55 protein-coding genes (1 of these 55 only partly in view) are annotated in these 56,208 nt (G+C 55.0%); 23 read left to right on the top strand and 32 right to left on the bottom strand.

Going from position 1 to position 56,208, the window contains the following annotated elements:
• Positions 1–232: the 5' portion of an META domain-containing protein gene (locus tag FHI25_RS19830; protein ID WP_210520763.1), read on the bottom strand. The gene continues 227 nt to the left of window position 1, outside the view; 232 of the gene's 459 nt are visible here — the first part of the coding sequence; it begins with the start codon at positions 230–232; its stop codon lies beyond the left edge, outside the window.
• A 234-nt stretch (positions 233–466) separates the two neighbouring features.
• Between FHI25_RS19830 and FHI25_RS19825 the strand changes: the two genes are divergently transcribed.
• The 6 genes from FHI25_RS19825 (at position 467) to FHI25_RS19800 (ending at position 6,026) form a co-directional block, all read left to right on the top strand.
• Positions 467–1,462 carry an Ldh family oxidoreductase gene (locus FHI25_RS19825; protein WP_246879245.1) on the top strand — a complete coding sequence of 332 codons (996 nt, stop codon included), beginning with the start codon at positions 467–469 and terminating at the stop codon, positions 1,460–1,462.
• A 304-nt stretch (positions 1,463–1,766) separates the two neighbouring features.
• Complete coding sequence (gene phnC, locus FHI25_RS19820; protein ID WP_008889690.1) at positions 1,767–2,612, top strand: phosphonate ABC transporter ATP-binding protein; 846 nt, start codon at positions 1,767–1,769, stop codon at positions 2,610–2,612.
• Between the two features lie 70 nt (positions 2,613–2,682).
• A complete protein-coding gene (phnD, locus tag FHI25_RS19815; RefSeq protein ID WP_008889691.1) occupies positions 2,683–3,699 on the top strand; it encodes a phosphonate ABC transporter substrate-binding protein in 1,017 nt (338 codons plus the stop codon).
• A gap of 68 nt (positions 3,700–3,767) precedes the next feature.
• Positions 3,768–4,580: a phosphonate ABC transporter, permease protein PhnE gene (phnE, locus tag FHI25_RS19810; RefSeq protein WP_008889692.1), complete on the top strand. Its 813-nt coding sequence runs from the start codon at positions 3,768–3,770 to the stop codon at positions 4,578–4,580.
• A 2-nt stretch (positions 4,581–4,582) separates the two neighbouring features.
• The gene (locus tag FHI25_RS19805; protein ID WP_210520759.1) at positions 4,583–5,230 is read left to right on the top strand and encodes a chloramphenicol acetyltransferase; all 648 of its coding nucleotides are present in this window, start codon (positions 4,583–4,585) and stop codon (positions 5,228–5,230) included.
• A gap of 94 nt (positions 5,231–5,324) precedes the next feature.
• The gene (locus FHI25_RS19800) at positions 5,325–6,026 is read left to right on the top strand and encodes a DUF1045 domain-containing protein (protein ID WP_210520757.1); all 702 of its coding nucleotides are present in this window, start codon (positions 5,325–5,327) and stop codon (positions 6,024–6,026) included.
• 48 nt (positions 6,027–6,074) lie between these two features.
• Here the strand turns inward: FHI25_RS19800 and phnN are convergent, their stop codons facing one another.
• From phnN to phnG, 8 genes are read right to left on the bottom strand one after another with little or no spacing between them, the layout of a single operon-like run.
• Complete coding sequence (gene phnN, locus FHI25_RS19795; RefSeq protein WP_210520755.1) at positions 6,075–6,635, bottom strand: phosphonate metabolism protein/1,5-bisphosphokinase (PRPP-forming) PhnN; 561 nt, start codon at positions 6,633–6,635, stop codon at positions 6,075–6,077.
• 41 nt (positions 6,636–6,676) lie between these two features.
• A complete protein-coding gene (locus FHI25_RS19790; RefSeq protein WP_210520753.1) occupies positions 6,677–7,819 on the bottom strand; it encodes an alpha-D-ribose 1-methylphosphonate 5-triphosphate diphosphatase in 1,143 nt (380 codons plus the stop codon).
• Positions 7,812–8,516 (bottom strand): phosphonate C-P lyase system protein PhnL, encoded by a 705-nt coding sequence (gene phnL, locus FHI25_RS19785; protein ID WP_210520751.1) that lies wholly within the window; start codon positions 8,514–8,516, stop codon positions 7,812–7,814. The genes FHI25_RS19790 and phnL overlap by 8 nt, the downstream gene beginning before the upstream one ends.
• A 14-nt stretch (positions 8,517–8,530) precedes the next feature.
• Positions 8,531–9,313 carry a phosphonate C-P lyase system protein PhnK gene (gene phnK, locus FHI25_RS19780; RefSeq protein ID WP_349238038.1) on the bottom strand — a complete coding sequence of 261 codons (783 nt, stop codon included), beginning with the start codon at positions 9,311–9,313 and terminating at the stop codon, positions 8,531–8,533.
• A complete protein-coding gene (locus FHI25_RS19775; RefSeq protein ID WP_064781257.1) occupies positions 9,313–10,239 on the bottom strand; it encodes an alpha-D-ribose 1-methylphosphonate 5-phosphate C-P-lyase PhnJ in 927 nt (308 codons plus the stop codon). Before FHI25_RS19775 ends, phnK begins: the two co-directional genes overlap by 1 nt.
• A 4-nt stretch (positions 10,240–10,243) precedes the next feature.
• Positions 10,244–11,377 carry a carbon-phosphorus lyase complex subunit PhnI gene (locus FHI25_RS19770; RefSeq protein WP_210520749.1) on the bottom strand — a complete coding sequence of 378 codons (1,134 nt, stop codon included), beginning with the start codon at positions 11,375–11,377 and terminating at the stop codon, positions 10,244–10,246.
• A gap of 2 nt (positions 11,378–11,379) precedes the next feature.
• Positions 11,380–12,003, bottom strand: coding sequence for a phosphonate C-P lyase system protein PhnH (gene phnH, locus FHI25_RS19765; RefSeq protein ID WP_210520747.1), 624 nt, complete (start codon positions 12,001–12,003; stop codon positions 11,380–11,382).
• Positions 12,000–12,500 (bottom strand): phosphonate C-P lyase system protein PhnG, encoded by a 501-nt coding sequence (gene phnG / locus FHI25_RS19760; RefSeq protein ID WP_210520745.1) that lies wholly within the window; start codon positions 12,498–12,500, stop codon positions 12,000–12,002. The genes phnH and phnG overlap by 4 nt, the downstream gene beginning before the upstream one ends.
• 133 nt (positions 12,501–12,633) lie before the next feature.
• Here phnG and phnF point away from each other — a divergent pair, with 133 nt between their 5' ends.
• Positions 12,634–13,347 carry a phosphonate metabolism transcriptional regulator PhnF gene (gene phnF, locus FHI25_RS19755; protein ID WP_008889703.1) on the top strand — a complete coding sequence of 238 codons (714 nt, stop codon included), beginning with the start codon at positions 12,634–12,636 and terminating at the stop codon, positions 13,345–13,347.
• 25 nt (positions 13,348–13,372) lie between these two features.
• On the opposite strand, the gene FHI25_RS19750 is transcribed toward phnF, so the two are convergent.
• Together FHI25_RS19750 and FHI25_RS19745 are read right to left on the bottom strand one after the other, a co-directional pair.
• Positions 13,373–14,008: a trimeric intracellular cation channel family protein gene (locus FHI25_RS19750; RefSeq protein ID WP_063089269.1), complete on the bottom strand. Its 636-nt coding sequence runs from the start codon at positions 14,006–14,008 to the stop codon at positions 13,373–13,375.
• A gap of 17 nt (positions 14,009–14,025) precedes the next feature.
• A complete protein-coding gene (locus FHI25_RS19745; RefSeq protein ID WP_210520743.1) occupies positions 14,026–14,985 on the bottom strand; it encodes a LysR family transcriptional regulator in 960 nt (319 codons plus the stop codon).
• 104 nt (positions 14,986–15,089) lie between these two features.
• On the opposite strand from FHI25_RS19745, the gene pcaH reads away from it, so the two are divergent.
• From pcaH to map, 4 genes are all read left to right on the top strand, one after another.
• Complete coding sequence (gene pcaH, locus FHI25_RS19740) at positions 15,090–15,803, top strand: protocatechuate 3,4-dioxygenase subunit beta (protein WP_120225792.1); 714 nt, start codon at positions 15,090–15,092, stop codon at positions 15,801–15,803.
• Between the two features lie 3 nt (positions 15,804–15,806).
• Complete coding sequence (gene pcaG, locus FHI25_RS19735) at positions 15,807–16,436, top strand: protocatechuate 3,4-dioxygenase subunit alpha (protein ID WP_210520741.1); 630 nt, start codon at positions 15,807–15,809, stop codon at positions 16,434–16,436.
• A gap of 194 nt (positions 16,437–16,630) precedes the next feature.
• Positions 16,631–18,301: a GGDEF domain-containing protein gene (locus FHI25_RS19730; RefSeq protein WP_210520739.1), complete on the top strand. Its 1,671-nt coding sequence runs from the start codon at positions 16,631–16,633 to the stop codon at positions 18,299–18,301.
• A 48-nt stretch (positions 18,302–18,349) separates the two neighbouring features.
• On the top strand, positions 18,350–19,099 hold the full coding sequence (gene map / locus FHI25_RS19725) for a type I methionyl aminopeptidase (protein WP_064781250.1): 750 nt from the start codon (positions 18,350–18,352) through the stop codon (positions 19,097–19,099).
• A 111-nt stretch (positions 19,100–19,210) separates the two neighbouring features.
• Here map and FHI25_RS19720 read toward each other — a convergent pair whose 3' ends face one another.
• Both FHI25_RS19720 and FHI25_RS19715 read right to left on the bottom strand, forming a co-directional pair.
• Positions 19,211–21,403 carry a malate synthase G gene (locus FHI25_RS19720; protein ID WP_210520737.1) on the bottom strand — a complete coding sequence of 731 codons (2,193 nt, stop codon included), beginning with the start codon at positions 21,401–21,403 and terminating at the stop codon, positions 19,211–19,213.
• A gap of 204 nt (positions 21,404–21,607) precedes the next feature.
• Positions 21,608–23,023, bottom strand: coding sequence for an MFS transporter (locus tag FHI25_RS19715; protein ID WP_210520735.1), 1,416 nt, complete (start codon positions 23,021–23,023; stop codon positions 21,608–21,610).
• 434 nt (positions 23,024–23,457) lie between these two features.
• On the opposite strand from FHI25_RS19715, the gene FHI25_RS19710 reads away from it, so the two are divergent.
• Both FHI25_RS19710 and FHI25_RS19705 read left to right on the top strand, forming a co-directional pair.
• The gene (locus tag FHI25_RS19710) at positions 23,458–24,420 is read left to right on the top strand and encodes a TAXI family TRAP transporter solute-binding subunit (RefSeq protein WP_210520733.1); all 963 of its coding nucleotides are present in this window, start codon (positions 23,458–23,460) and stop codon (positions 24,418–24,420) included.
• 74 nt (positions 24,421–24,494) lie between these two features.
• On the top strand, positions 24,495–26,261 hold the full coding sequence (locus tag FHI25_RS19705) for a TRAP transporter fused permease subunit (RefSeq protein ID WP_210520731.1): 1,767 nt from the start codon (positions 24,495–24,497) through the stop codon (positions 26,259–26,261).
• A gap of 68 nt (positions 26,262–26,329) precedes the next feature.
• Here FHI25_RS19705 and FHI25_RS19700 read toward each other — a convergent pair whose 3' ends face one another.
• The 4 genes from FHI25_RS19700 to FHI25_RS19685 form a co-directional block, all read right to left on the bottom strand.
• Positions 26,330–26,521 (bottom strand): PLDc N-terminal domain-containing protein, encoded by a 192-nt coding sequence (locus tag FHI25_RS19700; RefSeq protein ID WP_008889714.1) that lies wholly within the window; start codon positions 26,519–26,521, stop codon positions 26,330–26,332.
• Between the two features lie 121 nt (positions 26,522–26,642).
• Positions 26,643–27,827, bottom strand: coding sequence for an NAD(P)/FAD-dependent oxidoreductase (locus FHI25_RS19695; protein ID WP_246879244.1), 1,185 nt, complete (start codon positions 27,825–27,827; stop codon positions 26,643–26,645).
• Between the two features lie 82 nt (positions 27,828–27,909).
• Positions 27,910–29,016, bottom strand: a complete 1,107-nt coding sequence (locus FHI25_RS19690) for a GGDEF domain-containing protein (protein WP_246879243.1) — start codon at positions 29,014–29,016, stop codon at positions 27,910–27,912.
• A 154-nt stretch (positions 29,017–29,170) separates the two neighbouring features.
• Positions 29,171–30,187, bottom strand: a complete 1,017-nt coding sequence (locus tag FHI25_RS19685; RefSeq protein ID WP_210520727.1) for a GGDEF domain-containing protein — start codon at positions 30,185–30,187, stop codon at positions 29,171–29,173.
• Between the two features lie 471 nt (positions 30,188–30,658).
• Here FHI25_RS19685 and FHI25_RS19680 point away from each other — a divergent pair, with 471 nt between their 5' ends.
• On the top strand, positions 30,659–31,618 hold the full coding sequence (locus FHI25_RS19680; RefSeq protein WP_210520725.1) for a hypothetical protein: 960 nt from the start codon (positions 30,659–30,661) through the stop codon (positions 31,616–31,618).
• An 80-nt stretch (positions 31,619–31,698) separates the two neighbouring features.
• Here FHI25_RS19680 and FHI25_RS19675 read toward each other — a convergent pair whose 3' ends face one another.
• Positions 31,699–32,376, bottom strand: coding sequence for a D-lyxose/D-mannose family sugar isomerase (locus tag FHI25_RS19675; protein ID WP_210520723.1), 678 nt, complete (start codon positions 32,374–32,376; stop codon positions 31,699–31,701).
• Between the two features lie 236 nt (positions 32,377–32,612).
• On the opposite strand from FHI25_RS19675, the gene FHI25_RS19670 reads away from it, so the two are divergent.
• From FHI25_RS19670 to rlmJ, 3 genes are read left to right on the top strand one after another with little or no spacing between them, the layout of a single operon-like run.
• Positions 32,613–33,347, top strand: a complete 735-nt coding sequence (locus FHI25_RS19670) for an SIMPL domain-containing protein (RefSeq protein ID WP_120225862.1) — start codon at positions 32,613–32,615, stop codon at positions 33,345–33,347.
• 48 nt (positions 33,348–33,395) lie between these two features.
• On the top strand, positions 33,396–34,139 hold the full coding sequence (locus FHI25_RS19665) for an rRNA large subunit pseudouridine synthase E (RefSeq protein WP_246879242.1): 744 nt from the start codon (positions 33,396–33,398) through the stop codon (positions 34,137–34,139).
• Positions 34,140–34,144: 5 nt separating this feature from the next.
• On the top strand, positions 34,145–35,032 hold the full coding sequence (rlmJ, locus tag FHI25_RS19660; protein ID WP_210520712.1) for a 23S rRNA (adenine(2030)-N(6))-methyltransferase RlmJ: 888 nt from the start codon (positions 34,145–34,147) through the stop codon (positions 35,030–35,032).
• Between the two features lie 79 nt (positions 35,033–35,111).
• On the opposite strand, the gene FHI25_RS19655 is transcribed toward rlmJ, so the two are convergent.
• Positions 35,112–35,816: a ChrR family anti-sigma-E factor gene (locus FHI25_RS19655; protein WP_064781240.1), complete on the bottom strand. Its 705-nt coding sequence runs from the start codon at positions 35,814–35,816 to the stop codon at positions 35,112–35,114.
• Complete coding sequence (locus tag FHI25_RS19650) at positions 35,813–36,403, bottom strand: sigma-70 family RNA polymerase sigma factor (protein ID WP_063089255.1); 591 nt, start codon at positions 36,401–36,403, stop codon at positions 35,813–35,815. Before FHI25_RS19650 ends, FHI25_RS19655 begins: the two co-directional genes overlap by 4 nt.
• Positions 36,404–36,627: 224 nt before the next feature.
• On the opposite strand from FHI25_RS19650, the gene FHI25_RS19645 reads away from it, so the two are divergent.
• The 5 genes from FHI25_RS19645 (at position 36,628) to FHI25_RS19625 (ending at position 41,990) form a co-directional block, all read left to right on the top strand.
• Positions 36,628–37,971, top strand: a complete 1,344-nt coding sequence (locus tag FHI25_RS19645; protein WP_210520709.1) for an FAD-dependent oxidoreductase — start codon at positions 36,628–36,630, stop codon at positions 37,969–37,971.
• Entirely contained in the window at positions 37,968–38,801 is an 834-nt protein-coding gene (locus tag FHI25_RS19640; protein WP_197146562.1) for a DUF1365 family protein, read from the top strand. The genes FHI25_RS19645 and FHI25_RS19640 overlap by 4 nt, the downstream gene beginning before the upstream one ends.
• 5 nt (positions 38,802–38,806) lie before the next feature.
• Entirely contained in the window at positions 38,807–40,084 is a 1,278-nt protein-coding gene (locus FHI25_RS19635; RefSeq protein ID WP_210520707.1) for a cyclopropane-fatty-acyl-phospholipid synthase family protein, read from the top strand.
• Positions 40,071–41,411 (top strand): MFS transporter, encoded by a 1,341-nt coding sequence (locus FHI25_RS19630; RefSeq protein ID WP_210520705.1) that lies wholly within the window; start codon positions 40,071–40,073, stop codon positions 41,409–41,411. Before FHI25_RS19635 ends, FHI25_RS19630 begins: the two co-directional genes overlap by 14 nt.
• 87 nt (positions 41,412–41,498) lie before the next feature.
• Positions 41,499–41,990, top strand: coding sequence for a DUF3833 domain-containing protein (locus FHI25_RS19625; RefSeq protein ID WP_008889729.1), 492 nt, complete (start codon positions 41,499–41,501; stop codon positions 41,988–41,990).
• Here the strand turns inward: FHI25_RS19625 and FHI25_RS19620 are convergent.
• From FHI25_RS19620 to FHI25_RS19610, 3 genes are read right to left on the bottom strand one after another with little or no spacing between them, the layout of a single operon-like run.
• Positions 41,953–42,399 (bottom strand): nuclear transport factor 2 family protein, encoded by a 447-nt coding sequence (locus FHI25_RS19620; RefSeq protein WP_210520699.1) that lies wholly within the window; start codon positions 42,397–42,399, stop codon positions 41,953–41,955. The genes FHI25_RS19625 and FHI25_RS19620 overlap by 38 nt on opposite strands.
• 2 nt (positions 42,400–42,401) lie before the next feature.
• Entirely contained in the window at positions 42,402–43,163 is a 762-nt protein-coding gene (locus FHI25_RS19615; protein ID WP_210520697.1) for an SDR family NAD(P)-dependent oxidoreductase, read from the bottom strand.
• Positions 43,160–43,966: a DUF6134 family protein gene (locus FHI25_RS19610; protein WP_246879241.1), complete on the bottom strand. Its 807-nt coding sequence runs from the start codon at positions 43,964–43,966 to the stop codon at positions 43,160–43,162. Before FHI25_RS19610 ends, FHI25_RS19615 begins: the two co-directional genes overlap by 4 nt.
• 152 nt (positions 43,967–44,118) lie before the next feature.
• Here FHI25_RS19610 and FHI25_RS19605 point away from each other — a divergent pair, with 152 nt between their 5' ends.
• The gene (locus FHI25_RS19605; RefSeq protein ID WP_246879240.1) at positions 44,119–44,907 is read left to right on the top strand and encodes an RluA family pseudouridine synthase; all 789 of its coding nucleotides are present in this window, start codon (positions 44,119–44,121) and stop codon (positions 44,905–44,907) included.
• Here the strand turns inward: FHI25_RS19605 and FHI25_RS19600 are convergent.
• The 9 genes from FHI25_RS19600 to zapE all read right to left on the bottom strand — a co-directional run bounded on the left by FHI25_RS19600 (position 44,854) and on the right by zapE (position 56,198).
• Entirely contained in the window at positions 44,854–45,780 is a 927-nt protein-coding gene (locus tag FHI25_RS19600) for an AEC family transporter (protein WP_210520692.1), read from the bottom strand. The genes FHI25_RS19605 and FHI25_RS19600 overlap by 54 nt on opposite strands.
• A gap of 56 nt (positions 45,781–45,836) precedes the next feature.
• Positions 45,837–46,283: a methylglyoxal synthase gene (locus FHI25_RS19595; RefSeq protein WP_008889735.1), complete on the bottom strand. Its 447-nt coding sequence runs from the start codon at positions 46,281–46,283 to the stop codon at positions 45,837–45,839.
• Between the two features lie 189 nt (positions 46,284–46,472).
• The gene (gene lpdA / locus FHI25_RS19590; RefSeq protein ID WP_210520690.1) at positions 46,473–47,879 is read right to left on the bottom strand and encodes a dihydrolipoyl dehydrogenase; all 1,407 of its coding nucleotides are present in this window, start codon (positions 47,877–47,879) and stop codon (positions 46,473–46,475) included.
• Positions 47,880–47,903: 24 nt separating this feature from the next.
• A complete protein-coding gene (gene odhB / locus FHI25_RS19585) occupies positions 47,904–49,178 on the bottom strand; it encodes a 2-oxoglutarate dehydrogenase complex dihydrolipoyllysine-residue succinyltransferase (protein WP_210520687.1) in 1,275 nt (424 codons plus the stop codon).
• A 105-nt stretch (positions 49,179–49,283) separates the two neighbouring features.
• The gene (locus tag FHI25_RS19580) at positions 49,284–52,196 is read right to left on the bottom strand and encodes a 2-oxoglutarate dehydrogenase E1 component (protein WP_210520685.1); all 2,913 of its coding nucleotides are present in this window, start codon (positions 52,194–52,196) and stop codon (positions 49,284–49,286) included.
• 70 nt (positions 52,197–52,266) lie between these two features.
• Entirely contained in the window at positions 52,267–53,142 is an 876-nt protein-coding gene (gene sucD, locus FHI25_RS19575; protein ID WP_008889739.1) for a succinate--CoA ligase subunit alpha, read from the bottom strand.
• 2 nt (positions 53,143–53,144) lie between these two features.
• A complete protein-coding gene (gene sucC / locus FHI25_RS19570) occupies positions 53,145–54,374 on the bottom strand; it encodes an ADP-forming succinate--CoA ligase subunit beta (RefSeq protein WP_255356213.1) in 1,230 nt (409 codons plus the stop codon).
• Positions 54,375–54,514: 140 nt separating this feature from the next.
• The gene (gene mdh, locus FHI25_RS19565; protein ID WP_008889741.1) at positions 54,515–55,465 is read right to left on the bottom strand and encodes a malate dehydrogenase; all 951 of its coding nucleotides are present in this window, start codon (positions 55,463–55,465) and stop codon (positions 54,515–54,517) included.
• A gap of 631 nt (positions 55,466–56,096) precedes the next feature.
• Entirely contained in the window at positions 56,097–56,198 is a 102-nt protein-coding gene (gene zapE, locus FHI25_RS20825; protein WP_349238040.1) for an AFG1/ZapE family ATPase, read from the bottom strand.
• Positions 56,199–56,208: the final 10 nt, after the last annotated feature.

Raw genomic sequence — 56,208 nt, 5'->3', positions numbered from 1 at the left:
CCGCATTGCCCGACACCATGCCATCGCTGGAAAATGTGGCGGTCGCCATGACAGGCGGGGTTGGCGACAGGGTGCTGTTGCCATCAATGACCTGCACCAGTTGCCATTCGTGATCGGTTACACTTGCCCAGTCCGGTGTCATGTTGCCTGTGGATGCGGTGCCGCAGGCCGCAAGTGATGCCAACGCCACCAATGCCAAAGGCAAGCCGATCCTGTGTTTAACCTGACGCATATCTGAATTCCTGTAATGCTTGCGCGGCCTCCGCGCGATCCTGTTATTCGCAAATTCTGGTGATGGTATCATATTTTTCAATGTCGTTTGCGCCAAAGGCGCTTCTGGTCGCACCCAAAACGGCTTTGCGCGCAGGGATGGCTTGTGGCTATGTTACGGATCCTGCAGGCGCACGATCCTTGCGCTCGTTTCCCGGTTCCAAAGCCCCACTTTGAAAATCAAGGTTACCTGACGATGAAGATTTCCGTGAAAGATGCCCACGCACTTGTGTGCGAAACTTTGATGCGTTGCAATGTGCGGGCAGACAATGCGGCCTCGGTCGCAACGGCACTTGTCACGGCCGAGGCATCCGGGCAAGGGGGACACGGTTTTCGCCGCGTGCCGGCCTATAGCGCGCAGGCAAAGGTCGGCAAGGTTGATGGCATGATCAGCCCGATCTTTGAAAAGCCGACACCTGGCGTTTTGCGCATTGATGCGCAGCATGGATTTGCCTATCCGGCACTGGATCTGATGATGGATCACTTGCCCGATATGGCCCGCACCCAGGGTATTGCGATTGCCGCAATCCACAGATCGCATCATGCGGGGGTTATGGGTCTTACGGTAGAACGTCTGGCAGAAAAGGGATTGGCGGCGATGATGTTTGCCAATGCCCCGGCGGCCATGGCGGCATGGGGTGGGCGGCGCCCGATGTTTGGCACAAACCCGATTGCCTTTGGTGTACCGGTCGGGGATGCCGGTGATCCGATCATCATCGACCTTGCACTTTCAAAGGTCGCGCGCGGCAAGATCATGGCCGCCAAGCAAAAGGGTGTCGCCATTCCCGATGACTGGGCGCTTGATGTGGATGGCAATCCGACCACCGATGCCGTGAAAGCCATTGATGGCACGATGATCCCGGCAGGTGGGGTCAAGGGGGCGGCACTTGCCATGATGGTGGAACTTCTTGCGGCTGGTCTTACCGGTGCACAGTTCGGCCACCAGTCTTCGTCCCTTTTTGATGACAAAGGTGCGCCGCCTGCGCTTGGACAACTGATCATAGCCATTGATCCCAAGGCAACCGGCGGTGTCGGTGTAATGGAGCACCTTGCCTATATTGCCAACGAGATTGCGGCAGAAGAAGGCGTGCGTTTGCCAGGGCGTCGCGGCAAGCAGGCGCGCGCACTTGCCGAAGCGCAGGGCCTTGAGATCGAAGACGACGTCATGGAGACCATCAGTCAAATTAAATAAAGTTCGTGGTCGATGTGTCTGTGTCGGTGTCAAAAGGGTTGATGCAGAATGTTTGACTGTTCTGTAGATTTAAAATTGGATATTCATCAGACAAATTCTTGTTGAGAATTTTGAAAATATTACAGAAATAATGTCGAAATTACTGGTAAATACTTCGATGAATTCTTGATGTATAGACAAGTTTAATTGTTGTCGGGGCGATATGCTCTGCGTAATCATCGAACTGTAATATCACTGTCACCGTAGAGTCGCGGTTTGTGCGTAGCTTCTTCATCCAGCGAAACACATTCAGGCGACTCTTTTGATGCTGGTTGTAGATATCTCTGGACTGAACAAAAGCTTTACCCGTGACAAGCGTGCGCTTAGCGGCGTCAAACTGCAGGTGCGGGAAGGCGAGATGGTGGCGCTGATTGGCGCATCGGGTTCGGGTAAATCCACACTGATCCGTCATATTGCCGGTTTGCTGCGCGGTGATCGCGATGGCGGCAAGATCGTCGTGTTTGGCGAAACCATTCAGGAAAACGGCAAGATTTCGCGCGGTGCCCGCAAGGTGCGCTCCGAGATTGGTGTTGTTTTCCAGCAGTTCAATCTGGTTAGCCGCCTTTCGGTTCTGACCAATGTCCTGATGGGGCTTTTGGGCCGTGTTCCGGCATGGCGCGGCTCGCTTGGTCTGTTTACCAAAACCGAAAAGATGCGCGCTATGAGTGCGCTTCATCGTGTTGGCATTGATGCCCATGCGTCGAAAAAGGCGCGTAACCTTTCGGGTGGTCAGCAACAGCGCGCGGCAATTGCCCGCACTATCACACAGGGTGCCCGCCTTATTCTTGCCGACGAGCCGATTGCATCGCTTGACCCGGCTTCGTCCCGCAAGGTGATGAACACGCTTGATCGTGTGAACCGCGAAGACAACGTCACCGTCATCGTATCGCTTCATCAGGTTGATTACGCAAAAGACTACTGCAAACGCACCATCGCCATGCGCGATGGTGAAGTCGTTTTTGACGGACCGTCAAGCGAACTGACGCCGCAATTCCTTCAGGAACTTTACGGCGAACATTCTTCCGAACTTTTTGCCGATGGTGCGGCAAAGGCCGCAGAGCCAGTTACACGGCCCATCGCAGAAAAGGACCTGGCTGTCGCAACAAGCTAGCCGGGCCAGTTGTCATGACTGCCTTACCTTCTCGAAACATGTCGAAATCTATTCTGACAGGGGACTTCTTATGAACGTTAAGACAATCGCATCCGCAGCATTTGCGGCCACGATGCTGGCATCCGTTGTTGCCAAGGCCGATGTTGAATTCAAGCCGCTCGAACAGGATCCGGAAACCATCGTTTTCGGTATCATTTCGACCGAATCTACTTCCAACCTCAAAGCTCAGTGGCAGCCGCTGATCGATGACATGGAAGAAGCTCTTGGCAAAGACGTCGAGGCATTCTTTGCACCGGATTATGCCGGCATCATCGAAGGCATGCGCTTTGGCAAGGTTCATGTTGGCTGGTTCGGTAACAAGTCGGCAATGGAAGCCGTTGACCGCGCCGGTGGCGAAGTCTTCGTTCAGACCTCCAAATCCGATGGTTCGAACGGTTACTACTCCCACATCATCACGCAGGCTGACAACGACAAGGTCAAAACCCTTGAAGACATGCTGAAATGTGATGGTTCGCTGAACTTCGGTATCGGTGATCCGAACTCGACCTCGGGCTTCCTGGTTCCGTCCTATTATGTCTTCGCTAAAAACGGCGTTGACCCGAAGGAATGCTTCAAGACTGTTCGTAACGCCAACCACGAAACCAACCTGATGGCGACTGCCAACAAGCAGGTTGATGTTGCTGCCAACAACTCCGAGCAGCTTGGCCGTACCAAAATGAACAAGCCGGAAATCACCGACAAGGTTAAAGTCATCTGGACCTCGCCGCTGATCCCGTCTGACCCGATGGTTTACCGTAAAGACCTGTCGCGCGAACTCAAATCCGAAATCAAGGCATTCTTCCTTGGTTACGGTCGTTTCGGCGATGTTGAAAGCGCGAAAGAAGTTCTTGCCAACAACTCCGATGGCATGGGCCTTTTCATGGAAAGCTCGAACGCGCAGCTTTACCCGATCCGTCAGCTGGCCCTGTTCAAGGACAAGCTGAAAATCCAGAACACCGAAGAACTTTCTGCTGAAGAAAAAGCAGAACGCGTTGCCGAGATCGACAAGAAACTTGCTGAACTCGACATCCTGGTTGCCTACCAGTAACCGACTTTTCGACAGGGAGTGCATTAAAAGTGCGCTCCCTGTTTGCTTTTAATTCCGGGATTTGAACGATGAACAGCAGCATTTCTTCGACATCATCTGTCGCAACGGAGCTTCCGCCGCGTGACCTTAAACGGTCGGCATCAAGCTTCCTGCTTTGGGCGATCATCCTTGGACTTCTGGCCATGTCGTGGGAGGGGGCAGATATGCGCCCGATGGCGCTGTTTGAAAACAGCGGCAACATGGTCGACTTTGCCGAGGGCTTCTTCCCGCCCGACTTCCTGATGTGGAAGATGTATGTCGCAGAAATGTGGATCACCATCCAGATTGCGATCTGGGGCACAGCGCTTTCCATCGTTTGTTCGATCCCGTTTGGTATTCTTTCTTCTGAAAATATCGTCCCTGTCTGGGTCTATCAGCCGGTCCGTCGCCTGATGGATTCCTTCCGCGCGATCAACGAAATGGTCTTTGCCATGTTGTTCGTTGTTGCGGTCGGCCTTGGCCCGTTTGCCGGTGTCCTGGCCCTTTGGATTCACACCACGGGTGTGCTTGCCAAACTGTTTTCCGAGGCGGTCGAGGCGATTGATCCCGAACCGGTCGAAGGCATTCGTGCAACGGGCGCCAATGCGCTTCAGGAAGTCATCTTTGGCGTGATCCCGCAGGTTTTGCCGTTGTGGATTTCCTATTCGCTCTATCGTTTCGAGAGCAACGTGCGCTCTGCCACTGTGCTGGGCATTGTCGGGGCTGGCGGCATTGGCATGGTGCTTTGGGAATATATCCGTGGCTTCTATTACGCGGAAACAGCGGCAGTCATGATCATCATCATTATCTCGGTCAGCCTGCTCGATATGGTGTCCCAGCGTCTGCGTAAACTGGTGACCTGATCATGGCGTTTAAGATTACGCAGGCCAAACCGGCAATGAAGGCATTGTCGGAACAGCCCACGATTGACCAAACAGCGATTGTCGTTGATTGCGAAATGGGGATCTGGACCGAAGTTGGTGCACGTACCTCGATGCGCGAAACGAAAATGGATGACTATTCCTATGTCGTGAATGACAGCGAGATCATCTATTCCGACATCGGCAAGTTCGTGAATATCGCTGCCCATACCCGCATCAACCCGGGACAGCATCCGATGGATCGGGCGTCGATGCACCATTTCCAGTATCGTTCCAGCGCCTATAAACTGGGCGAAGACGACCCGGCGTTCTTTGACTGGCGTCGTGAAAAACGTGTGCGTTTGGAACATGATGTCTGGATCGGGCATGGCGCGATTGTGCAGGGTGGTGTCACCATCGGCATTGGTTCGGTCGTCGGATCTGGTGCGGTGGTTACCAAGGATGTCGCGCCCTACACGATTGTGACAGGTATTCCGGCAGTCCCCCTCCGCCCTCGGTTTGAGGCAGACATCGTCAATGCCCTGTTGCGCATTCGCTGGTGGGATTGGTCGCATGAAGTGCTGCGCGAAAGATTGCAGGATTTCCGAACGCTTCCGGTGCGTGACTTTTGCCTGAAATACGATACGGTTTAACCGATCAATATTTCTCAGTGTTATGATGGACGCCGAAGGTTAAGCTACTGAACTTCGGCATTTCTTGCCGCGTCACCGTTTCCAGAGTTCACTCATGACCGACCAGTATCAACGTTACGCGCTTTATTATGCGCCAGAACCGCAAAGCGCGTTGGGGCAGTTTGGCAATGCTTGGCTGGGGCGTGATCCGGAAACCGGAAACCAGTTGGTCCGTCCAATTTTTGCGGGCCTGACAGAGGCCGAGATCGTGGCGGCAACCACGTCGCCGAGCCGATACGGCTTTCATGGTACCCTGAAGCCGCCATTCGCACTGCCAAACGGCATGGATCGTGGCGATCTGGAAGCAGCCGTTTCGCGCCTTTGCAAAACGACTGCACAGGTAACGTGCGGGCATCTGGTCTTAAAGGCGATTGGTCATTTTCTGGCCCTTGTTCCGACCGAACCTGTCGGGGGTCTGGCCGACCTTGCGGCAACACTGGTGCGCGAACTCGATGACTTTCGCCAGCCCGAAGACGAAGCGGCAATGAACAAACGCCGTGCTAGCGGTCTGACGGATCGGCAGGAAGCCTATCTTGTGCGCTGGGGCTATCCCTATGTTATGGAAGAATTCCGCTTCCATCTGACATTGACCAACAAGCTGTCAGACGACCAGATCGACCCCTTCAATACTGCCCTGTCAGGCTTGGTCGCGCCGCTGTGTCAGGAACCATTTACCGTTCGCGAAGTCTGCCTGTTTGGTGACCCGGGGGATCAGAAGCCGTTCAAACTGGTGAAACGTTTTCCGCTGGCGGGCTAAAAATGCTGCGCTTTTAAGGTGCAGCATTTTTGGGTGATTCAAACTGCCTCAGGCGCGGTTTGCAATTGGCTGGGGCATTTCAATTGCGTGGATGAAACGCGCGATGCCGGTTTCAAGATCGGCATCATTATCAACATGAACAACATGATCGCCCTCAACCTGATAGGCGGATGCGCGCGCAAGCCGCCGTTCGATATCAAGGGCATCTTCGCGCCCGCGGGCCTCAAGCCGTTTACGCAATGCCTCGCTGCTGGCACGGATGCTGATCACCCGGACGTTGTTTTGCCCAACAAGGGCACAGGCATCTGAAATTACGCTGCGCGATACATTGACGATGACGGTTTTGCCCGCCTCGACCTCGCCAAGAACATGGCGTGGGATGCCGTAGCCCAGATCATGGGCCATCCAGCTCAGCAGGAACGCCCCCTGACGTGCCATTTGCCCGAAATCTTCGGGCCGGACGGGGATGTGTGTTTCCCCAACCGATCCGGCCGGGCGGGTGATGCAGCGCCGTGGAAAGCAGAACTGCTTGTCATCAGCCAGTCTTTCGCGTGCTGCATCAAGAAGAGTGTCCTTGCCAACACCACTTGGGCCGACGACAAGGACCAAAAGTCCATATCCTGATCTGCAATTATGTGCAGGCGCGCCGGTCATGACACCCGCACACCTTCGCGCCAGACACCGCGTACAATCGGATGGTGCGGGGAATGATGTACACGGATCAGATCACCGCGTTTGCCAACCGCGATCTCGCCCCGATCATCAAGCCCGACCTGGGTCGCCGGATTAAGCGACACGGTGCGAATGGCGCGTGGCAGATCGTAACCTTCGAACTCGTCGAACAGCTTCATCGCGCCGTGCAAAAGACTGTGCGGAACATAGTCGCTTGATATGATGTCGAGATAGCCATGTTTTGCCAGCTCGCCTGCCGCAACATTGCCGCTATGCGATCCGCCGCGCACAAGGTTCGGGCCCCCCATCATGACACCAAGCCCACCTTCATGCGATGCCTTGGCAGCCTCAAGGGTGGTTGGGAATTCAGCCACGGTCATTTTGTCTGCAACCGCCTCGGCGACGTGTTCGGCTGTGGCGTCATCATGGCTGGCAAGGGCCAGGCCCTTGGCATGGGCCTGCTCTACCACATGACGGCGATGCTTTTCGGAATAAAGCTCTGCATCGCGACGGCGGGTGGCGATGAATTTGCGCATTTCCTCGTCGTTCAGGCCATATTTGCCCTGATAGTAGGTGTAATAGGCATCAAGGCTGACGAACTGGCGCTGGCCCGGTGTGTGATCCATCACCGAAAGCATGCTGACCAGTGGCAGGTCGATCAATTGACCAAGGGCCTCGACCATGCCGGGGAATGATGTTTCGCAGCGCAGATGCAGTTTATGATCCGCACGCAGCAATTCATTTTCCAGCGCGTGTTCAAGGGCATGGACCGATTCAATCAGTCTGACAATGCGTTCTGAGCCTTCATTGACGTCACCGATGGATACTGCATCAAACACGGTGGTGATCCCGGCACTCGCAACTTGGTTGTCATGCGCGACAACGGCGGCTGTCGCCGGCCAGCGGGTCTTGGGGCGCGGCGTCAGATGTTTGTCGAGATTGTCGGTATGCAACTCGACCAGGCCCGGCATCAGATAATCGCCACCCATGTCCTCTGCGCCCGGGATGTTGGACGGTCGATCAGAAATATCGCTGATCTTTCCGTCCTTGACCTGCACGGCGCCATCAATGACTTCGTTGGCCAGAACGAGTTTGGCATTGGTAAAAATCTGTTCAGTCATTGGCCCCAACTTTAAACGAAGTCACATCAAACGACCCGGTGCAGACGGCGTCACGGGTTTCGTGGTCATGGAAAATACCGGCAATCGCGGCCCCACGGCTTTTGGCTTCTTCAATCAGCGCCAGAACTGTGGCGCGATTTTGGGCGTCAAGCGATGCGGTCGGTTCATCGAGTAGCATGATCGGATAATCGGCAATAAAGCCACGCGCAATATTCACCCGTTGCTGTTCCCCACCTGAAAAGGTCAGCGGCGAAAGCTGCCACAAACGTTCCGGGATGCGAAGGCGGGTCAAAAGATCACGTGCCTTGTCAGTGGCGGTCTTGCGATCCGTGCCAAGGGCCACCAGCGGTTCGGCAACGATATCAAGGGTCGGCACACGCGGGATCACGCGCAGGAACTGCGAAACATATCCCAGCGTGCGCTTGCGGATTTCCAGTATCGAATGCGGGCTGGCGGTGGTGATATCCAGCCAGTCGCCATCGTGGAACACCTTGATGGAGCCGTGAGAGCATGTGTAATTGGCATAAAGCATGCGCATAAAGGTACTTTTCCCCGAACCGGATTCACCGGTCAGCGCGATGCATTCGCTCGCCGAAAGCATGAATTCAACACCTTCGAAAACCGGGATGGTCACGCTGCCCTGTGTGTGCAGGGTAAAGCTTTTGGCAACGTTTTGAGCATGAAGCATTTCAGACATTTTCTTCGCCCCGGTCAGTTTTGCAGAATGGAAGAAACAAGCAGCTGCGTATAGGGATGCTGCGGGTCGTCAAGGACCTGATCGGTCAGGCCATGTTCAATGACCTTGCCCTGTTGCATCACCATCAGCCGGTGCGAAAGAAGTCGTGCCACTGCCAAATCGTGGGTGACGATGATCACCGCAAGATTAAGGTCGTGAACCAGCCCGCGCAGCAGATCGAGCAATCTGGCCTGAACAGAGACATCAAGCCCACCCGTGGGTTCGTCCATAAAGACGAGGCGCGGGCTGGTTACGAGGTTGCGGGCAATCTGCAAACGTTGCTGCATGCCGCCCGAAAAGGTCGATGGCAGGTCATCAAGGCGTTCTGACGCGATTTCAACCTTGCCAAGCCAGCTGTCCGCATTGCTGCGGATGTTGCCGTAATGACGGTCACCAATCGCCATCAGTCGTTCGCCAATGTTGGCCCCGGCACTGACATTCATGCGCAGACCATCACGCGGGTTCTGATTCACAAAGGCCCAATCGGTGCGCATCAAAAGGCGACGCTGGGCTTCGGACATTTGATACACATCGCGCACGCCATCAATGCGGGTCTGATATTCAACCGTCCCCCTGGTCGGTTCCTGCTGGGCGGAAATGCTGCGCAGCAAAGTGGACTTGCCAGATCCGGACTCGCCAACGATGCCAAGAACTTCACCGGGGCGGAGTTCAAAGCTGACATCTTTGCAGCCAACGCGGTCGCCATACATCATGGTCAGGTTGTCAACGCGCAGAAGCGGTTCGTTCATCTGGGTCATTATTCTGCTGCCTTTCCGCGATCTGCGCTACCTAGGGGTTGGTCATGATGTTGCGGGCCGCGATGGCCGGCTTCCTGTCGTTCCGCGCAGTAATCGGTGTCTGAGCAGACAAACATCCGGTTCCCCTGATCATCGAGGATAACCTCATCAAGATAACTGTCGCGCGCACCGCACATGCCGCATTCGTCTTCCCAGGTCTGGACTTCGAACGGATGATCCTCGAAATCGAGGCTTTTGACCTTGGTGTAGGGCGGCAGGGCATAAATGCGCTTTTCGCGACCAGCCCCGAAAAGCTGAAGGGCCGCCATATTGTTCATTTTCGGGTTGTCGAACTTTGGCGTCGGCGACGGGTCCATCACATAGCGATCATCGACCATCACCGGATAGGCATAGGTCGTCGCGATATGACCATGACGTGAGATATCTTCATAAAGCTTCACATGCATCAGACCGTATTCTTCAAGCGCGTGCATTTTGCGCGTTTCGGTTTCGCGCGGTTCAAGGAAGCGAAGCGGTTCGGGGATCGGCACCTGATAGACCAGCACCTGATCTTCGCGCAGTTCCTTTTCCGGAATGCGGTGACGCGTCTGAATGATCGATGCCTCGGCGGTTTTTTCCGTGGTGGCCACTTGCGCGGTCTTGGCAAAGAACTGACGGATGGAAACCGCGTTGGTGGTGTCATCCGCCCCCTGGTCAATGACCTTAAGCGTATCATTCGGGCCGATTACGGCGGCTGTTACCTGAACGCCGCCCGTACCCCAGCCATACGGCATCGGCATTTCGCGCCCGGCAAACGGCACCTGGTAGCCCGGGATCGCCACGGCCTTAAGTAGGGCACGCCGGATCATGCGTTTGGTCTGTTCATCAAGATAGGCAAAATTATAGTCCGGTGCCCCGTCGGCCGGATTTTTGACAGTCTGTTCCATGGGATTACTCCGCGGCCTCGGGTTGGGATTTGCCATTTTCAGCTTCGGCTTTCGCCAGACGTTCTTCGACCTCGGCGCGCATGCGGCGCACCAGTTCAAGTTCGCCCTGAAAATCGACATAGTGTGGCAGCTTGATATGTTCGACAAAGCCGGTGGACTGGACATTGTCGCTATGTTCCATCACGAACTCGCTGTCCTGTGCCGGGCCCATGATCTGTTCGCCCATTTCATTGGCGCGCATGGCACGATCCACCAGGGCCATCGAAATCGCTTTGCGCTCGTTCTGGCCAAACACAAGCCCATAGCCACGGGTAAATTGCGGCAGCTTGGTTTTTGATCCCTTGAACTTGTTGACCGTCTCGCACTCGGTCAGTTCGATATCGCCGATATCGATGGCAAAGCCGAGTTCTTCTGGCTCGATTTCGACCGAAACGGTGCCATAGCGGATCTCGCCGACAAAGGCATGGCTGTTGGCATAGCCGCGCTGGGTGGAATAACCGAGTGCGAGGACAAATCCCTCATCCCCGCGCGACAGGTTCTGCAAACGCAAATCCCGTCCGGCCGGGAATTTGACCGGCTCACGCGTCAGATCGGCGACCGGGGCATTGTCATCAACCGGCACAGGTTCATCCTGAATAAGGCCTTCATAGTTCAGGATGTCATCCAAAACGCGCGGCATGTTCTCATCAATCGGATTTTCACCACTTGGTGCCTCGGTCGGTGCTTCGCCGTTGGCCATCAGGGTGAAATCCAGCAGGCGATGCGTGTAATCAAAGGTCGGGCCCAAGATCTGTCCGCCGGGCAGGTCTTTGAAGGTTGCCGAAATGCGACGTGAAACATCCATCTCGGCGGTTTTGATCGGTTTGGAAAAGGCAAAACGCGGCAGCGTCGTGCGATAGGCGCGCATCAAAAAGATCGCCTCAATCAAATCACCACGGGCCTGCTTGATGGCAAGGGCGGCCAGATCGCGGTCGTAAAGCGATCCTTCAGCCATGACACGGGTGACGGATAGCGAGAGTTGCTGTTCGATCTGATCAGTTTCGATTTCGGCAATGTCCGTATCGCCCCGGCGCTGCTCGGCCAGAAGCTTGTGCGCATTGTTGATGGCGCGTTCGCCACCTTTTACTGCAACATACATGATTAATTGACCTCGATCCGAGTGGTGCGCGACAGGGCGGCGATCTGGCTTTCGCTTGCGAAAATCACATCAACGCCGCACGGAAACAGGTGATGGTTTTCTGCGCGCCATGCGTGGAAGCTTGCAGGCAGGCCCTTGATCGCAAGGTTATGCGTATCCTTGATGCCCGGGCCCTTCAGGGTCATGGACGGGCGATCTGAAATCTCATCGACCATCAGGATCAGGGTTGCGGATTGATCAGGATATTCCGCATTGCCGACGGCAAGGTCTGTGACAAAGGACAGATCATCGGAAATGCGCGCAATCGCAAAATCGGCCTGTTTGACATCCGTGCTGAGTGGGCAGCCGCAATGGAATTTCAAATGATCGCCCGCGGCCTTGGTCGCACAGTCTGGCGATAGCCAGATGGTCGTATCCATATCGGCCATGGCAAGAAGCGTTGCGGTGGTGGCTTTGTTCAGGCCATCGGGTGCGGAAACACTGACCGGCAAATCATAAATGCGACCGGGCCGTGACATCGCATCAAGCAGGGCGCGGAAAACAGCGTTTGAATCAAATGCCGCATGGTCAAAACCGGGCAGCAATTCACTTGTCTGGGCGGGGGTTGATTGGGGTTGGGGCGTCATTCGTCTTCTCCGCGGACAAGGGTGAAGAAATCAACTTTGGTGGCGGCAACCTTGCGCGCATGATCGCGTTTGGCGGCGGCCTGTTCGGTGGCCAGGGTGTCGATGAAATCGCTTGCCGATCCGTCGCGAAGCATCACCGCATCAAACAGGGCGGCATATTGTGCCTGAATACGATCGCGTCCCTTGACGTAGGAATGCCCGACCGTGCCGTCTGAGAGCGTGACGGCACAACGCGTCACGGTCATTTCACCAAGGTTGAAACGCTGCCCGGCACCACCAGCACGACCGCGGACCATCACCATGCCGATTTGCGGTTCGCGCAGGTGCGTCCAGCTTTCACTGCTGTGATTTTCCGACCATTCGGTTTCAAGGCGTGCACGGGATGTGCGGGCCAGAACCGACATCCATTTTTGGCGCGCGGCAATATGCGGATCGCTGGGGGTGTCTGCATTCCGGTTTTGATCTGTCCGGGCATTCGGGGCGGGGTGCGCCGTCATCAAACTGATCCCTTTTCAACTTATGTCGACAAATTCAAAATTTGTCTAGACGTCTATACCTATTGACGTTATAAGACGATCCAGCACCAAAGGCAAAGGTCTTGCGGTGAAAGTTTTGTGAACGGGGAATGCAATGGATTGGGAACCGGGCCTATCTATTTGGAAGCAAATAGAAAAGCAGCTTCTGGCTGATATCTCTGACGGCGTTTTTACGCCCGGCGAAAAGATGCCGACCGAGATGGAATTGGTCCGGCGCTTTGGGGTGAATCGTCATACGGTGCGCCGCGCCATGGCGGCACTTGTCGATTCCAATGTTGTCCGTGTCGAACAGGGGCGCGGCGCCTTCGTCCAGGAACAGATCCTTGACTACCCGCTTGGTTCCAAGACCCGGTTTTCGCAGATCGTATCGGGCCGCCATCGCTTGCCCGACAAACGCCTGATCTCGTCCGAGGTCCTCAAAGCCAATTCGACCATCGCGCAGTTCCTGGATGTCAAACCGGGCACGCGCGTGATTGAGTTGTTTTCGGTATCCGAGGCCGATGGTGTTCCGCTTGCCGTCGCGACAAGTTATCTTCCGGCCGCGCGCTTTGACGGCATTGTCGAGATATTTGTCGAAACCAAATCGCTTACAGAAGCCTTCAAACGCTTCGGGATTGATGATTACACACGAAAGACCACGCGCATTTCGGCAACGCTTCCGTCATCACGTGTTGCCAACCTGCTTAAACAGGCGCGCAACCGTCCGGTGATTTCGACGGAAAGTGTCGATGTCGATTCCGCTGGTGCGCCAATCGAATATGGTGTGACCGCCTTTTCAAGCGACCGGGTTCAGTTGATCGTCGAGTAGGGAATGGGACAGCGGGTGTGCTGCCCTAGTATTCCCGACCCGGGCGGGCCCTGTAGACCGGGAAGCTTAGCTTGAACTTGATCGCACATGCCCGCATCAGGAATGCGGCAAAGAACGCAATCACGGCAATCGGCCCGCGCGGCAAATCAAGGATCGCAGTGCCAATCACATAGATCCCCGCACCGACCAGCGCACAGGTGATATAAATCTCCGGGCGCAGGATCAGCGGGATTTCATTACAGACGACATCACGCACCATCCCGCCAAAGGTGGCCGTGATCATGCCCAGAACGATTGCGACCAACGGGGATACGCCCAGATTAAGGCCGATGGCCGCCCCGGTGACCCCGAACATCGCCAGTCCGAGCGCATCCAGCCACAGCAAGGCGACATAGCGTCGTTCAACCAGATGGGCGGTGAAGTATGTGATGACGGCAGCCCCGATGCAGGTCACAAGCCAAGTGGTGTCGCGTATCCAGAAAACCGGCGTTGCTCCGGTAATGACATCGCGCACAGTGCCGCCGCCGATGCCGGTAAAGGTCGCAATCAGGACAAATCCGACCATGTCCATCTGACGCCGGGATGCCTCAAGCGCGCCGGTAATCGCAAAAACGGCGACCCCTGCCAGTTCAAGCCAATAGATGATTTCAGTAATCGTCATGATGTCCTTTGCGGGGCCTACCCCTGATCTGTGGGTTGCGAAACGGGATGTTCTATCGGCATGCGCAGTCGGGTTGCAGCAACATCTTCAAGCTGTTCACGTAACCAGAGATGCGATGGATCATGTTGATAGCGTTGGTGCCAACACATGAAAACAGGAAGATCAAGCGTGCCTTTCTTAAGACCCGCGAGCGGCATCGGCGCACGGGCAAAATCACGCAGCGCATGTTTTTGGAGAAGGCTTGGTAAGGTTGCGATCATATTGCTTCCGCGCAGGAATTCGGCAATGGCGGTAAAATTCGGTACTCGCAAAACGATGTTGCGCTCAACACCTTGATTTTCAAGCATGTCGTCAAACTCAAGCGTGCGATTATTGCCATAACGCACCGTGATATGGCGCGCGGATAGATAATCGTCATCGCTTTGCGGGGCGTCGCGCATGTCCGGATCATAAAACACCATGTAATGATCGGTCAGAAGGCGCTTTTGCACGATATCCACACCTTCGGGCGGGCGCGGCGAAATCAGAAGATCGCAATGATTTTCGCGCAACAAGGCCGGTCCGGGCAGAAGGGACGGAACCACCGTCATCCGGATATTGGCAAGCGCACCTTCCAGATTGCGAAACAACGTTGGCAGCAAAAGATCACGCTGCAGATCGTTGGCGGCAATGGTCAGGCTCATGGATGCGCCATCCGGCTCGAAATGCGCACCACTGGCAAAGGCCTGCATCTGATCAAGAAGAAACCGCGCCTGTTCGGCCAGATTTTGCGCATGCGCGGTCGCTACGATCCCGCGCCCTGATTTGGTAAAAAGCGGATCGCGCATGATCCGGCGCAATTTGGTCAAGTTGTGACTGACCGCTGATTGTGTCACGCCAAGCCGTTCGGCGGCAGCCGTGACCGACCCTTCTTCAAGAACGGCCAGAAACAGACGCAGCGCATGGCCGTCCAGTTCCAAATGATCAAAATTGCTCATGAATAAGATGATAAATGATGCATTTATTTTATGCAATTAGCCACGCAGGATGCGTTTAACGCGGGCATTCAACAGTCCGGAGCATCATCTGCGGAGGAAAAATTATGGAATTCTATCAGCGTGACAGAACGCTGCAGCCAGCAGGCTACACCCCGATCTACAAGACATCGGTTGCGCGTTCCCCGCGCCAGTCGTTGTTGTCGCTGCAAGGATCCTTGTCGGAAATTACCGGTCCGGTTTTCGGTCAGAACGAACTGGGGCCGCTTGATAACGATTTGATCCGCAACTACGCCAAGGATGGCGATCCAATTGGCGAACGTATCATCGTGCATGGGCGGGTTCTGGATGAAAACAACCGTCCGGTGCCCAATACGCTGGTCGAATTCTGGCAGGCCAACGCAGGTGGACGCTATCGCCACAAGAAAGATACCTATCTTGCGCCGATCGATCCGAACTTTGGCGGCTGTGGCCGCGCGCTGACCGATGAAAACGGTTACTACTTTTTCCGCACCATCAAGCCGGGGCCGTATCCATGGCGCAACTACGTCAATAGCTGGCGTCCGGCCCATATCCATTTTTCGGTATTCGGTTCCGGCTTTGCCCAGCGCCTGATCACCCAGATGTATTTCGAAGGCGATCCATTGATCAAGGAATGTCCGATTGTGCATGTCATCCCGGATGAAGATGCGATCAACCGCCTGATAGCGCCGATTGATCTGAAGGGATCCGTGCCGCTTGACACCATTGCCTACAAGTTTGACATCGTCCTGCGCGGCCGTCGTTCAACCCTGTTTGAAAACCGTCTGGAAGGAAACTGATCCATGGTGCAAAGCCTTGATTATCTCAAAGAAACCGCCTCACAGACGGCGGGTCCTTATGTTCATATCGGACTTATTCCCAAGCAGGCCGGTTTTGATATCTTCGAAAATAACTTCACCAACATTCTGGCCGATGAAAACACCCGCGGGGAGCGTATCATTATCGAAGGTCGGGTGATTGATGGTACGGGAACGCCACTGCGTGATGCGCTGCTTGAAATCTGGCAGGCCAATGCAGACGGGCGTTACAACCATGAACTTGATCGTCAGAATTCTGGCAAAATCGATGAGGATTTCCGCGGATGGGGCCGGACGGGAACGGATTTCGATACGGCGCTTTATCGCTTTGAAACCATCAAGCCAGGTCGGGTTTCGGGCCGCAATGGTATGGATATGGCGCCCCACATCAACTTCTGGATCGTAGCTCGCGGGATCAATATCGGGCTGAATACCCGGATGTATTTCGCCGACGAACAAGATGCGAATGCGGCTGATCCTGTTCTGAATCTGATCGAACAGAAAACCCGTCGCAAGACCCTGATTGCTGATCGTGATGACAGTGGACCGATCCCGGTCTACCGGTTTGACATCGTCTTGCAGGGCGATGGCGAAACCGTGTTTTTTGACATCTAACAGCGCGTAAAACCGTATGGGTAATGCGGCGGCCGCCCTTCGCGGTTGCCGTATTTTTGTTCAATCAACTACTTAAAAAGCCGCCTGCTGATTCTTATATTCACGTTCATAAAAGCGGTGTGGTAAAACAACCGCTGCCGAGGGTTTCAAAAACAAAAAGAAGACCCCGGTGATAGAGAGTGAGAGGATCAGCCTTGAACAAGTTGTTACAGGTCGGAATCCGTGTGCAAGTAGCTCTGGCAACAGCGCTGCTACTGGTTGGTCTGACCGTACTGATGAGTTTTGTGGTCGGAAAGCGATCCGGTGCTGATCTGCAAAAGCAGATTGGTCTGGGTGTTTCTGATATTGCACGTCAGATGGCTGATGAGCTTGACCGTATCATGTGGACCCACCGTGGCGAGGTTTCGGTCCTAAGCACGCTCTCTGTCCTGCAAGAGCTCGAAGATACCCAACAGATTTCAAGTATCGTCAATCGCCTGAGTCGCGAAATCCCGATCTTTACCTGGATAGGTGTGCTTGATCGCGACGGGACGGTTGTTGCGTCGACGAATGACTTGTTGCTCGGGGCCAATATTTCGCAGCGACCGGTGTTTCAGTATGGCAAGAACGGACAGTTCATCGGTGATGTTCACGATGCGAAATTACTGGCTGAAAAATTCCCGCTTTATAACGGGGAGCCGATCCAGTTTGTTGATATTGCCGTTCCCCTTTTCAATAAAAATGATCAGTTCACTGGTGTACTTGCCACCCATCTGAGTTGGGAATGGGCCGATAATGTTCGCAAAACCCTTTTTGCCGGACAGGGGATACATCGGGATGTCGATATATTTGTCGTATCTGCCGATGGCACAGTTCTATTGGGGGCGGACGGGGCGCTGGTCGGATCATCGCTTGAACTTGATGCTCTGCAGCAGGCACAGCGCAGCAATATCGGATGGAAGATCAGCACGTGGCCGGATGGCGCAGAATATCTGACGGGCTATGCGCCGGCCGATGGTCATCTTGATTATGCCGGTCTGAACTGGTCAATCCTGGTGCGTCAGCCCGTCGAAGAGGCGCTTGAGCCGGTTTATGTCCTGCGCCGCGACATCATGGCGTGGGGCTTGGCGTTAAGTATCATCTCCAGCGTGATCGCATGGTGGGGGGCTGGTTTCTTTGTCGGACCGATCGGCAAGATGGCCCTTTCGATTGAGGCGATGAAACGCGGCGAAATTGAACGTCTTCCTGATTTTGATGGCGCAAGAGAAATCAAGATCCTGTCAAACAGCCTCAATGCCTTGCTGGCCAAACTGACGGAAAAGGACGCGGCCCTTGGCCAGATGGAACACATCGCCCATCACGATAACCTGACCGGACTTGGCAACCGTTTGGCACTTGATGTCTATTTCGAACATGCCCTTGCCCATGCCGATCGCCACAAGACCCGGCTTGCGGTCATGATGCTCGATCTTGATGACTTTAAACCGATCAATGACAAGTTCGGTCATTCAGCTGGCGATGATGTCTTGTGCGAGGTTGCTAAACGGCTGCGTCGTTGTGTGCGCGGTGGTGATCTGGTTGTGCGTCTGGGCGGTGACGAGATGGTGGTGGTGTGTCATGTCGGAACGAGTGGCGAGGGCGAAGCCAAAATGTTGGCCGAACGGATATTGAACGATATTCAGATGCCCTTCATTACCGGCGGCAATCGGGTTTCCATTCACATGAGCATCGGCATCGCTCTTTGTCCGGTGCATGGCAAGACCATCGATGTGCTTCTCGATCAGGCAGATGATGCTCTTTATGCCGCCAAGGCGCGTGGCAAGAACTGTTATGTGCTTGCGTCTGATGATGGGGAGCCGTCCGGCAGCAAGTCGTCGCTGGCATGAGATGCGGGTTTTCTTGACTTTGTTTCAGGGCATCGCAATAAGCATTTCATGACAATTTCATCCGAAAAAGAACTCGAACAACTGCGCAAGATCGGGCGGATCTGTGCCCGTGCGCGCGATGTCATGGGGGCGGCCATCGTCCCGGGCATCACAACCGCCGAGCTTGATGATATCGGCCGCAAGGTCCTTGAGGATGCCGGTGCGGTGTCAGCCCCGGAAAGCGAATACAAGTTCCCCGGTGCGACCTGTATCAGTGTCAATGATGCGGTTGCGCATGGTATTCCCGGTGATCTGGTTCTGGCCGATGGCGATCTGGTCAATATCGATGTTTCGGCATCGCTTGATGGCTATTTTTCCGATACCGGTGCCAGCTTTATCTGCGGCACGGCAAAGCCCGAAATCGCCAAACTGTGCGAAGACGGCAAGAAAGCCATGTGGGCGGGGATCAAGGTGGTGCGTGACAAGGCGCCTATTCGCGAGATCGGCCTTAAGATCGAAATGTTCGCTCGCAAGGGTGGCTATACCCTGATCCGTAATCTTGCTAGCCACGGCATTGGCAAGTCGCTGCATGAACATCCCCACACCATCCCGACCTGGGATGACCCCAAGGAACGTCGCGCCCTTAAAAAGGGGCAGGTGATTACCATCGAACCGTTTCTGTCACGTGGCGCGAAATGGGCCCTTGATAGCGAAGATGGCTGGACGCTGTATGCCGATACCGGTGATGCGACTGTGCAGTACGAGCACACCCTTGTTGTCACCGAAAAGGGCTATGAGATCATGACGCTGGGGAATTGATCCCCGTTAAAAATGTTGCAGTTTATGCTGCAGAAATTCGTGCAACATAAAAGCCGCCCGAATGTGTCGGGCGGCTTTTGTTTTACGTGTGTTTGATGTGCGGTGTCGCGGTTACGAACCGTATTTTGCCTTGGCTTCGCGACGGCGCGCATGCAGGACCGGTTCGGTGTAACCGTTCGGCTGCTCGCGCCCCTTGAAGACAAGATCACAGGCGGCTGCAAAGGCGATGCTGTCATCGAAGTTCGGGGCCATGTTGCGATAGGTCGGGTCACCGGCATTTTGTTTGTCGACGACGGCGGCCATCCGCTTCATGGTTTCCATCACCTGTTCTTCACTGCACAGGCCATGATGGAGCCAGTTGGCAATATGCTGGCTTGAAATACGCAGCGTTGCACGGTCTTCCATCAGGCCGACATCATTGATGTCTGGCACCTTGGAACAGCCGATCCCGCTGTCGATCCAGCGCACGACATAGCCCAGAATGCCCTGGGCATTGTTATCAAGTTCTTCCTGGATTTCGCTTGGCATCGGTTTGATGTCACCCAGACGCGGGATCGCCAGAATGTCATCAAGGCTTGCGCGTTCGCGTTTGCCAATCTCGTCCTGAACCGCACGCACATCAACCTGATGATAGTGGATGGCGTGCAGGGTTGCTGCGGTCGGTGACGGAACCCAGGCGCATTTCGCGCCGGCCTTCGGATGGCCGATCTTGGCTTCCATCATTTCGGCCATGCGGTCCGGTTTGGCCCACATGCCCTTGCCGATCTGGGCAACGCCCTTCATGCCGCATTCAAGACCGATATCGACGTTCCAGTTTTCATAGGCCGCGATCCAGTACTGGTCTTTCATCGCTTCCTTGCGGACCATGGGACCCGCTTCCATGCTGGTATGGATTTCATCACCGGTACGGTCAAGGAAACCGGTATTGATAAAGACCACACGGTCCTTGGCGGCACGGATGCACTCCTTGAGGTTGACCGTCGTGCGGCGTTCCTCATCCATGATGCCGACCTTAAGGGTATGTTCGGGCAGATCAATCGCCTTTTCGACAAAGGCAAACAGATCATTGGTCAGCGTGACTTCTTCGGGGCCGTGCATTTTCGGCTTGACGATATAGACGCTGCCATGGCGGGAGTTCGAAAGTTCGTTATTGCCGATCACGTCATGCTTGGCGATCAGGCTGGTGACCATGGCATCAAGGAAGCCTTCCGGGACTTCGTCGCCATTGGCATCAAGCACCGCATCCGTGGTCATCAGGTGACCTACATTGCGGATCAGCATCAGGCTGCGGCCCGGCAGGACAACTTCAGTCCCGTCAAAGCCCTGATAGGTCCGGTCCGGGTTCAGACGGCGGGTGATCGTCTTGCCACCTTTCTCGAACTTTTCTTCAAGCGTGCCTTTCATCAGGCCAAGCCAGTTGCGATAGGCAACGGTCTTGTCTTCGGCATCAACGGCGGCAATCGAATCTTCGCAATCCTGAATGGTGCTGACCGCAGATTCCAGAATGACATCGCATACGCCCGCGGCATGTTCCTTGCCAATCGGATGCGTCGGGTCGATATGGATTTCGATATGCAGGCTGTGACGGCGCAGCAACACATCGGTCAGCTTGCCGTCCTTTTCGTTGTAACCGATGAACTGAGAGGGCAGCTCAAGTGCGGTTTCGCTGCCATCAGACAGGGTGACAACCAGCGTCCACCAGCCTGACGCGTCTTCGCGCACTTCGTATTTCGTGGCGTCGGCATGTTTGCCGGTCGCAAGCGGGGCGGCTTCATCAAGGAAGTTCGCCGCATAAGCCACGACCGCAGCACCGCGTTTCGGGTTGAATGACTTGGTCTTTTCCTTGCCGTCGGCTTCGTCGATCACATCGGTGCCATACAGCGCATCATACAGGCTGCCCCAACGCGCATTGGCCGCATTCAGCGCATAGCGCGCATTCATCACCGGCACGACAAGCTGCGGGCCTGCCACCCGACCGATCTCCGGATCGACATGGGTGGTGGTGATATAGAAATCATCGCCTTCTGGCAGCAGATAACCGATCTCGGTCAGGAATTCCTTGTAGGCAGCTGGGTCGCGTGGCTGATCCTGACGCGACAGATGCCAGTGGTCGATCTTGGCCTGCAATTCATCGCGCTTTGCCAGCAGCGCCTTGTTGCGTGGTCCAAGTTCAGTGACGAGCTTTTCAAAGGATGCCCAGAACTGATCGGAACTGATCCCGGTTCCCGGAATGACTTCGTTGGCCACCAGATCGTGCAGCACTTTTGCAATCTGAAGTCCACCTTCTTGGATGCGTTGGGTCATGTTTTCTCTCACCAGACTTGGAACTGTTTCGGGCGATTAATATGGCTTTGCCGACGAACACATAAAACGCGGCAAAGGCAACTCGCCTATCGTTGGTTCACAACATATGGGTTGAAGCAGGCCCGGGTCCACAGCAGGTTTCAAAATTGCGGGATGTTTTCCGCATTATGGAAGCCTGATCATTCTGCCCCAATCGACAGACGTTCACATCTTCTTGTCTGCATTCGGATCCGTCGTGCTGTCCGTGTCTGCCGGCGGCACCTGTCCGATGTCGTCGGGATGTGCCGTACCATCCGGGGTCAGCGCATCTTGCAGGTCATGCGGGTCCATTGGTTTTGTGTCATTATCTGGCTCTTTGCTGTCGTCTTCGTCATTGAGACTGATGTCGTCGGTAATCGGTGACAGCTCAAACGCCATTGGCGTTGTGCGCGGCACGGCAACGAATTGACCCTGTTCCTCGATCGAGATACGACGGCCAAAGCCAGCGCGGTACATGGCAAAGCTTGCAACGCAAATACCAACGATTGAAAACAGGACCGGCAAGGCCCACGGGCCGAAATAACCGATTGCACTGGATCCCAGAATTGGACCAAACGCAGCAGACCCGCCATAAATGATCAGAAGACCACCCGACGCAGGAACGATGTCCTCAGGCTCAAGGTAGTCATTCACATAGGCCACGGCCAGGCCGTAAACCGGCATGATGAACACGCCCGTGATCCCGCCCCAGACCGTCAGATTGTCGCGGACAAGATCCGGCGCAACCAGCGGGAAAAAGCCACAGATCGCAAGTCCGGTCAGAACGAAAATCATCACATATTGGCGCGGCACCATGTCCGAAATCTTGCCGATCGGAAATTGCATGATCATGCCGCCAAGAATGACGAAGAACATGAAATAGGCGATTTCATTGGTCGCAAGTCCGAGGTCAGCGGCGAAAACCGGCCCGACACCATAAACCGCACCCGAAAGCACGCCTGCACCCGATGCGGCAACGAAGCCCAGCGGCGAAATCTTGTAAAGACGGCGGAATGTCATGCGTTCACCGCTGACCGCAGACGGCGGTGGCTGGCGGGTCAGGGCAAGTGGAACAAGCGACAGCGAAAGCAGGACGGAGGCCACTGTAAACAGCTCAAAACTGCTGACCGGGGCACCATTGAGCAACAGCTGACCGATTGCCAGCCCGCCAAGCGAAACCGTCATGTAAATCGCGATCGTCCCACCGCGCGATGTATTGTCAGCCTGCGCATTCAGCCAGCTTTCAATCACCAGATACAGGCCCGAAACACACAAGCCGGTCATGATGCGAAACAGCGACCAGGTAATCGGATCAACCAGAACGGCATGTAAAAGTGTGATGGCCGATGCGGCCGATGCCAATGCGGCAAACGTCCGGATGTGACCGACCCGGTTGACAAGGCTCGCCCCCCAGATGATGCCGGCAACGAACCCGATATAATAGGATGCCATGATGATACCGGTATAGACCGGCGCAAAACCCTCGGCAGATGCGCGCAGTGCAAGCAGCGATGATTGCAGAGATGCCCCACTATTCAGCGCAAACGCGGCGAACAGCGTTGCAGACAGTGCAATAATAAGGGCGACCGGCGAACGCGGCATGGCATCCTCGTTTGAGTTTCAATCAGGCAGGCACCCTGCGGCAAGGGGATCGACCGTGTCAATCCTTACAAGCCCTTGGCACACAAGGGGAATAGTGCATTTTGTGTTTAACACCACGGCGCACAAGAAGTTCCGCAAAAATTATGAACTTTCTTTAATCCCGCTTGGCCCACGCGCATAGTGCCGGTTTCGCGCAACTGATATGTGTAAAGCGGCTTTACTTGGCGCCAAAGCAGGCTTTGTTCGGTGAAAATCGCACAAGCAGCTTGACCTTGGGGGTGTTGATGCTTTCTATGGACCGAAATCAGACGCAATTTGCCAAAATTCCCGCGATCCGGGGTTGGATTTTGCGTTTCGCCACCAGACTTCAGGTTCATTGATGATAATCGGCATTCAAGCCAACTGATGAACCGACCATACAAGGGGAGGAAACCTTGAAAATTTTGCGCACACTCGGCGTGATTGCCGCCGGTATGATGGCTTTGTCCGTGGCGAATGCCGCGCAAGCTGAAACCCGCGTCACCCTGAAATCGGCAAAGGCCGCTTCATCCTATTACCAGATGGCGGCCCAGTTTGCCGAGGCAATGAAAACCGGCACCGATGGCGATATCATCGTCACCGTCGAGGAAAGCCAGGGTTCGGTTCAGAACGTCATGGAAGCCATGGTGCGTCCGGGCAATTATGTCTTTACCTCCCCGCCCGGTCTCGTAAGCCTGGCACAGAACGGCAAGGGCCCGTTCGACGGACGTCCGACCGAAAAGTTTGCCGAAGTCCACGCCCTGTTCCCGATCCCGTCGCTGACCATGCATTTCGTGATGCGTGCTGATTCCGGTGCGACCAGCTTTGCCGATCTCGAAGGCAAGACCATCCTGCTTGGCAAGGGATCCTTTGGCGCGCGTGAAGGTGAAAAATACCTTCAGCTGTTTGGTCTTGAAGGCAAGGTCGATCTGGCGGATGCCGAACTTTCCAATGCGGTTGCCGCCCTTAAAAACGGTCAGATCGATGGTTTCGTGACGGCCGGTTCGTGGCCAGCGCCGAACGTGATCGAGGCCGCAGCAGGAACCGATGTGATTGTTCTGTCGCTGTCCGAAGACCAGCTTGCCGAGACCAAGCGTGACAAAACCGTCATCCCGGCCGGGACCTATAACGGTCAGGAAGAAGACATCACCACCGCATCGCTTTCGGTTGTTGCCTTTGCCACCACCCAGATGGATGCCGATACGGCTTATGCGCTGACCAAAACCTTCTGGGAGCAGAAGGCGAAAATGGGTGAAAGCTCTTCTTGGTGGAACGGCGTCAACCCGGAAATGCTTGCCAACATCACGGGCAAAATGCATCCCGGTGCACTGCGTTACTATGACGAAGTCGGGTTCTCCATCCGCGACGATCAGCGTTAAGTGCTGATCAGATAACATGTTCAAGGCCCGGCAGTTTTGCCGGGCCGTTTCTTGTCAAACAAGCCATTTAGATTATGTCAGCCACCACTCGTCCCTTCTGGATCGCCCTTGGCGCCGTTTCAATTGCCTTTCACCTGTGGCTGATTTTTTCAGGATTGGTTCCCAATCTTGTAAGCCGCCCAATCCACATGGCGCTTGCCCTGCCATGGGCGTTGATCTTTGTTGCCAAAACCCCTGCACAGAAAATTTCTGGTATCATCCTGACGCTGATTGGTCTGATCGGGTGTGGTTGGATCGTTGCCAATCATCAGACGCTTGGTGATCAATACGGTTTCCTGATGGGCGATAGCCAGATCGTACTGGCAGCGGCGTTATTGCTGATTGTGCTTGAAATGGCACGCCGGGCGATCGGCTGGCCGTTGCCGACGGTGGCGGCAATTGCACTGCTTTATGCGCTGTTCGGCCAATATATTCCGGGCGAGTTTGGCCATGCCGGGCTACCAGTTGAAAGCATGCTGGGCACCCTGACCATCGCAGAGGGCGGCCTTTGGGGCAGCCTGACGAGCGTATCGGTCAATATCGTTGCGATCTTCGTTATTTTCGGGGCGGTTCTGAATGGCGGCGAAGCCGGTCAGGGCTTTATGAATGTCGCAGGCGCGGCCGCCGGTCGGCTTAAGGGCGGGGCGGCGAAGGTTTCCGTCGTGTCATCCGCCCTGTTTGGCTCGATATCGGGGTCTGCATCGGCCAATGTGGCCTCGACCGGCGCAATAACCCTGCCTGCCATGACCAAGCTTGGCTACCCGAAACGTCTGGCCGCGGCGGTCGAGGCCGTGGCATCCAGTGGCGGGCAGATCATGCCACCGCTGATGGGGGCAGGGGCCTTTGTCATGGTGGAACTTACCGGCAAGCCTTATGTCGACATCATGGTCGCGGCCATCTTGCCGGCTATCCTTTATTTCTTGGCCGTCTGGGTTGGCATCAATGCTTTTGCCATGCGCTATGACCTTCCCGGTGTGCCAAAGGAAGATCGCCCGAACCTGCGGTCGGTCGTGATCACATCGGCCTTCTTCTTGGTACCATTTACCATCTTGCTTTGGGGCATGTTTGGCGGTGGTTACACACCACAATATGCCGCCTGTCTGGCGCTTCTGGCCGGGGCAGCTTTGCTGTTGCTTGATGCGGACCTGACGGTTGATTTGCCGCGCAGCAAACAACGGTTTGCCGATGTCTGCCTTAATGCTGGGCGTCAGGTGGCGATGATCGGTTCGATCATCTTGTGCGCATCAATCGTTATCGGGATTCTCGGTCTGACCGGACTTGGTGTAAAGATCACCTCGCTACTGATTTCCGGATCGGGTGGCATGTTGTGGCCAGCCCTTTTGCTGACTGCACTTGCCTGTCTGATCCTTGGCATGGAAGTCCCGACCACGGCGGCCTATGTGATTTGTGTTTCGGTTGCCGGGCCCGCGTTGATAGAGCTCGGGCTTGAACCACTTCAGGCGCATCTGTTTGTGTTCTGGTTTGCGCTTTTATCGACGATTACGCCGCCAGTTTGCGGGGCGGTGTTCATTGCTGCAGGCATGGTCGAGGAAAACTGGCTCAAGGTCGCCGGAACGGCGATGGCGCTTGGCATCGGGCTTTACATTGTCCCATTGGCGATGATCGCCAACAGCACGCTGATTGAACTTGGCAGTGACCCGGTTTGGGCGATTATCGCCGGGCTTAAGGTCGCGGTGGGTTTGACGGCTATTTCATTTGGCCTGATCGCGCCCAGACCTGTTTGGCCGCGGATCGGGATGGTTGCACTTGGTGGTGCTGTAATCTTTGCTGCGGGTGTTTAGAGCCACGAAAAAAGCCGACAGTTTCCTGTCGGCCTTTTTCGTCATTGAGGGAAATGATTTAACCGGTTTTAAGCGGTCGCGCGTCCGCTGCGCGGGCCAGCAAAGAACCAGATAATCAGGCCAAGGACCGGCAGGACAACAACAAGTACTGTCCACAATACTTTTGCACCGGTGCTTGCACCGCTGCCCATGATATTCACGATTGCCCAGATATCGGCAATCAGGACGAGAAGTCCGATAATTCCACCATATTCAAGCATGTTCCAACCTCACATTTGTTGCTGCGGTATCTGCACCGCGCTTACAACTCAAACGATTGGTTTTCTTGTTTGTTCCCGCACTGAATTCAATCAGTGCATCAGGCGGGTTCGGAAGGGCAGTTTAAACCACCTGTCCGGCAGACCAGCCCGATGACCATGCCCACTGGAAATTGAAGCCGCCAAGATGGCCCGTGACATCAACCACTTCGCCAATGAAATAAAGGCCGGGCACGTCACGCGCTTCCATGGTTTTCGATGAAAGTGCATTGGTGTCCACACCGCCAACCGTTACCTCGGCGGTGCGATACCCCTCGGTGCCGCTTGGTGTCAGGGCCCATTGATTGACATCCATCGCCAATTTGCGCAGTGCCTTGTCACCGGTTTCGCCAATCGGGCGATCAAGGCCATGGGTGGCGGCAATCATCTGAGCAAGCCGGTTTGGCAAGATGCGTGACAGAACCGTGTGCACCGCCTGTTTCGGGTTTTCGCCCTTGGCGGTTTTCAAAATGTCGAACGCATCTTCTTCCGGGTTGAGGTTCACCGTAATGCTGTCGCCTTCGTTCCAATAGGATGAAATCTGCAAGATCGACGGGCCGGAGAGGCCACGATGGGTAAACAGCAAACCTTCGCGGAATTGTTTTTTATTGCATTGAACGATGGCATCAACAGATATGCCCGAAAGTTCACCGGTACGCGCACGCAAATCCGGATCGAAAACAAACGGCACAAGTGCGGCACGGGTCGGAATGACATTGATGCCAAACTGTCGTGCGATCTGATAGCCAAAGCCGGTGGCACCGATTTTCGGGATCGACAGGCCGCCACATGCGACAACCAGCGATGAGCAGGTCCATTGCGCGCCGGTGCGCGTGGTGACATCAAAGCCGTCATCATCGCGTTTGATGATGTTGGAAATCTCGGTGTTGAGTTTGATCGTCACATCGGCGGCATCACATTCATCAAGCAACATGTCGATGATCTGAAAGGACGATTCATCGCAGAAAAGCTGGCCGAGTGTCTTTTCATGCCAGGCGATATTGTGCCGGTTCACCAGATCAATGAAATCTTGCGGGGTATAGCGTTTAAGCGCTGAAACACAGAACCGCTTGTTTTCCGAAATGAAGTTTTCAGGGCTGGTATGGATATTGGTAAAGTTGCATCGCCCACCACCGGAAATGCGGATTTTTTCCGCCGGTTTGGTCGAATGATCAACCACCACGACGGTTCTTCCGCGTTTTCCTGCTTCAATCGCGCACATCAGGCCGGCCGCACCCGCCCCGATGACAAGAACATCAATCTTTTTCAAGCCCGTCAGATCCATTCATGTGAATTTCGGACCTGCTTATACGTGGAAAACGTGGCCTTGTCAGTGCCAGTGGCGCAAATACCTATTCGGCGGCGATGCCTCTGGAACTCGGGGGTTTTAGGTCCCCGCGTTTGCCGGCGGTTTTGGATTGTTTAATCTGTTGTTCGCTTGCAACCTGATTGCGGCCGTTTTCCTTGGCAAAGTAAAGCGCCCTGTCGGCCCGCTCAATCAGTTTGGCGGCCGGTTCGCCGGGTCGGAATTCAGCTACCCCGATTGACGCCGTCGCCTTGCTAATGATCGTCTTTCCACTTTTGGTCACGACCTTGTGGCTTTCGATATATTGACGCAGCTTGTTGCCAAACAACACGGCATTGCCAAGCGACGTGCTTGGCAGGATGATTGCAAATTCCTCCCCGCCATAGCGGGCCGCAGTATCCTGACCCTTGATATTGCGTTTCAGCGATTCTGCCATCAACCGGATCACTTGATCACCGACCTGATGGCCATAGGTGTCGTTGAACTTTTTGAAGTGGTCAATATCAAGAAGCAGAAGGCAAAGTGGCTGACCGTCTTCCATGGCATGCATCATGCCATCGCGCAGTTGCATATCGAACGCCTTGCGATTGGCAATGCCGGTCAGCCCGTCGGTCATGGCTTCGCGTTTCAGGTTTTCCATATCTTCGCGCAGACGGTTGATTTCCGACGAACTGTTCGTCAACCGGCTTTCAAGGCTGCGGTTGACGCCCTCCATCTCGCGCGTTGCGCCCAGAAGGGTATGAAGCGCCTGTTCAAGATTGCTGAGGTTGCGGTTCTTGTCCCCGACATAGGAGCAAAAATGATCAAGCGCCTTTTTGTACTTCCGTGTGTCGACGCCAACCTTGTTCACGGTATCAAGGATGCTGCCCAACTGCGCGCGCAAGTCGTTTGAAATGCGTTCGATGATTTCGTTTTCGCGCTTGTCGCTGAAGAAACGGGTATGGAGCTCTTTGCACTGTGCTTCATCAAATTCGCGATGGTTGCTGCGCAGAATGTCGATCGTGCGGCAAAGATCGAAGTTCGCATGCGCGACATAGGTAAAAAACAGCTGGAAATTGTCCGGATGTGAAACCACACCCAACTCTGCCATCAGTTTGTGGGCAGCGTTGCTGTGCTGCTGAGCTGTTCTGTGATTAAACCCGTACGCGCTCATCAATTGCCTGCAGTAGAATTATGTCGCCATAAGTTTCGGCAACATCCTATGCAAACGCATATGCGAAAGGTTTGATTTAAATCATCGAATCTCCCGGATTGCGGGGGATTTTTGATTTCACATGATAAAACAGGTCAATTGTGATGGGGGACGCTTATGCGCTTTCTGCGCGATTGATCGGCTGGGTCAGAAGATCATTCTGGTTCATCACACAGTTTCGACCATTCGCCTTGGCAAGATAAAGCGCCTGGTCGGCACGATCTATCACGCGGGTCAGGGGTTCACCCAGCTGATACGTCGCAACCCCAACAGATGCCGTGATCCTGCCCAGATCTTCGTTGCGATTAAAACTTCTCAGATGAAGAGACTCGATTGATGCGCGAATGTTCTCCGCGACCCGCATGGCGTCCGCAAGCGTCGTGGCCGGAAGAACGACGGCAAACTCCTCACCGCCATAGCGCGCGGTGGTGTCGCGTCCTTTGACATTCTGCTGCAAGGTCTTGGCCAATGTCCTGATGACTTGGTCGCCAGCTTGATGACCATGCTTGTCGTTGACCCGTTTGAAATGATCAATGTCGATCAAAAGGATGCTCAGGGGCTCACCCCGTTCCATCGTTGTCATTGCTGCGTCGCGGAGGCTTTCGTCAAAGGCCTTCCGATTGGCAATCCCGGTGAGCCCGTCTGTGTGGGCTTCGCGTTTCATTTCCTCAAGATCAAGAAGCAACTGGGTGACCTCGACCGGTACCGGATCGGCATCGTTCACGCCTTTTGCGGCTTGTTGTCCGTTGGCCCGGTTTTCCATCCCCAAAAGATCGTGGGCAGCATTCCTGAGTTCGGCAGTGCTGATAACTTCCTTGCCTTTTGCCAGTCGATCAATCAGATCGGAAATCTGCCGTTGCAGCTCATGGGAAATGGTTTCACGCAGAAGCTCTGCCCGACTGGGCTCGATAAACCGCTGATAAAGCTCGTGGCATTTGACATCATCCAGTGCACGCTTGTTGCCGCGCAGAATATCAATCAGCGCAACAAGGTCATCGTTTGATTTTTCGACATAGGCAAAGAACACAGCATAATTGATCGGGTTTGCACTCAAACCCAATTCATTGATCAATTCCAGCGCTTCGCGCGACAGCGCGTATGACCGCTGCCGGTATTGTTCTTGCTGAGGCATTCCTGGGAACCTGAAGGAGTGATATCGTCGGATGTAAAGGCACTTCTTTAAGTCTGGGCTGCGCATTTCGTACACGCAGTATATCAGCTTTCCCACATGCGCGTACAGAGCACAGCGGTTGTAGTTTTATTGGTTTGTTCACGTCTAAGCCCTAGGGTCCAAACTCATTCAAATGACCGACCCGGCAATTGATATGAGAGAAATGGCAAGGAAAAGCCCGCAGATCGGGGTGCCCCCCGGTCAAGGGATTTGACGCAGAGGCTTTCTCTCATATCAATTGTCCTTCGGATCACCCGGATTTGCACGGGCCACTTTGTCGCAAAACCTTGAAAGATACATATCTTCCTGCGGTTTTGCTTCGCGTATCCGCACAAATCCGGGTGACCGGGACGATTATTTGAATGAGTGTGGACCCTAGTCTGCCTTTGTCAGGAAACGGCTTCGATCCGGAAAAGAAAACGGGATAAAAAGATGCAGAAACTATCGGCTTTGATGGCTGCTGTCGTGGTGGCGTTGGGCTTTGTTTTGTCAGGTGACGTTGCAAACGCCCAGACCAGCGGTTCAACAGACCAGACGACGGTCAATGGTCAGGTCACCGACAGTACGACCGATGTTCCATCGATCGATTACCGTCCCCTGTCGGCCGAGGAACGGTCCAACATGCCGCCTCTGATGGAACGCTATGTGCTTGATGAGTTGAAAAACCTTCGTACCGAAATGCAGGGCATGCGTGCCGAATTGCTGCGCGAGGTTGTTAACCGGCAGCTTGAGGCCATCGACAAGGCGATTTCCTATTCATCGAACACCGTGACCTACTTCTTCTATTTCGTCGCGGCCGTCGGTGCGCTTTTGACCATGCTAGGATGGCAGTCTCTGCGCGAGTTGAAATCAAGCGTGCGCAATCTGGCCAATACCGAACTGCAACGTTTGTCGCAGGAATTCGAAGGGCGGCTCACCTCGCTTGAAAACGAACTGCTGTTGAAATCCAAACTGATCAACGAGCATCAGCACGAGATCGAACGCACCCAGACCATTCATGCCCTGTGGCTGCAAGCCAACCAGCTCAGCAATCCGCGGGCAAAGATCGAAACCTATGACAAGATCCTCGAACTCGCACCCGGTGATCCGGAAGTCATGGCCTATAAGGCGGATGCTGCCTTGCAACTCGGGGATCGTGACTGGGCACTTAGCCTGTGCAATCGGCTATTGGCCGAGGCCCCCGAAAACGCCAACGGTTACTATCAACGTGCCTGTGCCAATGCCGGCCTTGGTTTCAAGGAAGCCGCCCTTGCTGACCTGCAACGTTCTGTTGAGTTGTCCGATACCATGCGCCAGCCCGCCTGGGTCGAGGAAGAATTCGAGCCGCTGCGTGACATGCCGGAATTTACCCAGATTCTTGGCAAAAAGGAAGATCTGCCGCCAGCCGAATAACCCGGGAAATATAAGTCACATACGAAAAAGCCCTGCAGGATTGCTGCAGGGCTTTTTGATATCCGGGTATTTGCCGTCGCTTAGCTGTTTGGCAGTTCGTTCCACAGCGGGTGGATCGGTGCGACGTCTTCTTCGATCTTGGTAAAGCGCGCATCGCAATCAAAGAAGTAGTTATCGGTCAGATCATCATTGACCTGCGAAACTTCACCGACGATCACCGGACCTTTGCCTTCTTCGCCATAAAAGCGGTGGATAAGCGTACGCGGCAGGGTCACACTTTGACCCGGTTCCAGAACAACCTTGCCACCAGCGGGCAGGATGTTGAGTTTGCCATCGGTGCGGACACGGACTTCGTTTTCGCGGTCCATCTGGCCATCTTCGGTCAGGTTGCACAGCTCGATCACAAGATTGCCGCCACCACGCACGATGATGTCTTCCATTTTGACTTTGTGGTAATGCCACGGGCATTCCTGATTTTCGCCAACGATCATGATCTTTTCGGCATAGGGCACTTCACCCGGCTGGCGCAGGATGCCGTTGCGCAGGCAAAACAGGATCAGGCCGCGCTTTTCAAAATTGCCTTCGCCGTAATCGGTGACATCCCAGCCCATCTGATGGTTGCGGCACCATTTAGCCAGATCAGGTTCAGCTTCCCATTGTGCCGGGCTGTAATGCGCCCATTCCGGCAGTTTGAATGCAATGGATGCATAAAGTTCCTTGGCATGCTCGATACAGGCATTGATTTCAGAACGCAGCATGGTTGACCTCTTGTGGCATTTGGCATGATTGATTGGGCGGGGTTTTACCACGCCCGAATGGTGAATGCGATAGTTTTTGAATGCATTCAAAACATTTCGATTTCACAGTGCGGGTCTTGGCGGTTCGCATCATAAGTTGCCCCGCAATCGCCGTTTTTCAGCGCAATACAATGAAAATCATACAGTGTGATATCATGTTTGCGATATCGCCCGAAACCGGACAGGGGAACTGCATCATGTCGCAATCATCGGGATTTGCCAAAGTTGTCGCGGCAATCGTTGTCGCCGGCGGACTGGCCGCATCGGGCTGGCTGGTCGGAACCGGCATTGAAAACATGCGTGCCCTTGATCGCTATGTCACGGTCAAGGGATTGGCCGAACGCGATGTAAAGGCCGACAAGGCCGTCTGGCCGATTACTTACGTTGCGACTGATGATGTGCTGCAAAATGCACAAGCCAAGATTGATGCCGATACCAACACATTGTTTGAATTTCTTGCCAGCCACGGCATAGGACGCGAAGCGACCGAGCTGCAAAACCTTCAGGTAACCGATCAGCTTGCCCAGTCTTATCGATCCGGGCCGATTGAAAGCCGTTATATCGTCAATCAGACCATTCAGGTCCGCACCGACGATGTTGATGCGGTGGTTGCCGCGTCACAGGATATCGGCAAATTGTTGCAGGGTGGTGTTGTTCTGGGCGGGCAGGGTTATAACCCGGGACCGAGTTATCTGTTCACCGGTCTTAATGACATCAAACCGGAAATGATCGCGGCTGCCACCGCCAACGCCCGCGAAGCAGCCCAGCAATTTGCCGCGGATTCCGGCGGTGAACTTGGCGGTATTCGCCGTGCGACACAAGGCCTGTTTCAGATACTGGCGGCTGATGGCGCACCCAACATGATGGAAGCCAACCAGATCAACAAGACTGTGCGCGTGGTCACCACCATGGAATATCTCATCCGCGATTAGGGGCTGAACTGAGTTGACAGCCTCGTCAAAGCTGGTTTTATGCGCGCCATGGCGCAACTGATCCTGTTTAACAAACCCTATGGCGTTTTGACCCAGTTCACCGACCGTGAAAACGGTCGGGCGACCTTGGCCGACTATATCGATCTGCCCGGCGTTTATGCCGCCGGCAGGCTTGATCGCGACAGCGAGGGTTTGTTGCTTCTGACCGATAACGGGCCGCTGAACGCACAGATCGCCCATCCGAAATTCAAGAAACCCAAAACTTATCTGGTGCAGGTCGATGGCGAACCCACTGACGCCGCACTTGATGCCCTGCGCCGCGGGGTAGAGCTTAAAGACGGCATGACCTTGCCCGCCAAGGCCAGACGGATCGATGAACCGGCCGGGCTTTGGGAACGTGATCCGCCGGTGCGCTATCGCAAGGCGATCCCGACAAGCTGGATCGAACTGACCATTACCGAGGGCAAAAATCGCCAGGTACGCCGTATGACCGCCGCAGTCGGTTTTCCGACCTTGCGCCTGATCCGGCATGCCATCGGGGACTGGACGCTCGATGGTCTCGCACCCGGCGAATGGAAGGTGATCGAGGTCGATGCACCGCCTGCCACCCATAGAAGGCTATCCCCCGGTTCGGCCAGGCCGCCGCGCCGCAATCAGTTGCCCGATGTTATCAACGCGCCCAATACCGAGGACAAAGCCAATATTGCGCGTGAAGGCGCAAAGGCGGGCAAAGGTCAACGCAAGGGCGGGTATAAACCTGCACGCCACCGTTCGCGCCCGAAGAAAGGATAGCCGCCATGCTGAGTTACCTGCACGGCTTTCATGCCGGGAATTTTGCCGACATGCACAAACATGCCGCCGTTTGGCTGATCCTTGAACATTTGCGCAAAAAGAACAAACCTTTCTGCGCGATTGATACCCATGCCGGATCGGGCTGGTATGATCTTGGCAGTGAACAGGCCGCCAAAACCGGCGAGTGGAAAGACGGTTATGCGCGCGCCAAGGACGGTGCCAATGCACCCGAAATGCTGCAGCAATTCTTAAACTATGTCGCCGCGTTTGATCCGGTCGCCAAGGGCCGTGATTATGGCGTGCGCGAAGGTGATGATTACCAAGGGCCGTTTTACCCGGGATCACCGTTTATTATCCGCGATATGCTGCGCGACGATGATGAACTGGTCCTGATGGAACTTCATCCGCGTGAACATGAAATGCTTCTTCACCGGGTCAAGCGTGATGCGCGCATTCATCTGCACAAGCGCGATGGCTATGAGGGTGTTGTCGCCATGATGCCGCCCGCCATTCGTCGCGGACTGGTTCTGATGGATCCAAGCTATGATGTGAAACAGGATTATCAAAAGGCCGCCACGGCAATCCGCGAAGCCTGGGAAAAGTGGCCAACGGCGACTTTCATGCTGTGGTACCCGATCCTGCTGGACGGGTTTGATGCGGACCTTCGCAAATCGTTTTCTGCGATCAAGGCATCGGGTGGCGTTCTATGTGCCGAACTTGCCACCGACCAGGGTGGGGCCAAGGGCCGCATGCGCGGTACGGGCCTTCTGGTTGTTAATCCGCCGTGGCAGTTCGATCAGCAACTTGGCGATATCGGAAACTGGCTTGCGAAAACCTGCAAGCTGCCGGGGCCGGCAAACCATCAGATGCGCTGGCTGGTGCCCGCTGCATAGACCCGTTGCAAAGAAAAGAGGCCCCGAAGGCGTGATGCCAGCGGGGCCTCGATGCGTTGGGACGCATTGGTAACAGGTATCAGATGCCAAAGAACGGCTGCAGCAATTTCGGCAGCAAACGATTGAACTTCATCGGCGCATCGGTTGCGATCAAACAGATGCATTCCTCGGCGGTGTCGGCAATCGGTTGATGATCGACATCATCATCAAGGTCTGCCACATCACCGGCCCGGAACCGCCCGATCTCGTCGATGTATGATCCTTTGATCAGAAGCGTCATTTCATGACCATGGTGCCCGTGATCGGGGATCGAAACACCCGGCGCGATCTTCATCAGACGCACGGTGCCCTTGCTTTCGATGGATTTCAGCTGGAAATGCTTCACACCCGGTGCAAGCGATTTCCACGGAATATCATCAAGCGACGTAACATCGTCGGGCAGCAAATCGGCAAGCGGCCTTGGCAGGGCGCTCATGGCACTGCCGGTAATGCTTTCACCGACCGCAACACGACGCAATGACGGCAATTCTTGCGCAACGATGTTTTCGTTCGCTGTTTCACGTTCAAGCATCGCCATGACGTGATCAAGCGAATGATCTGCCATCGACATGCTGTTCGTGGTTTCAAGCGCGGCACCGCCCATGGTTTCGTATCCACTGACCTTGTCACGGCAATGCGGGCACACGGTCATGTGGGTTGCCACCAGAAGTTCCATCGCTTGCGACAGAGAACCACTGGCATATTCCATCAATGTTTGATCGGTTGGATGATGCTTAATGTTCATGCGACACCTTCCAGTCCGCCACGCAACTTGCCAAGCGCAAGCCGCAAACGGGACTTCACAGTTCCCAGCGGGATATCAAGACGCTCGGCAATTTCACTGTGTGAGCAATCTTCGAAAAACGACAATTCAACAACTACCTTTTGGTCGGCGGGTAATTCTTCCATTGCGGCTTTGACAAGGACGGCCTCCTGGTCGCGATTGACTACGTCATCTGCCAGCGGATCTTCGTCGACAATCAAAGTCGGGTCGGAATCATCTACCTCGATATGTTTGCGTTGCCGGAACCGGTCAATCCGGAGGTTCCTGGCGATGGTAAAAATCCACGTACTGGCGGCTGCCTTCGCAGGATCAAACAGGTGCGCTTTGCGCCAGACCTGCATCATTGCTTCCTGTGCCATTTCCTCGGCGGTCTCGGGATTACCGCCAAACCGGAACATGTAAGCTTTTACGCGCGGGGCAAAATGCGCAAACAATCGCGCAAATGCTTCCCGGTCGCGTGTCGCTGCGACGGAAACAATCCAATCGGCACATCTTTTCGCTTCGACCGGATCTGCTGGCCCGGTGCGTCGTGGTGTGGTGCCGCTCATTTTTGTTTCAGGTCCCTGTTGGGGCCGCGCCAGAATTGTGTTCATCATGCAATTCCTACGTCGGCCGCGTTCATTCGGATCAAATAAAAATGTATGTTTCCTACCAGACACTTACAATCAGTTCGGGCAAACAAATCCAAAATAATCCGAGTGATCCGCGAATTGCAGATCCGCGTACTCATATAAATAATGTCACACAGTAACAGTAAGCGGGCCGCGTCGATATGAACATTGTCACCCCGGGAAAACTCAATATCGCCGTTGTCGGGTCTGGGATATCGGGCTTGTCTGCTGCCTGGCTGCTGAGCCAGTCACACAACGTGACGCTTTATGAAAAGGATGATCGCGCAGGCGGTCATTCCAACACGGTTGATGCCGGGCAAACACCGGTCGATACCGGTTTCATTGTCTATAATACCCGATGCTACCCCAACCTGTGTGCCCTGTTTGAGCATCTGGGCGTTGAAACAACCCCGACAGACATGTCCTTTGCGGCCTCAATGGATGAGGGCGGCCTGGAATATGGTGGTGGTGATCTTTCGGCCCTGTTTGCCCAGAAACGCAACCTGTTCCGTCCGCGCTTCTGGAAAATGGTGCGCGATATCCTGCGGTTCTATCGCGAAGCCCCGGCGGGCCTTGAAGATGGCACGGCTGAGCATATCAGCCTTGGCGATTACCTGCGCGACAATGGCTATTCCAAATCCTTTACTAATGACCATCTGCTTCCGATGGGGGCGGCCATCTGGTCAACGCCGGTTGATACCATGATGGCCTATCCTCTGGCGGCGTTCGTGCGGTTCTGTCAGAACCACGGCCTGTTGCAGATCAAGGACCGCCCGCAATGGCGCACCGTGGTTGGCGGATCCCGTGAATATGTGAAACGCATGACGGCACAGATTTCCGGTGGTGTGGTTCTTGATCGTGCCATTGCCAAGGTCGGCAAGACCGCATCCGGTGGCGCGTTTGTCGAGGACCGCTACGGCAAGCGTGAAGAATATGACCACGTCGTTCTGGCCTGCCATGGTGATCAGGCGCTGGCATTGCAGGAAACACCCGACCCGCGCACTGCCGAACTGCTTTCGGCGTTCAAATACGAACGCAATCTGGCGATCCTGCACAATGACGCCAGCCTGATGCCAAAGACCGAAAAGGTCTGGTCTAGCTGGAACTATCTGGCCGAAGATCATGACGGTGAACAGAAAGTCTGCGTGACCTACTGGATGAACCGCCTGCAGCATCTTGATCCGGGCCAGCCGCTTTTTGTGACCTTGAACCCGCCACGCCATCCGGCAGAGGGCAGTGTGATCAGATCCTTCCTATATGATCATCCGCTGTTTGATGCGGGCGCAATGGCCGCACAAAAGGAACTCTGGTCGATACAGGGTGTCGATAATATCTGGTATTGCGGCAGTTACTTTGGCTATGGCTTCCACGAAGATGGCATCCAGTCCGGTCTTGCGGTGGCCGAGGCCCTTGGCAATGTGCGACGCCCATGGAATGTCGAAAATGAAAGCGGCCGTATCCATGTTGGCGAAACAGCCCGTTCGCAATCAAGCGAGGCTGCATGACACGTCCTGTTGCGACAAAACCGGCATCGGCCCTGTTTGAAGGTGTGGTCACGCATCATCGTTTGCGTCCGAAAAAGCACAAGCTGCGTTATCGGGTGTTTTCCTTCCTGCTTGATCTGGACGAGATTGATGGTCTTGCCGCCAAGCTGAAACTGTTCAGTCGCAATCGCTTTAACCTGTTTTCATTCCATGACCGCGATCACGCCGACGGGGGCGCCACCGATTTGCGCACCCGGTTGGAGGCAATTCTGAGTGATCACGGGCTTGGTGACTGCGCGGACAAGATCCGGCTTCTGTGCTATCCGCGCTTGCTTGGTTTTGTGTTCAATCCGCTCTCGGTTTATTTCTGCCACCGTGCTGACGGATCGGTGGGTGCTGTTCTGTATGAGGTCTCGAACACCTTCGGGGATCGGCACAGTTACCTGATCCCGGTCAGCGAAGGCGCACTTGATGACAAGAACGTGCTGCGACAGTCCTGTGCGAAGGGTTTTTACGTCTCACCCTTTATCGACATGGTCGCGGACTATCATTTCCGCATTCGCATGCCCGATGAAAATGTCGCGGTTGCCATTCGCGAAACCGACGCAAAAGGTCTGTTTTTGAATGCTGCCTTTGTCGGTGATCGAACCGAACTTTCCGACCGTAAACTTTTAGGAGCGTTCATTCGATACCCGCTGATGACCCTAAAGGTCGTGGCAGGTATCCACTGGGAGGCGCTCCATCTTTGGCGCAAGGGTATGACATTCCATAAACGACCAGCACCGCCAGAGCAGCCTGTAACCTATGTGCTGGAAGCCGGGACAGCAGCGGCCCAATCAGGGAAGAGATAAAAACAATGCCAAACCGCAATCGTAATGCATCCGTTTCCGCCTTTTCACTGCGTGACCGCATTCTGCCAATGCTGGGCAGCATGACCGGCAGCCGCAGCCTTCTAAAGGCGATGCTCAAGCGCGTTCTGGCGCATCTACATTACGGTCGTTTGACCATTGTTTTGCCCGATAACGACACCCTGCATTTTTCCGGCGAACATGAAACCAATCTGCGCGCGGCCATCCATATCCACGACTGGCAGGCAATCCGAAAACTGGCAACGGGCGGGGATGTTGCCTTTGCCGAGGCCTATATGGATGGCAGTTGGAGCAGCCCTGATCTGACGCATCTGATGCACTTTGCCATGCACAATGAAACGATCGTGCGGGCCCGTCTGGCTGCAGGATTTCTGGCACGTACGGTGGCGCGGATCGGACATCTGCGCAACGCCAATACGCTTGAAGGATCAAAGCGCAACATTGCCTATCACTATGACCTCGGCAATGATTTCTATCGAGCGTGGCTTGATCCCAGCATGACCTATTCATCGGGCCTGTATAATGCGCCCGACATGACCCTGGATGCGGCGCAATCTGCAAAATATGAACGTATTTGCGAACTTGCCGACCTTAAATCAGGTGAAGATGTACTGGAAGTCGGATGCGGCTGGGGCGGCTTTGCCGAACTTGCAGCCGGCAAGTATCGTTGCAATGTCACTGGTCTGACCCTGTCCAATGAACAGCACGCCTTTGCACGTGAACGCCTTTTGATGCAGGGACTTAGCGACCGCACCGATATCGTTCTGCGCGATTACCGCCATGAACAAGGTCAGTACGACAAGATCGTCTCGATCGAAATGTTCGAGGCGGTCGGTGAAGAACACTGGCCAACCTATTTCGAGATGATCCGCAAACGCCTGAAACCGGGCGGCAAGGCGGTATTGCAAATCATCACGATTGCTGATGACCGGTTTGAAACCTATCGCCGCGGGGCGGATTTCATTCAACGCTACATCTTCCCGGGTGGCATGTTGCCATCGCCAACCGCGCTGTCAGCAGCGGTCAATGCCGCCGGGCTTGAGCTGCGTCATTCGGAATTCTTCGGCAAATCCTATGCCCGCACACTGGCCGAATGGCAGCGCAGCTTCCAGCATGCCTGGGATGGCATTGCCAAGCAGGGATTTGATCTGCGTTTCAAACGCATGTGGGAATACTACCTTGCCTACTGCGAAACCGGATTTGATCAGGGCTCCATCGATGTCGGGCTGTTCGTGATCGAACATCGCGAAAATGCGACAGGCTGAATACCCCACCCGTATTTCGGTTCTCTATGCGCTTCCGGCGATGGCAGCAGCTGTGCCGACCATCCCGGCCTATGTGTTGTTGCCTAGCTATTATGGCGATGATCTTGGCCTTGGGTTGGCGATCACGGGTGTGGTTTTGTTGCTGGTCCGCATGATCGATATGCTGACGGACCCCGTGGTTGGCTGGCTTTCCGACAAGACCGGCAATCGCAAAATCTGGACCGGTGCCGGGGCGGTGATTGCCGGTATCGGGCTTTGGTATCTGTTCAGCCCGCCATCCCAACCGAGCGCGACATATCTCCTTGTCTGGGCAAGTGTGCTGTTCCTGGGCTGGACGATGTTTCAGGTGCCCTATCTTGCCTGGGGGGCGGACCTTTCGGGCGATTACAAAAAACGCACAACGCTTACCGCCCTTCGTGAAGGGGCGGGCTTGATCGGGATTGTATTGGCCGGGGCCATTCCGGTGCTGATCAATGCGCCGGATCGCGCAGCCGAAATTCAAACCCTTGCCACCGTGACATTGACGCTGGGCGCTGTATTTGTTGCCCTTCTGGTCTGGAAAGTACCCGATCCGGTTGCGCAACATAAACGCACTAGCCGAGCGAGATTTGGCAGAGGAAACCTTTGGGCCACTTTGCACCTTAGTGCCCGAAGCCTGCGTGACAATGGTCTTTTCTTGCGTCTGCTTGCGGCATGGATGATCAATGGTCTGGCGGCTGGATTGCCGGCCGTGTGTTTTCCGTTATTTGTGCGCTATTACCTCGAACTTGATCAGGACAGCGAAAACATCCTGATCCTGCTTTATTTTGCCGCGGCGATCATTGCCATTCCGCTTTGGGTTGTGATGGCCGGCCGCATTGGCAAGCACCGCGTCTGGTGTTTTGCCATGGTGATGGCGATTGTCGCCTTTGCGTTTGTGCCGATCCTTGATGCCGGGGATTTCGGTGCCTTTGCGGTCATATGCCTTGTTACCGGGGCGGCACTGGGCGCGGATCTGGCTTTGCCACCCGCCATTCAGGCCGATGTCGATGACTGGGATCGTTACCGGTTTGGCGTGCGACGCACAGGCCTTTTATTTGCCCTTTGGAACATGACCAACAAGCTTGCCATGGCGCTTGCCGCCGGGATTGCCTTTCCGATATTGGGGGCATTTGGCCTGACCGACGGCGGAGACGAAAAAACTGGCGCATTGGTTGTGCTGGTTTTGATCTATGCGGTGATCCCCATCGTATTGAAGGCAGGAGCAATCGGGATGATGTGGCGCTTTCCGTTGGACAGCACGCATCAGGTTGCCATTCGTCGGCGCCTTTCACGCCGCAATGATTGATCTTGGGATTGTCAGGACAGGAGAAAATCGATGCTGCGGAACTTCATGGCGCTGTTTGTTTTGGTACTATTAGCCGGATGTGGGTCGATGAAACCGCAGGATTTTGCGCAAAAAGAACCCCGCTTCGACGTGTTTGACTATTTCGAAGGCGACAGCCGGGCTTGGGGAATTTTCGAAGATCGTTTCGGAACCCTGCGTCGTCAGTTCACCGTCGAAATAACGGGAACCGTTGAAGATGGTGTTCTGACACTTGAAGAAGACTTTATCTATGACGACGGCGAAACAGATCGCCGTGTCTGGAAAATCAGCAAAACCGACGAACACAGCTACGAAGGGCTTGCTGACGATATCGTTGGCAAGGCAATTGGCAGTCAGTACGGCAATGCCCTGAACTGGTCTTATGATATGGATCTTAAGGTCGGTGATGGCGCCTGGCGTGTGACGTTCGACGACTGGATGTTCCTGCAGCCAGATGGAGTTCTGGTCAACCGGGCACGGGTCAAGAAATGGGGCTTTGAGATCGGCGAAGTAACGCTGTTTTTCACAAAGACCCAACGCGTCGCGCAAGCCGCTGAATAAACCAGCGCAGTACCGGGATTTTGGCATAGAAGTTCTGGCCGGAATCCCAGTGATCAAAATGCGATGCCAGGCGCGTGCCATCGTCGTTAAACGTCACCTCTGACATGCCGGTAAATTCCCAGTTGCCGATCACCTTTACCCGCGCACTAAAGCGCCAGCGTAAAAAACCGCGATCCCGATCGATCGCACGGTGAGTGACGATAAAGCACGGATGATCCGCATCGGTAAACGCCTTGGCCAGATAGGCACAAACGGCGTCTGGGCCCCTGACGGTCGTGAACGGGTCGCAAAAGACGAAATCGTCTGTCACCAGATCCTTTAACTGATCAACAGTCTCAAGCGACAGTTTCTCGTAATAGTCTGCGTAAGTTGCCAGCAACTGGCGCTTGGCGTCGGTGATGTCGTTCATGATCAAAGCAGCTTACGCATCAGTTTGAAGAAAATCGGATACGGCAGAATTTGGGTCAGCTTCAATTGCCGCACAAATGGGGGCGGGAAGGCAATCTCGAATTTGTCACTGCCGCAAAGCCCGCGATAGATGTAATCGGCGGCCTGTTCCGGTTCGAGCAGATAGGGCATTTCAAAATCGTTCTTGTCGGTCAGCCGTGTTTTAACAAATCCCGGATTGATCACGCGCAGCAAAACGCCACTGCCGCTCAGTTCGGTATGCAGCGATTCACACAGATTGATCAGGGCGGCTTTTGTCGGGCCGTAGGCCGCGGCATTGGGCAGGCCGCGGTAACCTGCCACCGACGCCATAACGGCAATCTCACCAGATTTGCGTGCGCGCATCTTGTTCAAAAGCGGTTCCAGGCAATTGACGATGCCCATGTAATTGGTATCGACGTGACTGCGGATGGTGGCGGCCGAAAACGCACTCAGCTTCATCGGGGAATAGATACCAGCTGCCAAAACAACCAGGTCAGGCAGGCCAAACTGCTTTTCGACCTTGGCAATCGCACCATTTACCGCATTTGTATCGGTAATATCGACCGGTACAGGGGTTAAACCCGGCATTTCTGCCGCAAGTTCATCGAGTTTGTCGGAATTTCGCGCCGAAATGATGATTTTTTGCGCGGAGGATGTCGGGTTTTCATGGAGTTTGCGTGCCAATGCTGCACCGATCCCTGAAGACGCCCCGATAATCCAGATGGTCTGGAACTGCTTTTTCATTCCTCATCCTTTTGCGCGGTTTGCGTCGCGCAATTCATGCAACGATATGTGATCTGCGATCCGTCGCGTGCCTCGAAGGCAAGACCGACCCAGCGGCCGTCGGCATCATACCATGCGGTGGTTTCAAGTTCGCCATCATAGGTGAAACGGGTGGCGCGCAACGTGCCGTTGGTTGTTTGCAGCGTTTCCGGCTCGTTCGCGCTGATATCGACCGTGTTTGACTTGCCGGTAATGGTATTAAGGACCGCTTTGCTGCCCAAGACACCGCAATGCCAGTGATCGGTCGGGAAAATCCCGCTTGGCAATGCCTGATTCCCCTCCGGGCCACTGACAACGAGTGTGCCCTGCGCATCAGGTTTGGCGACCACCTCTGTCTTGTCGCCATCATCATCTACCCGCACTGAAAGGGCGGCCAGACGGTCACCTTGCCACAGGCTTTCGGATCGATAGTCAAAGCTATAGGCGTTAAACCCTAAAAAGCTGATATCGATATTGCTTTGGGCAACCACCTGCAGGCCATTACGCCCCTGATTGAACTGCACAACATGGCTCCCAACCGGGGAGTCATTGCGCCGGATCTGAAAGCGAAGCTCATTGCCATATCGCTGGATCGCATCAAATTCGCGGCACGTTTCCGGGCCATCAAATGCCTCGGAAAGGCGCGCTTGCTCAATGGGTGTGCTGTTGGGCTGCGTTGATGATTGCGGGTCGGCTGCAAAGGCATTGGAAGACAGCGCGATACCGCCCGCAACGGCGCAGGCGCCAAACAGCGATTTGACCGGATATGCCATGGATGTCTTCATGATTGATACCAAAGCCAGGTTGAAAAACTAATACTCCCTTCTTGTTACGCAATGGCGTGATCTGCGGATCAAACGTCATGATCATTGCCCGCAAAGGTCTGATGGGGTAAGCAGGGGCTCACGGGCCAAAACCCGAAATGAAAGGCCACGCCATGCTCCATCCTATTGCAGACGACTTGATCGCGCATGTTCTGCACCGCGATTCCAACATCATTGTTCTGAACAAGCCGCCCGGGTTGGCCTCGCATGGTGGGCCGAAAACCTATTTTCATGTTGATGCCTATCTGCCGGATCTGAAATTCGGCATTCAGCCTGAACCGACACTTGCACACCGTCTGGACCGTGATACGGCGGGCTGTCTGTTGCTGTGCCGTCATCCAAAATCGTCAAAAAAGATCACCCGCCTGTTCACCGAAAAGAAAATCGGCAAGTCCTATTGGGCGGTGGTCCGCGGTGCGATGGAAGAGGATCACGGTTTCATTGATGCGCCGATTGGCAAGATCAATGATGAAAGCGGCTGGACGATGCTGGTGCATGAAGATGGTCAGCCGTCAAAAACCGAATATACCGTGCTGGGCCGTGGCAAGGATGCGGACGGCAAGGACATCACCTGGCTGGAACTTGTCCCGCATACCGGGCGGACCCATCAGTTGCGTGTGCATCTTGATCATGTCGGGCACCCGGTGATCGGCGATCCGTTTTATGGCCGTGGCGATGAACTGCCGGTCTTTGGTGCGCCGCCGACCCTGATGCTGCTATCGCGCCAGATCATTGTTCCGTTCCATGCCGACCGTGAACCGGTGATTGTCGATGCCCCGCCGCCAGAACTGATGCGTCCGGGGCTCGAAGCATGCGGTTACGATGGAGAGTACGCCGCGCATGCAAGCTCAATTGATGCTCAATATACCGGCGATGACAGCGACGCTGAAGGCGGAGAGTAACGTCTCCAGCGTGATGATCGATGCCATTGCCTCCGGATCACCATTGAGTTGGCGTGCGAGGATATAGGCATTGCCCGCACATGGCATACCGGCATAAAGAACCCCCATCGCCAGAACCATGCCATCGACACCGGCAAGATACAGGCAGACGCCGGTGATAACCGGCAAAACCGCAAGCTTGATGGTGGTGGCAAGGGCAATCGCGCCCGCGGCCTTTTTATCCATCACAAAGCGCAAACCCGCCCCGACCGAAAGCAGGCTGAGCGGCAGGGCTGCTGTCTTGAACAGGGCGGCGGTGTTTTCGATTGGCAACGGAACGTGAATATTACTCACATTCAGGATGGCACCGGCCCCGGCGGCAATAATGATCGGGTTTTTCAGAACGCCTGCAATGATCCGCTTAAGGTTGCTTTTGCCACTGCTAAAGGCACTTAGAACCACAACACCCAGCATGTTGGTGGCGATTACCATTACCGCCACAAAGATGATGGCAAGGGCCAATCCCTCTGCCCCGTAAAGCGCATCGGCAACCGCCAGCAGGACATAACTGTTGTAACGTACCGAGCCCTGAAAGATGGATGTGAAAAGCGGCGTGTCTCGCGTGATCACCGGGCGCAGTAAAAGCAGGGCGGCTGAAAGCCCCAGTGTCGCCGCAAGGGTGACACCAACAGCTGTGCCCGCATGGCCGCTGGAAAAATCGGCGCGATAAATCTCGACGATCAGAAGCGATGGCAGCAACAGGTAATAGGTCAGCCGATCAATCCCGGCCCAGATATCGGCGGTTTTGATCAGGAAATGCTTTAAGGCCGCGCCAACCAGAATGGCAGCAAAGATCGGAAAGATCGCGGCGATAACATCATAGGCGAGCTGCATGGCGGGTGGGGCGCTCCGGCGCAGAAAACGTCTTGTTGGGTTGTGTGGGGTGGTAGCTAAACCTTGCGGTTGCTGTAATCGGCAAAGACCTGTTCGGGGGAATGGTCACGATATTGTTCGCAGATTTCCTCGAACCTCGGATTGCTGATCAAAAGATCGGCCGTGCTTTGATTGCAGGCAATCGGCACTTCATACATGTTGGCCAGCCGGATCAGGGCACGGACGTCGACATCGTGGGGCTGGGGTGTCATCGGGTCGGTGAAAAAGAACATGGCCTGTAATTCGCCGTGCGCAATCATCGAACCCAATTGCTGATCGCCGCCAAACGGGCCGCTTTTAAGCGGATGTACATCAAGTTCGGTAAACCGTTCCTGCAATACGCGCCCGGTGGTGCCGGTGGCAAAGATACGCATATTGGCGAATACATCCTTGTGTTTTTCCAGCCAGTCAGCCATTTCGCGTTTGCGACGGTCGTGGGCAACAACGCCAACAGACAGCACCATTTTCATTCTCCGGGCCAGTAAACAGGTTTTGTCATACTAATCCCCAAAGCTCCCCAGCGTCACCTGCCAAAAGTCTGACAATTCCACAAACTTGATAAAATGTAGGCACTTAGGCGTTTCTGGCGGCCAAAACAAAACGGCCGTCCCACGTGAATGGGACGGCCGTTTGCAGATCAGAGAACTGATTGATTACATGTGGATGGCGCGTTTGTCCGCGTCCAGCGCTGCTTCCTTGACGGACTCGCCAAGGGCAGGGTGGGCGTGGCAGGTGCGTGCGATGTCTTCGGCAGATGCGCCGTATTCCATCGCCAGAACCACTTCGGCAATCAAATCGCCCGCAGCCGGGCCGACAATATGCGCGCCGACAACACGGTGCGTTTTCTTGTCTTCGATGATTTTGACAAAGCCCTCGGTGCTTTCCATTGCCTTGGCGCGACCGTTTGCGGTGAAGGGGAATTTGCCGACTTTGTAGTCTGCGCCTTCTTCCTTCAGCTGCTCTTCGGTTTTGCCAACAGCGGCAACTTCCGGCCAGGTGTAAACAACACCCGGGACCTTGCCGTAATCGACATGGCCTTCTTCACCGGCCAGCATTTCTGCCAGGGCAACGCCGTCTTCCTCAGCCTTGTGGGCCAGCATCGGACCGACGATGGTATCGCCAATCGCAAAGATGCCGCCAACATTGGTCTGGAAATGCTCGTCGGTTTTGACACGACCACGATCGTCGAGTTCAACACCGACAGCGTCGAGACCAAGGCCTTTGGTGTACGGACGGCGACCAATCGCCACCAGAACCACATCGGCTTTGAGTTCTTCTGCATCGCCGCCCTTGGACGGTTCAACAGTCAGGGTCACGCCAGACTTGGTGGTCTTGGCACCGGTAACCTTGTGACCGAGTTTGAATTCAAGACCCTGCTTGGCAAAGATGCGCTGGGTCTGTTTGACCAGCTCGCCATCCATGCCCGGCAGAATGCGGTCAAGATATTCAACAACGGTAACTTCGGCACCCAGACGACGCCAGACGGAACCCAGTTCCAGACCGATCACGCCTGCACCGATGACAACCATCTTTTTCGGCACTTTCGGAAGAACCAGTGCGCCGGTCGAGGAGACGATTTTTTCTTCGTCAATTTCGACACCCGGCAGCGGGGTGACTTCCGAACCCGTCGCGATGACGATGTTCTTGGCATTCAGGGTTTCTTCGCCGCCATCCAGAAGGGAAACCTTGACAGAGGTCGGCGAGGTGATTTCGCCGGCACCTTTGACATAGGTAACCTTGTTCTTCTTGAACAGGAACTCGATGCCTTTGACATTGCTGTCAACGACCTTGTCCTTGCGGGCCATCATCTTTTCGATGTTGACCTTCGGCTTGGAGACTTCGATGCCGTGGGTATCGAAATGCTCGGTCGCTTCTTCGAACAGGTGCGAGGAATGCAGCAGGGCCTTGGACGGAATGCAGCCCACATTGAGGCAGGTACCGCCAAGTGCGCCGCGTTTTTCAACGCAGGCGACTTTAAGACCAAGCTGTGCGGCGCGGATGGCGCAAACATAACCGCCAGGACCGCCACCGATCACGACAACGTCGTAGTTCTCACTCATGAGTTCTTTGATCCTTTTGTCTGATCAGATATCGAGCAGAATGCGTTCCGGGTTCTCGATGCATTCCTTGACGCGTACCAGGAAGGAAACGGCTTCACGGCCGTCAATGATACGGTGGTCATAGGAAAGGGCGAGATACATCATCGGACGAATTTCGACTTTGCCGTCGATTGCGACCGGACGCATCTGGGTCTTGTGCATGCCAAGAATACCCGACTGCGGCGCGTTCAGGATCGGGGATGACAGAAGGGAACCAAAGACACCACCGTTGGAGATGGTGAAGGAACCGCCGGTCATTTCATCCATGCCCAGTTTGCCGTCACGTGCACGCTTGCCGAAATCGACAATGGTGCTTTCCAGATCCGCAAAGGTTTTTTCCTCTGCCGAACGGATGACCGGAACAACCAGACCCTGCGGGGTGCCAACGGCAACGCCGATATCGCAGTAGTTTTTATAGATGAAGCTGTTGCCATCGATCTCGGCATTGACAGCCGGCCATTCTTTGAGCGCCGTGGTGCAGGCCTTGATGAAGAAGGACATGAAGCCAAGCTTCACACCGTGTTTCTTCTCGAAACCGTCTTTGTACTTGTTACGGCAAGCCAGAAGGTTGGTCATGTCCACTTCGTTGTAAGTGGTCAGCATGGCCGCAGTGTTCTGGGCTTCTTTCAGGCGGCGCGCGATGGTCTGGCGCAGCTTGGACATTTTGACACGCTCTTCACCGTCACGCAGTTCACGTTCCGGTTTCGGTGCTGCCGGGGCGCTCGGTGCCGGGGCAGCAGCGCGCGAAGCAGATCCGCCGCCTTCGAGGAAGTTCAGAACGTCGCCCTTGGTCAGGCGGCCGTCTTTGCCCGTTGCCGGGATTTTGGACGGATCAAGATTCTTGTCTTCGACCAGTTTGCGAACGGCCGGTGCCAGCGGATGGTCGCTGTTTGACGCGGTCGTTTCTGCCGGTGCAGCAGCCGGGGCTGCTTTCGGCTCTTCTTTCTTGGCCGGAGCTTCTTCTTTTTTCGCGGCCGGGGCTTCTTCCTTGGCCGGTTCATCAGAAGCAGCGGCGCCTTCGGCACCTTCGTTGATCATGGCGATCAGCGCACCAACTTCGACTTCGTCGCCTTCGCCAACGACCAGCTCGGCAATCGCGCCAGCAACCGGGGCATTGACTTCGACGGTGACCTTGTCGGTTTCAAGTTCGACAATCGGTTCATCGGCTGCAACAGCATCACCGACTTTTTTGTACCATTTTGCCACCGTGGCTTCAGATACAGACTCGCCCAGTGCGGGAACTTTAACTTCAGTCGCCATTTTTTCCTCGACCGTTTTTTCAATCAGGCAGTGTGGGTCTGCCAGCATACGAATGAAATCTAAATGAACGTGGCGGACGGGCGATTTCTCGCCCGTCCGGTAAAGTTATTTTACGCTAAGTGCCGCGTCGACCAGCTCAGCCTGCTCGCGCAGGTGGGCTTTCAGCAGGCCCGTTGCCGGCGAAGCAGATGCTGCGCGACCGACATAAACAGGACGACCTGCCTTGTGCTTGATGCTGGCAAGCGTTGCCTCGATCCGGCGATCAACGAAGAACCAGGAACCCATGTTTTCCGATTCTTCCTGACACCAGACGACATCAGCATTCGGGTATTTGGCCAGTTCCGTTGCCAGTTCTTTTTCCGGCCACGGATAAAGCTGTTCGACACGCACAAGCGCAACATCTTCGATGCCACGGTTTTCGCGTTCGGCAAGCAGATCGTAATAGACCTTGCCCGACGACAGAACGACGCGTTTGACCTTCTTGTCGTCAACCAGCTTAGCGGTTTCGCTGATCACAGGCAGGAATGTCGTTCCCGTCGCAAAGTCGGACAGGTTCGACACGCAATGTTTGTGACGCAGAAGCGATTTCGGCGTCATCAGGATCAGCGGCTTACGGAACGAACGACGGATCTGACGGCGCAGGATGTGGTAATAGTTTGCCGGCGTCGTGCAGTTCGCCACCTGCATGTTATTTTCACCACAAAGCTGCAGGTAACGTTCCAGACGTGCGGAACTGTGTTCCGGACCCTGGCCTTCGTAACCATGCGGCAGCAGCATTACAAGACCCGACATACGCAGCCATTTGGCTTCGCCCGAGCTGATGAACTGGTCAATGATGACCTGTGCACCGTTGGCAAAATCACCGAACTGGGCTTCCCAGAGAACCAGAGAATGCGGTTCTGCAAGGGTGATGCCGTATTCGAAGCCAAGAACACCTGCTTCGGACAGGGGCGAGTTGAGAACTTCAAGCTCGGCCTGACCGGTACGGATGTTGTTAAGCGGGGTGTATTTTGCTTCGGTGGTCTGATCGATCAGTTTGGCATGACGCTGCGAGAACGTACCACGCTGGCAATCCTGACCCGACAGACGAACCGGCGTGCCTTCGCACATCAGGGTTCCGAATGCCAGGGCCTCGGCGGTTGCCCAATCAATACCTTCGCCGGTTTCGAACATCTTCGCTTTGGCCTTCAACTGACGAAGGATTTTGCGGTTGATGTCAAAGTCGCTCGGCGGGGTCGAAAGCGCGCGGCCGACTTCCTGCAGCAGGTCGTTTTCAACGCCGGTTTTACCGATCCAGTCGGCATCTTCACCATGCGAGGATGCAAGACCCGACCATTTGCCTTCAAGCCAGTCAGCCTTGTTCGGACGGTAGTTTTCCGATGCCTTGAACTCTTCATCAAGGTAGTCCTGGAACGACTTGTCCAGTTCCTTGATGCGTTCTTCGCTCAGAAGACCTTCCTTGACCAGCTGCTGGGCATAGATGTCCTTGGTGGTCGGGTGTTTGCCGATCACGTCGTACATCTTTGGCTGGGTGAATGCCGGCTCGTCGCTTTCGTTGTGACCAAAGCGGCGATAGCAGAACATGTCGATAACGACGTCCTGCTTGAATTCCTGACGGAATTCGGTCGCGATGCGGGCCGCATGAACCACAGCTTCGGGATCGTCGCCATTGACGTGCAGGATCGGAGCCTGAACGACCTTGGCAATGTCCGAGCAGTAAGGCGAAGAACGGGAATCGGTCGGTTTGGTCGTGAAACCGATCTGGTTGTTGACCACAAAGTGGATCGTACCACCGGTACGGTAGCCTTTGAGGTGCGACAGATCGAAGGTTTCCGCCACAAGACCCTGACCGGCAAAGGCCGCATCACCGTGCAGGAGGATACCCATAACCTGCTCGCGATTGGTGTCTTTGCGCTGGGCCTGCTTGGCGCGGACCTTACCAAGAACAACCGTGTTCACCGCTTCAAGGTGCGACGGGTTTGCCGTCAGCGACAGGTGAACAACGTTGCCGTCAAATTCGCGGTCGGCGGAAGTACCAAGGTGATATTTAACGTCACCCGAGCCCATCACGTCGTCCGGCTTGGACGGGTTGCCCATGAATTCCGAGAAGATCGCCTGGAACGGCTTGCTCATGACGTTGGCAAGAACGTTCAGACGACCACGGTGCGGCATGCCGAACACAACCTCGCGGATGCCAAGCTGGCTACCGCGTTTGAGGATTTGTTCGAGAGCCGGCATCAGGGCTTCGCCACCATCAATACCGAAACGCTTGGTGCCGACATATTTGGTGTGAAGATAGTTTTCGAAACCTTCGGCTTCGATCAGACGCTCAAGGATGGCTTCCTTGCCACGGGTGGTGAACTGCGTCTGGTTGCCGATGCTTTCGATACGCTGCTGAATCCAGGATTTCTGTTCAGGTTCCTGGATATGCATGAATTCGATACCGATCGACCCGCAATAGGTTTTGCGTGCCAGCGAGACGATCTGACGGATGGTCGCGGTTTCAAGGCCAAGAACATTGGCGATGAAGATCGGACGATCCATGTCGGCTTCGGTAAAGCCATAGGTCTTCGGATCAAGTTCCGGATGCGGTTCACGCGGTGCAAGGCCCAGCGGATCCAGGTTCGCTTCAAGATGGCCGCGTACCCGGAAGGAGCGGATCAGCATCAGAGCCCGAATGGAATCATTGGCGGCAGCGCGGATGGCATCAGAATTTACCTGACCAGCCGTGGGTGCTGCATGAGGTGCCGGTGCATAGCCCATCTGGGCCGGGCGTTCGGCATGCCCCTGTGAGACGTCGTATCCCTCCATGCCGCCAACAACCTTGGTTTCCCGTGGCTGCCAGCTCGGCCCGCGCATTTCTGCGAGGATTTCGGAGGCGTCGTCCTGCAACCCGTCAAAAAACTCAGCCCAGCTCTGGTCAACCGCAGACGGGCTTTCCAGATACCGGGCATAAAGTTCAGCGATGTAGGTTGCGTTCGACTCGTTCAGAATCGTGTCGAGATCTTGAGGTTTCATTTGTGGTCTTGGAAGGCATGGTCCCCAAGAAGGACCACGCCCCCCCTTGCCTTTCCTCTGACTACCCAGATTAGCCCTTCAAAGCCTTCAGCATGGTCGAGCCGAGGCTTGCCGGGGAATCGGCAACAAGAACGCCAGCACTGCGCATGGCTTCCATTTTCGCATCGGCCGTACCTTTGCCGCCGGAAATGATCGCACCGGCATGGCCCATGCGTTTACCCGGAGGTGCGGTAACACCGGCGATGAAGCCGGCAACCGGTTTCTTGACTTTGGAAGCCTGCAGGAATTCACATGCTTCTTCCTCGGCCGAGCCGCCGATCTCACCGATCATGATGATGCCTTCGGTTTCCGGATCCTTCAGGAACAGGTCGAGGCAGTCGATGAAGTTGGTGCCATTGACCGGGTCACCACCAATACCGATACAGGTCGACTGACCAAGGCCAGCGGCCGTGGTCTGCGCAACTGCTTCGTAGGTGAGCGTACCGGAACGCGAAACGATACCGATTTTACCGCGGCGGTGAATGTGACCCGGCATGATGCCGATCTTGCATTCGTCCGGGGTAATGATACCCGGGCAGTTCGGGCCGATCAGGCGGGTCGACGAACCGTCGAGCGCGCGCTTGACGCGGACCATGTCAGCAACCGGAATACCTTCGGTGATGCAAACAGCCAGTTCGACTTTGGCGTCGATGGCTTCAAGGATTGCGTCTGCTGCGAAGGGCGGCGGAACATAGATAACCGAGGCATTGGCGCCGGTGACATGTACCGCTTCTTCAACAGTGTTGAAAACCGGCAGGTCAAGGTGCTTGGTGCCGCCTTTACCCGGGGTAACACCGCCAACCATTTTGGTGCCGTATGCCAGTGCCTGTTCGCTGTGGAAAGTACCCTGCGAACCAGTGAAACCCTGGCAGATAACTTTGGTGTTTTTATCGACGAGAACAGCCATAGTTACGCGGCCTCCTTCACAGCTTTGACCACCTTCTCGGCGGCATCGGCAAGGTTGTCAGCCGAAACAATCGGCAGACCCGATTCTTCGAGGATCTTCTTGCCAAGTTCGACATTGGTACCTTCAAGGCGAACGACCAGCGGAACGTTCAGGCTGACTTCGCGGGCTGCTGCCACAACGCCGTCTGCGATCACGTCACAACGCATGATGCCACCAAAGATGTTGACCAGGATGCCTTCGACATTCGGATCCGACAGGATCAGCTTGAAGGCGGTGGTCACGCGTTCTTTGGTTGCGCCGCCACCAACGTCAAGGAAGTTAGCCGGTGCGCCACCATAAAGCTTGATGATGTCCATGGTTGCCATGGCAAGGCCCGCGCCGTTGACCATGCAGCCGATGGTGCCATCGAGCTTGATGTAGTTGAGGCTGTGTTTTGCAGCTTCGAGTTCGGCCGGGTTTTCTTCGTCTTCGTCACGCAGTTCTTCGATGTCCGGATGACGGAACAGCGCGTTGTCGTCGAAGTTCATTTTGCAATCAAGCGCAATGATGTCGCCGTCGCCGGTAACAACCAGCGGGTTGATTTCAACCATGGCAGCATCGGTATCGAGGAAGCACTGGTACATCGCGGTCATGAATTTGACAGCTTTGGAAACCTGCTTGCCTTCGAGGCCGAGTGCAAACGCCAGTTTGCGACCGTGGAAGCCAGAGAAACCAGCCGCCGGATCGATCTCGACAGTGACGATCTTTTCCGGGGTTGCTTCTGCAACTTCTTCAATGTCCATGCCGCCTTCGGTCGACGCCATGAAGATCACGCGCGAGCAAGCGCGGTCGACGAGAACCGAAAGATACAGTTCGCGTGCGATATCGCAGCCTTCTTCGATGTAAACGCGTTTGACTTCTTTGCCATCCGGGCCGGTCTGGTGGGTAACCAGCGTGGAGCCGAGCATCTGTTCGGCATTGGTGCCGACTTCTTCCGGGCTCTTGACGACGCGAACGCCGCCTTTGTCACCTGCCTTGGCTTCCTTGAAGGTGCCTTTACCGCGGCCACCTGCATGGATCTGGGATTTTACCACGTAAACCGGGCCAGCCTGGGACTGGGCAGCTTCGATGGCTTCCTGAGCGGTATATGCAACCTTGCCGTTCGGCACGGTCACACCGTATTTGCGAAGAATTTCTTTCGCCTGGTACTCATGAATATTCATGTTCGGTCGCTTTCTTGCCTTCCGTACGATTTCCGGTGGGTCAGAAATCTGGATTTCAATGTCCCTGTAACGAGCGGGAGGGACTTTGTTAAGAGGCCGCGATCATTGAAGTTTGAATAACAACAATGATTGAAAAACGGGCCGGTCACTGACCAGCCCGTTTCGCGTTCTTAGAGCATGCCCTTTGCAGCTTCGACGAGGCCGCGAACAGCGTTCACGGAATTGTCGAAGTTTGCTTTTTCGGACTCATCAAGATTGATCTCGACGATGCGTTCTACACCGTTGGCACCCAGAACAACCGGGACACCAACATAAAGACCGTCAACACCGTATTCGCCGCTCAGGTAAGCAGCAACCGGCATGACGCGCTTCTGGTCTTTGAGGTAGCTTTCCGCCATCGCGATTGCCGAAGCAGCCGGGGCGTAGAAAGCAGAACCGGTTTTGAGCAGGGCAACGATTTCGGCGCCACCGTCACGGGTGCGCTGCACGATCTCGTCGATCTTTTCCTGCGTGGTCCAGCCCATTTTGATCAGATCCGGAACCGGGATACCGGCAACGGTCGAATAACGGATCGACGGGACCATGGTATCGCCGTGGCCGCCAAGGACAAAGGCGGTAACGTCTTTGACCGAGACGTTGAATTCTTCTGCGAGGAAGTAACGGAAGCGGGCCGAGTCCAGAACGCCAGCCATGCCGACAACTTTCTTCGGATCGAAGCCGGTTGCCTGCTGCATTACCCAAACCATCGCATCAAGCGGGTTGGTAATGACGATGACGAATGCGTTCGGAGCGTGTTCCTTGATGCCCTGACCAACCTGGGTCATGACTTTGGTGTTGATACCAATCAGGTCATCGCGGCTCATGCCCGGCTTGCGAGCAACACCGGCGGTGACGATGACGACATCAGCGCCTGCGATGTCTTTGTAGTCACTGGTACCCTTGAGGTCGGCATCAAACATGTCGACGGGGGAGGATTCAGCAATGTCGAGCGACTTGCCCTGTGGCATGCCATCAACGATGTCGAAAAGGACGACGTCGCCAAGCTCTTTGAGACCGACGAGGTGAGCAAGCGTGCCACCAATATTGCCGGCACCGACGAGCGCGATCTTGTTGCGGGCCATTCCGTTACCTTCTTCCCTATTGCGCTTCCTGGGGGTCGAAACTCAACTTGGGAGCGCGATTGAAAATTTAAACCTGCGAACGCGAAATAATCGTTCGTAAACACCGAGTGTCGTAAACTGAATCGCCACGAATGACAAGGGGAAACCCCACTGTTTTTACGAGGAAAACCGCCGCTTCGCGGTTTATTGCAACTATGGTCTAAACGCTTAAAAACCATTCACGTTGCAGATGCGAACATGGGCTAATGCGCAGCAAAACCAAAGCTGGTTTACGATTGCGGCCTGCCTAAATGAAAGGCAGTGCGCCCCTTTGCTGCGAATTCGTGCGTATGAACAGGATTACACTGGCGCAGCATTGCAGGAAACGGCCATCAGCCATGCGGTCGGGACGGGGACGTGAAATCCAATATATGACGATTTTTGCGTGAAGCTTCGTTTCCCCTGCGTCAAACGCAAGAATCGCGCGATGATAAGCGCTCATATGGCGAATAATTGCGACGATTTTAAAGTGACGTGTATGGAGTCGTTTTCCACAGGCTACGCTATCGCTGGCAGATCGTCCGAAAAAGGTACGTCAAAGGTGGGATCACAACTGCCGTTATGATCCGCCATTCTGGCGTTTTGAAAGCCGTCAGGTCAGGTGCGCCATATCGAGATATTCCTGACTGCGCATTTCGGTCATGCGCGACACCGTGCGCTGGAATTCGAATGAGTAATCACCGTCGGTGTAGATCTCGGTCGGA

This window comes from Thalassospira sp. ER-Se-21-Dark (assembly GCF_017922435.1).
Lineage (GTDB): Bacteria > Pseudomonadota > Alphaproteobacteria > Rhodospirillales > Thalassospiraceae > Thalassospira.
The sequence above is the reverse complement of the archived record's forward strand: the minus strand, read 5'-3'. Positions and strand labels throughout refer to the sequence as shown.

What these genes read in the sequence shown, in the direction of transcription:
- FHI25_RS19630 (WP_210520705.1), top strand. Translation starts at nt 40,071, where the DNA reads ATGCGACAGGCTGAATACCCCACCCGTATTTCGGTTCTCTATGCGCTT.
- FHI25_RS19645 (WP_210520709.1), top strand. Translation starts at nt 36,628, where the DNA reads ATGAACATTGTCACCCCGGGAAAACTCAATATCGCCGTTGTCGGGTCT.
- pcaG (WP_210520741.1), top strand. Translation starts at nt 15,807, where the DNA reads ATGGTGCAAAGCCTTGATTATCTCAAAGAAACCGCCTCACAGACGGCG.
- pcaH (WP_120225792.1), top strand. Translation starts at nt 15,090, where the DNA reads ATGGAATTCTATCAGCGTGACAGAACGCTGCAGCCAGCAGGCTACACC.
- phnC (WP_008889690.1), top strand. Translation starts at nt 1,767, where the DNA reads ATGCTGGTTGTAGATATCTCTGGACTGAACAAAAGCTTTACCCGTGAC.
- sucD (WP_008889739.1), bottom strand. Translation starts at nt 53,142, where the DNA reads ATGGCTGTTCTCGTCGATAAAAACACCAAAGTTATCTGCCAGGGTTTC.
- FHI25_RS19620 (WP_210520699.1), bottom strand. Translation starts at nt 42,399, where the DNA reads ATGAACGACATCACCGACGCCAAGCGCCAGTTGCTGGCAACTTACGCA.
- lpdA (WP_210520690.1), bottom strand. Translation starts at nt 47,879, where the DNA reads ATGAGTGAGAACTACGACGTTGTCGTGATCGGTGGCGGTCCTGGCGGT.
- FHI25_RS19800 (WP_210520757.1), top strand. Translation starts at nt 5,325, where the DNA reads ATGACCGACCAGTATCAACGTTACGCGCTTTATTATGCGCCAGAACCG.
- FHI25_RS19605 (WP_246879240.1), top strand. Translation starts at nt 44,119, where the DNA reads ATGCTCCATCCTATTGCAGACGACTTGATCGCGCATGTTCTGCACCGC.
- FHI25_RS19720 (WP_210520737.1), bottom strand. Translation starts at nt 21,403, where the DNA reads ATGACCCAACGCATCCAAGAAGGTGGACTTCAGATTGCAAAAGTGCTG.
- FHI25_RS19770 (WP_210520749.1), bottom strand. Translation starts at nt 11,377, where the DNA reads ATGTATGTTGCAGTAAAAGGTGGCGAACGCGCCATCAACAATGCGCAC.
- rlmJ (WP_210520712.1), top strand. Translation starts at nt 34,145, where the DNA reads ATGCTGAGTTACCTGCACGGCTTTCATGCCGGGAATTTTGCCGACATG.
- phnD (WP_008889691.1), top strand. Translation starts at nt 2,683, where the DNA reads ATGAACGTTAAGACAATCGCATCCGCAGCATTTGCGGCCACGATGCTG.
- FHI25_RS19680 (WP_210520725.1), top strand. Translation starts at nt 30,659, where the DNA reads ATGCAGAAACTATCGGCTTTGATGGCTGCTGTCGTGGTGGCGTTGGGC.
- odhB (WP_210520687.1), bottom strand. Translation starts at nt 49,178, where the DNA reads ATGGCGACTGAAGTTAAAGTTCCCGCACTGGGCGAGTCTGTATCTGAA.
- FHI25_RS19685 (WP_210520727.1), bottom strand. Translation starts at nt 30,187, where the DNA reads ATGCCTCAGCAAGAACAATACCGGCAGCGGTCATACGCGCTGTCGCGC.
- FHI25_RS19640 (WP_197146562.1), top strand. Translation starts at nt 37,968, where the DNA reads ATGACACGTCCTGTTGCGACAAAACCGGCATCGGCCCTGTTTGAAGGT.
- FHI25_RS19675 (WP_210520723.1), bottom strand. Translation starts at nt 32,376, where the DNA reads ATGCTGCGTTCTGAAATCAATGCCTGTATCGAGCATGCCAAGGAACTT.
- FHI25_RS19600 (WP_210520692.1), bottom strand. Translation starts at nt 45,780, where the DNA reads ATGCAGCTCGCCTATGATGTTATCGCCGCGATCTTTCCGATCTTTGCT.
- FHI25_RS19790 (WP_210520753.1), bottom strand. Translation starts at nt 7,819, where the DNA reads ATGACTGAACAGATTTTTACCAATGCCAAACTCGTTCTGGCCAACGAA.
- phnL (WP_210520751.1), bottom strand. Translation starts at nt 8,516, where the DNA reads ATGTCTGAAATGCTTCATGCTCAAAACGTTGCCAAAAGCTTTACCCTG.
- phnE (WP_008889692.1), top strand. Translation starts at nt 3,768, where the DNA reads ATGAACAGCAGCATTTCTTCGACATCATCTGTCGCAACGGAGCTTCCG.
- FHI25_RS19745 (WP_210520743.1), bottom strand. Translation starts at nt 14,985, where the DNA reads ATGAGCAATTTTGATCATTTGGAACTGGACGGCCATGCGCTGCGTCTG.
- FHI25_RS19750 (WP_063089269.1), bottom strand. Translation starts at nt 14,008, where the DNA reads ATGACGATTACTGAAATCATCTATTGGCTTGAACTGGCAGGGGTCGCC.
- FHI25_RS19775 (WP_064781257.1), bottom strand. Translation starts at nt 10,239, where the DNA reads ATGGAACAGACTGTCAAAAATCCGGCCGACGGGGCACCGGACTATAAT.
- FHI25_RS19690 (WP_246879243.1), bottom strand. Translation starts at nt 29,016, where the DNA reads ATGAGCGCGTACGGGTTTAATCACAGAACAGCTCAGCAGCACAGCAAC.
- FHI25_RS19625 (WP_008889729.1), top strand. Translation starts at nt 41,499, where the DNA reads ATGAAACCGCAGGATTTTGCGCAAAAAGAACCCCGCTTCGACGTGTTT.
- phnF (WP_008889703.1), top strand. Translation starts at nt 12,634, where the DNA reads ATGGATTGGGAACCGGGCCTATCTATTTGGAAGCAAATAGAAAAGCAG.
- FHI25_RS19635 (WP_210520707.1), top strand. Translation starts at nt 38,807, where the DNA reads ATGCCAAACCGCAATCGTAATGCATCCGTTTCCGCCTTTTCACTGCGT.
- FHI25_RS19580 (WP_210520685.1), bottom strand. Translation starts at nt 52,196, where the DNA reads ATGAAACCTCAAGATCTCGACACGATTCTGAACGAGTCGAACGCAACC.
- FHI25_RS19615 (WP_210520697.1), bottom strand. Translation starts at nt 43,163, where the DNA reads ATGAAAAAGCAGTTCCAGACCATCTGGATTATCGGGGCGTCTTCAGGG.
- FHI25_RS19805 (WP_210520759.1), top strand. Translation starts at nt 4,583, where the DNA reads ATGGCGTTTAAGATTACGCAGGCCAAACCGGCAATGAAGGCATTGTCG.
- FHI25_RS19655 (WP_064781240.1), bottom strand. Translation starts at nt 35,816, where the DNA reads ATGAACATTAAGCATCATCCAACCGATCAAACATTGATGGAATATGCC.
- FHI25_RS19665 (WP_246879242.1), top strand. Translation starts at nt 33,396, where the DNA reads ATGGCGCAACTGATCCTGTTTAACAAACCCTATGGCGTTTTGACCCAG.
- phnH (WP_210520747.1), bottom strand. Translation starts at nt 12,003, where the DNA reads ATGACGCCCCAACCCCAATCAACCCCCGCCCAGACAAGTGAATTGCTG.
- FHI25_RS19715 (WP_210520735.1), bottom strand. Translation starts at nt 23,023, where the DNA reads ATGCCGCGTTCGCCGGTCGCCCTTATTATTGCACTGTCTGCAACGCTG.
- FHI25_RS19650 (WP_063089255.1), bottom strand. Translation starts at nt 36,403, where the DNA reads ATGAGCGGCACCACACCACGACGCACCGGGCCAGCAGATCCGGTCGAA.
- FHI25_RS19670 (WP_120225862.1), top strand. Translation starts at nt 32,613, where the DNA reads ATGTCGCAATCATCGGGATTTGCCAAAGTTGTCGCGGCAATCGTTGTC.
- mdh (WP_008889741.1), bottom strand. Translation starts at nt 55,465, where the DNA reads ATGGCCCGCAACAAGATCGCGCTCGTCGGTGCCGGCAATATTGGTGGC.
- phnK (WP_349238038.1), bottom strand. Translation starts at nt 9,313, where the DNA reads ATGACCCAGATGAACGAACCGCTTCTGCGCGTTGACAACCTGACCATG.
- FHI25_RS19705 (WP_210520731.1), top strand. Translation starts at nt 24,495, where the DNA reads ATGTCAGCCACCACTCGTCCCTTCTGGATCGCCCTTGGCGCCGTTTCA.
- FHI25_RS19610 (WP_246879241.1), bottom strand. Translation starts at nt 43,966, where the DNA reads ATGAAGACATCCATGGCATATCCGGTCAAATCGCTGTTTGGCGCCTGC.
- phnG (WP_210520745.1), bottom strand. Translation starts at nt 12,500, where the DNA reads ATGACGGCGCACCCCGCCCCGAATGCCCGGACAGATCAAAACCGGAAT.
- FHI25_RS19700 (WP_008889714.1), bottom strand. Translation starts at nt 26,521, where the DNA reads ATGCTTGAATATGGTGGAATTATCGGACTTCTCGTCCTGATTGCCGAT.
- FHI25_RS19825 (WP_246879245.1), top strand. Translation starts at nt 467, where the DNA reads ATGAAGATTTCCGTGAAAGATGCCCACGCACTTGTGTGCGAAACTTTG.
- map (WP_064781250.1), top strand. Translation starts at nt 18,350, where the DNA reads ATGACAATTTCATCCGAAAAAGAACTCGAACAACTGCGCAAGATCGGG.
- FHI25_RS19595 (WP_008889735.1), bottom strand. Translation starts at nt 46,283, where the DNA reads ATGGTGCTGTCTGTTGGCGTTGTTGCCCACGACCGTCGCAAACGCGAA.